A 55,952-nucleotide genomic window follows, 5' to 3' on the forward strand; every position below is an offset into this window, starting at 1 on the left:
GGCAAGCCTCCTGCGGTGACCTATTGGCAGAGAATTGAAACTACAAACCCCAGTCAGCAGGTCCAAAGAGTAACTCAGCCTATCAGGACCCTCGACACCTACTTTATCTTTGCTAAGGACATCATCTGAGGCCACATTTTACTATAGCTTAATTGGCCGTGATGACAGCAAAGAAACAATCTGGCTCAACCGTCACAAGAGTGACGAGGATGGGAGCGATTGCAGAAGAGCATCTAGATCGGCTGTCTCTGACGCTGCAACCTGATTGAAGCGTCAGAAAACATATCTTTTGGCACGCAACGGATAACAAATGGCGCCTACCAAACGTCCAAAGACCTCGTGTTCGTCCGAATCCCAATCTTAACATACTTCATCTGCGTATAGATAAACAAAGCAGTAACGATAAAATTGAAGTTGGGCTTGTTGTCCTCCACCCGGACGGAACGTAAGAGTATAAAAACGAACAAGTTGCAGGAGTTGTGATTTCGGAGGTTCGGCGCGCCCTCCAAGCTACCTGCAGCCAGGTTTCTACGATTTTCCATATTTATCTAATTACTGCTATATGTGAATTCTTCAAACGACGAGGACACGATGAACTCACTAACCAGAATAACACGTGGGATGGGCGTTGCGTTAAAGGACGGTAGAGTGAAAGGCATTCTTGCCTTCACAGTTGGAATGATTTTATGGGCCTCGGTCTTTTATCACTTTGTCGAAGGTTGGAGTTGGCTCGACTCAATCTACTTTTCTGTCGTGACGATTTCGACCGTGGGGTTTGGTGACTTCTCACCTGAAACCGCGGCAGGGAAGATATTCACAATGATTTACATCATCGTGGGCCTCGGTGTTTTCGTGACCGCGGCGACCACAGTGGCAGATACAATCTTGTCCCAAGACGACAAAAAAGCGGACAAGTAGATTATCCCAATTTGGCCAAATCGAATTCTTGCCCAGGCATTGGTTTGACTGGGCACCTCAAGCCGTGGCCCGGATTCATTTGTGTCTTCAAGCTGATAGATGATCACTAAAATTCAAAAAAATATACATATTATGTTTTTTGAGTGTAACATTCCAAAAACATATGGAGGGATGGAATGGAAAAGACTCAGGACGCGAAGATTGTCGATCTGGCAATACGATTGCTCTTTCTCGGACTATTCCTCTACAGCGCCCTGGTCATGGTGGCCCCGCTTGCAAGTGTGGTTATCTGGGCAACGATCCTCTGTGTGGCCCTATACCCGGCATTTGATTGGCTTCAGTCCAAGCTGGGAGGGCGGAAAAAACTTGCCACGACGATCTTGGTTTTGTTGGGCCTTGTTTTGACCCTGGGGCCAGTCGCGACTGCGGTGTCTGGTGCTGCAGAACTAGGGTCCGAGTTTGCGGAACAGGCCGACAAGGGTGAGTTGAAAGTCCCACCTGCGCCCGAGGGTCTCAAGGAGTTGCCCTTGGTGGGAGACAAAATAGCCGATGTCTGGGGAATGTTTGAGCGCAATCTTGACGGCGCGCTTGCGAAGTATGGCACGCAAATCCTTGAGATCACCAAGTCGCTGTTCGGAAAGGTGTTGGGCATCGGCATCGGACTTCTTGGCTTAGCTTTGTCCGTGTTGATTATGGGAGCGTTGTTCAGTCCCGGTCCAAATTTGGTCCAGGGTCTTCAGCGCTTTGCAAACCGTGTCTTCGCACCGCGCGGCGGTGAATTCGTAACACTGGCAGGCGCAACTATTAGGAACGTGACAAAAGGCGTGATTGGTGTAGCAGCCATTCAGGCGGTCTGCGTTTGGATACTGTTGGCTTTGTTTGGGATTTCTTCGGCCGCCACGCTGGCATTTATCTGCCTGATACTTTCGATTATCCAAATCGGGCCCGGATTGGTTCTTATACCGGTAATTATTTACGCATGGAGTTCCATGTCCGGCGGAACTGCTTTGATCTTCACCGTTTTGGCCGTTCCCGTCATGATAATGGACAGTTTCCTAAGACCCGTTTTCATCTCAAAAGGCCTTGAGACCCCCATGTTGGTCATCCTCATCGGTGTTCTCGGAGGTATGATGGCGTACGGTTTGATCGGCGTCTTTATGGGTCCGGTTCTCTTCGCTGTCTTCTATGAGCTGTTCAAGGTCTGGATTGATACTTCGCCCGAAACCGAGGGCGTTGCTGAAGGTGCGACGAAATGAGGAAGACGATATGGACAACCCTGGCTGTCATTCTGATTTTTCTTGTCTGGTACCTGGTCGCTGATCGGAAAACGCCATTTACCGGGAACGCCAGAGTAAAAGCCGTGGCGACCCAGATCGTCCCGCAGGTGACAGGCACCGTGACTGACGTATTGGTCGAAAATGGCCAGATAGTCTCGGCCGGAGATGTCCTCGTCCGGATCGACGCGCGACCCTACGAGATTCAGCGCGACAAAGCGGAAGCTGATCTCGAAGCGGCCACTCAAGAAGTGGGCGCATCTTCGGCAGAGGTAAGAGCGGCACAAGCCAAACTAGCAAGGGCGCAGAGCGATCTGGATACGATGCGCATTCAAACGGAACGCGTATTTGCGCTCGAAAAGAAAGGGTTGATTGCCGTCTCAAAGGCCGATGATGCGCGAGGGCAACTGGCAGAGTCCGAGGCAAACTATGAGAATGCAAAAGCGGATCTGGAAAAAGCAAAACAGAGGCTTGGTGACGACGGGATTGAAAACCCTAAAATCCAGCGCGCGTTGGCTGCCCTGGCGGATGCAGAGCTAAACCTTGAGTGGACTGTACTACGTGCTCCGGCGACGGGTGTCATCTCAAACTTGCTGATAGCCCCCGGAACATATGCGCGATCCGGCCAGGATCTATTGACGTTTCTGGACGCAACTGACGTTTGGATCGAGGCATATTTTTCCGAGAACAACCTAGGAAGAGCTTCGATAGGTTCTCCGGTTGACGTGGTGCTGGACATGCATCCAGGTCAGATTATTCCGGGTGTCATTGAGAGCTTTAGTGCGGCTGTTTCCTTAAGTGGCGGTGATGTGCCCGGGCAATTGGCGAGCCCGCCAAGCACTAAAGGATTTTTGCGCGAGCCTGAAAGGTTTCCGGTCAGGATCGTTTTGCCCGGCTATGAAGCAGGAAGCACCGAAGATGACCTTCGCTTTCAGCTGAATGGGCAAGCCGACGTGATCATGTACCTAAGCGACAACTCGTTGCTGAACCTCGTGGGACGCACCTACATCCGCGTGGTTTCAATTCTGTCCTATGCGTACTGAGGACCAACGCTCTGTCATCCGGCTTGCGCTGGGTGTTACCGGCGTCTTTTCATTGGGCCTATTTCTTGGGTGGCCGCTTGCCGTCGTTGGGGCGGTGTTCGCCGCCCTTTTTCTACAAGCACCTGCCGCATTGCCTTTGGCAGCATTTGCCAAGCTCTTTGTCTTCTCTATTGGATTGATGTTCATTTCGTTCCTGTTGTCGTCAATCTTCTCACCATATCCGCTTGTATTTCTTATGATGGTGGCCATTGGAATAATCCTGTCTTTCATATGGTCAGTTTCAGGCGCCGGAGTTTTACCAGGTGTCATAGCGCTCATGGGCGCATTGATGATTCCGAACTTGGTTCTGCAATCACAGGACCTGGCTTTGGTGCTCGTGTATTGGATACCGTTGAACCTGCTATTTGCAGGCTTCGTATCGACGTTGATGTTCGTGTTGATACCCGGAGAACCTCAAACGGCGGCTCAAAAGAAAGCTGTGTCGCAGGCGAGTTTCGATCCACATCGCCGAATTGTCAGGATGTCTCTTGTCACAGTGCCCTTTGCTATGGCGTTCTTTATTTCCGGAGCGTCTGCATTGCTGGTTCTGTTCTTCGTCGCGCTGCTGAGCCAGCAACTCGCGGCTATGCCTGCCGCAGGTAAAACCGTTGCAAAAGCCATGCTGACGGCAAACCTCCTTGGGGCGGCAGTTTCCATCATATGCTATGAAGTAAACGTAATAGCTCCGGTTATTTTGACGCCCATTCTGCTGTGTTTTTTCTTTTGCCTGACTCTCGGAGCACTTGGAAAATCTCAAGCCCCACTCGCCGCCGCTGCCGGCTCTGCTATTACAACGGCCCTGATCGTATATGGCGGGTCGGTTGCGCCATTTTCAGACGAGGCAGACGTCAAGAGCATCACTCGAGTTTTACAAGTTGCCAGCGCCGCATTTTTTGTAATCGTTGCATATGTCGTGGTGGATGAATTCTGGCCGGAAAAGGAACGCCAGGCGACTGAATGAACTGTGTCGCTATGAGGCTCGGCGCTGAAACCGGCAGAGTTTTCAATTTGACCAGCTTTACTTAGCATCCTCGCGAGCGAATGGCGGCTTAGCCCGGAGACTGTGTGGAAACTGTCGGGGTTTTCATCACAAACGTAATTACACCTGCTCATCTACTGCGTCCCGCAACCCCTTGCGCAACAAGCTGAGACTGAGTTGTAAGCGTTGCATCTGACCGCCAAAATAGCCCCTGATCTGCCTACCTTCGGCAATTTGTGATGCGTCCAAAAGGGTACAGGCATCATGAATTCTCAAGCTTTAGATGAGCTAGCAAGTGATCAGAAAATTGAAAACATCTTCCACGCGTTCGGCCACTCCATCCCTGTCGGGAAGGATTGCCGCCGTCGGCGCCCACACAGCTTACATTGAACCTGGGAGCCCGTGGGAGAACGGATACTGTGAAAGCTTCAATGGCCGGTTCAGGGATGAGCTACTCAACGGTGAAATCTTCTACAGCCTACGCGAAGCCCAAATACTGATCGAACAATGGAGGAGACACTACAACACCAAACGCCCCCACAGTGCTCTGGGCTATCGCCCGCCAGCGCCCGAAACCATCATCTCAATGGATCAAAGGCCAATGATGCAATAACAATCAACTTGGACCCGTCAGATGAGGCTGCTCAAGGGTCCTCGGACGCATTGCAGGAGCTCGCCGCCATTTTCCCGGACACAGCCACGCCGAATGGGCTTGGATTCGGCCGGGCAGCCCGCCTGATCCTGCGAGAATTCGAAGCCCGCGCGCTGGCTTAGACCCCGCGCAAGTGCCCACCCACGTCCTGCGGTGCCAGTGCGACCGTTTTGATAACTGCAAAACAGGGTTTGCCCGGTTCCAATCCCAACGCTTCGACGGAACGGCGGGTGACCCGCGCCAAAACAGAACCCGCGGGCGTTCTTACGGACACGATTGCACCCGGCCCTTCGCCTGCGCGGATCGTGTCGACTGTTCCTTCCAGCACATTCAGGGCCGAAAGACCCTCGGGGCGTTTGCTGGACAGAATAACCTCTTGCGCGGGAATGCGGATTCGCAGTTCTTCCGCAATTTGCAGGGGTACCCGGGGCAGAAACAATGACGACCCGCCTGCGTCCAACTCAGTCAGCCCGTCCGAATGATGTTTGACGACCCGAACCTGCAACACTGCACCGACAGCCCGCACACCAGCTGGTGCGACTGACGGATCGGCCAATACTTCGGAGGCAGGGCCATGCCGTAAAACCTTTCCCTCTTGCAGAGCGACAACCGATGTCGCCAAGCGCGCAACTTCTGCGGCCGAGTGTGTGACGTACAAAATCGGCACCGAAACCTCATCCCGCAGCCGCTCGAAGTACGGCAGGATCTCGGCCTTTCGTGCGTCATCGAGAGCCGCCAGAGGTTCATCTGCCAGGATCAGTCGTGGACTGGCCAAAAGAGCGCGTCCAATGGCAACGCGCTGCTTTTCTCCGCCGGACAACCCCGAGGGGCGCCGGTTCAACAGGTGCCCGATCCCGAGCATTTCAATCACTTTGTCCGGGTTTTCGCGGCGCGCGCCCTTGGGCGCGAACCATTTTCCATAGAACAGGTTCTGGTGCACGGTGAGATGTGGAAACAGACGACCTTCCTGAAAGATGTAACCCAGCCGTCTTTTGTGCGGCGGCAACCAAAGGCCCTGCGCGGTGTCAAACAGCTCCCACTCATCGACGGCAACGCGACCGGCCATGGGTTTCACCAAGCCGGCGACGGCGTTGACGATGGTTGTCTTTCCAGACCCGGATCGCCCAAACAGAACCGTCACACCGGGAGGGGCATCAAAACTCAGGTCCAGCTTGAGGTCGGGCAGATCGTGCTGCAAACGAACGGACAAGCTCATGATCCGGCCACCCGCGCCGCAACGCGCCGCCCAATGAATTCGGACAACAGCAGCGCGCTCATGGCAACCACGATCGAGATGACCACTAAACGGGTGGCCGCAGCTTCGCCGCCCGGAACTTGCAGGAAGGCATAGACCGCTGACGGCAGGGTTTGCGTCTGACCGGGGATGTTCGACACAAAGGTAATCGTTGCCCCGAACTCTCCCATCGCTTTGGCAAAGGCCAGTATTGCCCCGGCGATGACGCCGGGCAGGATCATCGGAAGGGTCACCGTGGCAAACACAAACAGGCGTGATGCACCCAGTGTGGCTCCGGCCTGTTCCAGTTTGGGATCCACAGCTTCGATCGACAGGCGTATGGCCCGCACCATCAGCGGAAATGCCATGATACCCGCGGCAAGGACGGCGCCAGTCCAACGAAACGCCACGACAATTCCGAACTCTGCCAGCAACTTGCCCAGCGGCCCCTGAATTCCAAATGTCAGAAGAAGCAGATAGCCGGTCACCACCGGCGGCAGGATCAACGGCAGATGCACCAGCCCATTCAAGACCTGCCGACCCGGAAACCGCCAACGTGCCAGCGCGTAGGCAACGAATATGCCCAACGGCAATGTCACCAGTGTTGCCCAAAACGACACACGTAGCGACAACTTCAGCGCCTCAAGCTCTGCAGGTCCCAACCACCCCATACCGCTATCCGTTCGGCAGGGTGAAACCCTGCTTTTCAAAAACAGCCCGCGCGGCCTGAGATTGCAGGTGATTCAGAAACACCCGCGCGGATTCAGCACCGGCAGCCGTCAGAGCCGCCGGGTAGATGATGGGCGGATGCAGGTCGGGCGAAAATTCGGCGATGACACGAACCCGTCCCTCGACCTGCGCGTCGGATCGGTAGACGATCCCCATTGGGGCAGCACCTGTGGCAACAAGTGCAAGGGCTGCGCGCACGCTATCCGTCTGGGCGATCTGACCCTGAATGCCCTGCCACAGCCCCAGGCTTTCCAACGCCGCCTTTCCGTAGATCCCAGCCGGCACGGCATCAACCAGCGCCATGGCCAGATATCCACCATCCAGTGCGGAGCCCAAAGCGACCCCGGGCCGCATTTCGCCAATGTCAGCCCCTTCGCTCCCAGCGACCAGAACCAGGCCATTGCCCAGCAAATCTACACGAGTTGTGGGGTCAATTAGGCCCTGATCTTGCAGCACATTCATCCAATCAACGTTGGCGGAGATGAACAGATCTGCCGGGGCACCCAACTGAATCTGGCGCGCCAGAACGGACGAGGCCGCGTAGGATATAGTTATGCCCTGTCCAGTTTCCTGCTCAAATTCAGGTGCAATCTCATCAAGGGCAGTTTTGAGGCTGGCCGCTGCAAACACCAAAATCCCCTCGGCCCCCGCGCGAAGCGGGGCCAGCGTCAAAGCGCCCAGAACCAGGGCCGCTATCAAAACTCGGCGCGCGTGGGACAGGATCGGTTTTCTCCCGCCTGGAAAGTTGCAGTTCCTTTGGGGATATCTGAGGCGGCAGGTGACACGCAAGCGCCTTTGCAATCACCCACGAGGTAGAACGCAAAACGATAAGCCCCTCACAATCGAAAAGACCCCGCAACACGAGGCACGGCGAATTTCCTGCCCGATTGAATTGTCAGTGGCCAACAAATCAGATTCTGGGAAAGAAATTCTGCCAGACCCTCTTGCACCCGGGCGCAGGCTTAGCTAAATGCACCGTCACGGGTGATTAGCTCAGTTGGTAGAGCGCTTCGTTTACACCGAAGATGTCGGGAGTTCGAGTCTCTCATCACCCACCATCCTTTCCCCACAATGTGTCAAGCTCTTAAGCGACTAGCACCTATTGTTGTGCCGCCCGTGGAACTGTGTTTGCTGCGCATCGTCTTTGCATTCTGGTAGGTAGTTTGCTCTGTATTTCTCTATTAGCTCGAGTTTATTGCCCCCCAGCTTTAGACAACATAGCCTTCGCATAATCACGTTTTGCTGTTGCGCTGTCCTCGAAGCGAGCATGCACGACGCAATAGAATAGAGTACTGTCATCTAGACCGTTGCGAGGTGTAAACCAATCAAAGGGTTCGGTCAGCTCTACCGATGCAAACTGGCTAGTTGGAGGCGCAACAGGTGCCAAATTGGCTTCACTATTTGTAATATCATCGAGCAGCGTTGGACGGGCCGTGCCGGTATCCGGTGTGAGAATACCCATGATCTGCTCGCGACCAGCCGGAACGAAACGCCCGCTCTCCTCGACTGGAAACCGGACCGGCTGTCCGGCATAAACATCTCGCTGCACTTCACTGTTCTTAACAACAAGGGTTCCGTTAACGAGCACGTACGGAATGCCTTCTGACGGAAGACCTTGCTGACCAAGAGTATAGTTCGCCTTTTCGGTCACAGTCTCCGGATCAAAAATCGTGATGTCCGCGACCATGCCTTCTTGCATACGCCCACGCACATGCATTGCACGCAGGCCCGTGTCACCTAAACGCTTAGCATGGATGTAGCTTAGCTGAGTAAGTGTGAGCATAAGCGGCACATTCGCTTCACGGGCCAGTCTCAGGACAAGCGCGTGGCTGCCTGCTGACCGAGGATGCCCTGCATAGTCTTCGTAGGGGGCATCCCAACTCATCAAATTGCCCTCGATGTCTAGCCCGGCCATACCGTCGCCCGAGATGCCATAGCCTGCGATAGTGATCCAATCATTCAGCCATTGCTCCCTTGGCGGGCTAAAAACAATTGCCGTCCGTCCCGGCTCATTCTCAGCGAAACTCAAGAATTCGTCTTTTGTCACGAAGCGGTCAAGTTGAGGGTCAAAAATGGTGTCTTCGTATTTGTACCCCATCGAGCCTTCCCAATTTTCAGGGGCGATGATCGAGGCTCCGTAGTTTCCCGATCCGGCGGTCCAAGGATAGTAACTGGACCAGACATTGTAGCCTTGATCGCGGGCCATTTGGAGTTTTTCCTGATTTTCCCACCAGCCATAATCATTGTCATGGTGTATGTGGAGCGGTGCGCCAAGCACCATCGCGTTGACCAAGATTTCATTTACACCCGTCTGTGTTTCTGTCGGCGTCGAAGCACTGGGATGAAATCGGTGATGGACGGAGGTCAATCTACCGTAACGCGCTGCAGCCCGCTGTGCTTGGAACATCTCATAGGTGGTAATACCTTCGCGGGCGTAGCCGATGGTCGATCCCACACCGAGGGCCCCAAGACGTAGTCCCTCATCCAGCTGGGCAGTGATTTTGTTCATCTGCTCACGGTTGCTTGGTACAGAAGACCACCCCTCGACACCGTCTTCCACCGATTGTGCCCTCAGTGCGAAGAAGTTCCGGAAGTCTATATCCCCACCTTCGAGCACGAGGCCGTCGTGAACCCGCATCCGAGCGAATTCTTGTCCAACGACCGTGCCATAGTTTGCCTGTGTTGCGCCTTCGCGCGCACTATACCATTCGTCGATGTTCGCTGCCCCAACCTCAAAATCCATTTGAGTCGTAACGCCATCACGAAGGTTTACCTTGATACCCCAAGGGTCCAGCCCGTGCTGCTCGAGATCGATAAACCCGGGGGCAACAACGTGCCCTGTTGCGTCGATGGACTCGCTACCATTAATTTCTTCGTCAGTAATTGCAGTGATCCAGCCGTTGCTTATTCCCACGTTAGCGATCTGATCGAACCCGGTTTCCGGGTCCATTACCCGACCGTTGAGAATGACAACGTCGTAAGTCTGCGCGAAACACAAAGTCGAACACACAGACAACGTGCATGCCAGAAACAAGGTACGCATGGATAGATCCTCTCTCTTATCGACAAAACTGAGTGTTTTGTTGTTTTTGGCGTCTGCTTTCGACTCACATTAGAAAACGATCCGGGTTCTTAGGCCGAACAGCGTAATGCTGTCCTGAGTGGGGTCCTGCAGCGGGTCAGAAATGAACTGCAGCGACGGCGTGATCTGCAGTCCGGGCGAGATTGAAAAACGGTAGAATGCTTCGAGCGTGAACTGGTCACCGTCTATGCCTCTTGCCTCGGCCCAGTTCAGGCCCAGCCCGGCCAGGTCAGTATTGCGACCGTAATATCCCAGACCTGCAGAGATGGACCGATCGTAAAGCGCCGCTGTTCCTTTTGAGGCGCCTGCCCGAAAGAATGGCATCCATTTATTGCCAACAAACCATGCCGCTGAAAATGCAGCCCCATAGTCTTCAGGGCGGCTGCCATCGTCGGCTGCATCCGCATGCCAAAGGGTCAGGTGGATATTATCGAAGTAAATGCGATCAAAGCCGGAGGTGTAACCAAGCTCGAGTGACTTGAAGAGATTGCCATCGCTAAACACATCAAAGTTTGGATCAGACGGGTCGGCGTTTGCGTCTGAGACGCTCGCAACAGCGTAGAAGTTTTCGCTCAACTTTATCCCACCGGCAATGCCAAGACCTTGGTTGGGCGTGTTAATTGTCGGATTGGTATTAAAAGACAGGTTTTGGAAACCACTGTAAGGGCTGACCAACCCATAGATATCCACAAAGTCCGTTACATCAATCTGCCCGACTTGCAGCGTCCACGCGCCGTTCTCGGCACTTTGGGTCCAGAACAGGTTGGTCAGCAGTAAACCATTATCGTTGAAGGCCGTCCCTGTGATCGAAAGGGCTCCACCATCTAGCCCAAGGAATTGCGGGGCAACATTGGTATAACTGTGCCTGTCTTCGATCTTGAATGTCAGAGACCCCCGTTCAGTCGCCTGCCAACTGCCATAGAACCGCGCAATTCCGCTGGCAGCTTCGCCTTGCCCCAGATCCGCGTTCGTGGTTTGGCCCAACGCCAAATAGTCCACGTTGAACCGAAACCCACCCTCAGCCAGTCGGTCTTTCCACTGAAACCAACCCGGTGCAATATTGCGCGGAAAATCGGAACGATATTGCGGATCAGTTAGCCCATCTCCGGGCTCTAGATCAGCTTCGACGGAAGATGGCCCGGATAACCCCTGGGCCGACGCTGCGCCAGCAAAGACAATACTCAGTGCGACAACGAGAAGTCTTATCATTCAGACGCCTGTGCCCCGCCGGTCTTGCGACTGCCCGCCGCTCGGATACGATCAGCGGCGCGCTGCTTCCATTCCAGCCCGTCTGCTTCGGTTTCCAGAGTTTCGACACGTTCCGTATCCAGCTGGTATGTCGCATTCATGTGCATGAGGCCGTCCACAACCATCATATTCTGAACAGTGGGATCGATAGTCAGCTTGCCCGTCAGCCGAACGGGTTCGTGGAAATAGCTGGGCGTCCAGTCTCCATTCAACCGCACACGGATCATTTGGTTGGGCGGAGGTGGTGGCATGTGGCTACACATACCTCGTTCTGGCACTAGATACGCCACAGATCGCCCGTCTGGATCGCTCGGGCCCGGAATGGCAAAGCCCGCGATTGTTATTGTTTGACCATCGAGTTGAGGATTTCCGCTCGTTCCTGCCTTTCGTCGCCGTTCTTTCACAAGTTCTCGTTGATCGAGCAGCCAGTCGACATCAACGCCAACTCCCGCCAAGGCATCCTCGGTCTCGGTCAGAAGCTCCTGCCATTTCTGTCTTTCTTCCGCGCTGCCAGCGTCTTGCTGCAGCCTGCCACGCATCCGCACAACGAAAAGGACGTCGTCGAACTGTTCGGGGCTGAGGTCCCGATAGGGATCTTCAAAGGCCTGCACAGATGGGTCTGGAAGATCGACCCAGTCCAGCGCCGTTCTTGGCGTTGCCATGGCGGAATGACCGTAACAGACCAAACCCGCGAGCAAGATGGAGCGAAACCAAAAGAACATGAATACTCTCCGGTCGAGTTTTGGGGTTATTTCAGTGTATTTTTGTATATCACACCGTCCTTCATGATCAGCCGGATCGTATCAGGGCTTTCAGGCCTCGGGTCGGCGCCAAACCACTGATCACCAGTTCCTACTACTGAGAAGTCTTCTAGTGGGTTACCGTCGATCAGCAGGATGTCCGCATAGGCCCCTTCCTCGATCACACCCAGTTTGCCTTCGGTATACGGGTTCATAAAATCCCCTGACAGAGCGACGACTTCACCGCCCGTCGATGTCAGCGTGACCATGGACGTATAGGGGCCAAAAAAATCATTGTTTAAGTGTTTTTCGTAGGCAATCTGGATATTGCACGCCTCTACCGAACCAACACAGTCTGTCTGGAAACCCCGTTTCACCGGGCATTCTTTCATATTGTCGATATAGCCAGCAAATGTGGCCGACGCAGACTTTGCCTTGGCCAGGCTCGCCGGAACATCCGCCACAGCCGGAATGTCGAGAAGGCCGGGGTCAAATGCCGTTAGGTTTGTTGTAATGTACGCACCCTTCTCGTTCATGACTTCGGCAATTTCGCAGTCAAAAGAAAAACCATGTTCGATTGACATAACACCTGCGTCGAGCGCACTCAGGATAGCTTCCTTACGATAGGAATGCGCCATGACATAGCTGCCATATTCATTCGCGACCTGGACGGCGGCTCTGATTTCTTCGGGCGAGCCGGCCAGCAATTGCCAAGGGTCGAATGCCGACACGACACCCCCGGATTGCATGAATTTCAATTGCGTCGCGCCCATACGAAAGTTGTTACGTGCGAATTTATAGACGTCATCAACACCACTGACCTCCTGAGCCATGTTCAGCCGACCCATGTTTGTCTCCGAACCAGGTGGTGCCGTGAAGTTCGCGAAGTCAGCGTGACCACCGCGTGTTCCAATAAATGCCCCAGATGGATAGTAACGAGGACCCTCGATTTGGCCCGTGTCTATCGCCCTACGTAGTCCGCCATTAGCGCCACCAGCATCCCGGACAGTGGTGAAACCCTGCATCAAATACATCTCGGCCATCCGCGCACCGTGTATGGCAAAATCCTCCCAGGTCGTGTTGGCCTCCATCGCAGGCAAGGTCGGTCCCATCAGCATGAGATGCGCGTGCAGCTCAATAAACCCGGGGGTAAGTGTCCGTCCCTCTCCGTCAATGACTGTAGCATTAGGGGCATCGATCGCATCGGTTGATACGGACTTAATCAGGTTGCCCTCGACCAATACGCTGGCATTCTCGATGCGCTGTTCATTCACGCCGTCGAAGATATGCACGTTGGTAAACAACGTTTGGGGTTCTTCTTGATCCTGAGCCTGCGCGGACGCTGAAAAAGAAAGACCTGCAGCGACAATTACCGTCGAGCAAAGCGACATTCGTAGACCGGACATAAGTACTCCCTTCATATTCATGTTTTGCCAACTGTAGTCCGGAAATCTTTGCCTCGGTTGCCACTTTTGAATTGGCGTGTTCGAATGTGATCGTAAAAATGGCCACTAAATAAACCGACCAATCATCACAAGGGTGACGAGCTTGCCTTTCAACTCCACCTCTCAAGAGCATAGCGAGGGCTTTATTCGCCTCTCCTTAGCCGCTCCGTTTTTGCAGTATCTCACCGAACGCAAGATCAATCCGCAACCAGCATTGGACCAGGTCGGATTGAAAGCCGAACTGTTGTCTGACCCATCCGTGTTCGTTCACTCAGAGCTGGTCTACGGTTTGGTGAATGCCTTCTCAGAAGTATCAGGGGATCGATACCTAGGACTGAATGTAGGTGAGGTGTTTGACCTAAAAGGATGGCCGCCCTTCGCTCAAGCCTTGCAATCAACAAAAACGCTATACGAGTTTTTTACCCGCTTTGTTGGGCTCGTACCGCAGGAGTCCAATTCTGTGCGGCACAGCCTTGTGATTGAAGCAGGCAAGGCGACTTATCGTATCGAGAGGCAACAGGAACCAACTGTCCCGCCCATTCAGGTGACCGGTTTTGGTGCCGCAATCTATGTACGCCTATTGCAGACCGTCGTCGGAGATTCTTGGGATTCTTCGCGTGTGCGATGGGAAAGCAGATACATCAATGGGCTGCCTATCGACTACAAAGGGATCGAGGTTGGCCTTGGGACTGATCCCGGAATGCAAATTAGTTTTCCTGTGGAATGGTTGTTTTTGCACCATGTCTCTGAGGGCTCTACCAAGCCCATAGCTTCACCTCAACAAGAGGAAGAAGTAACCGTGGTGGCAGCTTTGCGCTCTGTCTTACGGGACAAACTAGATGAAACCAATTTGGGGCCAGAGATGGTGGCTGGAATGCTGGGAATACGCCCGGAACGGTTTCTGAAAGCGCTTCAGCAACAAGGCACAACTCTACCCCGTGAAACCAAACGGCTGCGTGTCGATGTCGCCAAAGAGCACCTCAAAGAAGACCAGATGACAATTGCGGAGATTGGTCTGATGCTCGGCTATTCCGACAAGTCCCATTTCACTCGCTTTTTTCGAGGTCAAACCGGAATGACACCGACCAATTTCCGCCTTGGATCATAACTAAAGCGCGACTGCTCGTATTGGCTGCCCACAGTTTCCCAATGTTTGTCCAAACAGGGCAAACAAAAATTTGGAGTCCATTTTTTAGAGTCCGTATCTGAGGATTGAAAAGGGAATATTGCCCTATCGGCACCATTGGCGTAACATGCAGCGCTATGCCATCGCTGCAGCAACTAATTAATTTTGTGCGGTCGGCCACATACTTGATCGCAGCAAGCTGTCATATTCTAATGAACCGTCACGCAGATTTTGCTACTTTCAAACCACTGACAACACTTTCGGCTTTCGCTCCCCATTGAGTCTATCAATAGGATCATTTGACCATCTAGATCGCTTTGACAGGCGTGTGATGGCTTTCAACGTGTTTAGCGTTATTCACTCTGCATGCCGCTAAACGACCGTAAGTGAGTCATCCTCATCCCTGGTGACGTTGAAAACGACATCTTCGAAATCGTAATCGCCCCCACCCGTCAAGTCCTCGAAACCGATGGTCATTGACTGGCCACCCGACACGACACCCGAAAGCACGTGTTGCTGATCGTCACTGTTCAAGGCCGCCTTTTCAGCGTGAAACGTGGTGACGCCGGCAGAATTCCCATTCACCGTCAAAACGAAATCAAATTCGTCGTCCACATCTGCCATGGCACCATTGCCGGCAACAAAACCCAGGTCGTCGCTGTCTGAAAGGGTCTGGGTCCAATCCGCGCCATCTTGCACAATGAAGAACCCAAGGCGACTTCCGTCGGCCAAGTTACTTAATTCAACTGTGCCATTCGCATCATTGGCGTTTTCAAAAATTAGACGCACATTCGCAATCTCGCCATTGCTCAGGATATCGTAAACGCCAAGAACGTTGTCAAAATCTGCGGTTCCAAGCTTGACCAATTGTATCTGAAAGTCTGTCGTGTCGTCCCCCTCGAGAAAGGCTTTGTTCACGATGCCGTTGATCACGCTGCTGTCAACGCGGACCCCTGGCGCAAGGTCAGGCAGAAATTTAGCATAGCTGACCACGGTGTTTCCATCCTTGGTGATGGCAAAAAAGTCGCCGCCCGACTGCCCGCCGTCCAGCGAAATCGTCAGGTCCGTCGTGCCGTCGCCATCAAGATCGAAACCCACGTTCGAGCCATCGGTGAAACGGACGTTGGACCGGTTTAGCTCAACCCCTTCGATGACCAGGGATTTTCCCACGCCGAACCCGCTGACAATACTCTGGTTCAGCTCTTCCGGCGTCACTCTGAGTGTGTCCGTGTCCCCGAACGACAGATACTCTTGCGAGGATGTCGAAACCGGTTCTGCCGGTTCGCCCGGATCGGGAACGACCGGTACCGGATCTGCTGGCGTATCAGAACCACCGGCATCCGAACCGGCGCCGGTGTCCAACTGGACACTCGCCGTGGTGCGGGCAAAATTCTGAGTCACAATGACGGCAGGAACGCCGCCGAATGATCCAATTTCTATTCCGATGCCGATATATGCCAGGTTCGGATTCAGAATGTTGGCGCGGTGATTGGGGCTGTTCATAAGTGCATTGTGCAAATCGACGACATCGTCCGAAAACCCCGGCTCTCCGCGTTGGCTTTGCCAGGCAATGTTCTCGGCAGTGGACCAGGACCCGGACAATACAAAACCCGCGTCTCGCATGCGCTGGGTGGCCGAGCTGCCACCCTCACCCGTATGCGAGAAATCACCGGATTCCAGCATCCACTGGCTGTGCTCTTCGGCCGAAGCGTTCAAGCGGAGTTCCAGCTGAACGGAGTCAAAGCCACGCGATGCACGTTCTGCATTGATCAAATTAAGCATTTCACGCTCAAGCGTGCTGGCCTGCGACATCGTCCATCCCCTGATTCAGCGCAATCGTCGAAGCAAACTCGTTCAGATTTCCACAAACTGCAGTCGAAAAAGCGCGCGCAAGCTTTAAACGGCAGAGTTTCGCTCGACGGGCTAGTGCGAACGGCGATATTTTGCGAAACACGCATCCGTTGGATGTAATAGGTTCCCACGTTTACATTGATAGCCGCCCACCAAAGGCGGCTTAGATCAGGCGATCCATGCGGCGATGGCGCCGGAAATGGGATAAAAAAGCTGGCGATCCCGGAAGGACTCGAACCCTCAACCTGCTGATTAGAAGTCAGCTGCTCTATCCAGTTGAGCTACGGGACCGCTGGGCCCTTCTTGCTGTTTTTACTTCCGGGGTTCAAGAGCCAAGCGCATAAAGGCGCTGTTCGGGTCGTCTTCATATCCAAAAATCGGACCGCAATAGGAATACCCAAGCCGTTCATATAGCTTACGGGCGGCCGCATATTCCGGCAGATGTTCCGCACCTGTTTCCAGAACCAAAGCCGCCACCCCTTGGATGCCGGCCTCATCAGTCAGGTGGTTCATCATCTGACGCGCCAAACCGCGTCCACGCACCTTCGAGATGATGTGAACGGACTTCACCTCGGCCGTTCCGTCCGGCAACGCCTTTAACGCTCCGCAGCCGACGGGCTGTCCGTCCTCAAACATGGCCCAGAACCTGATGCCCTCGGCAGCCAGAGCCTGGGCATCCATGGTATGGTTGCTTTCCGCAGGTCCGGCAGTTTCGCCATGTGCAAAATGCGCCTCAATCAATGGGCGCAGCGCGTCCGAGGTCGGGTCGGCCTCATGGATTTCGATCATTCAGTGGGTCCAGGGTGCGCGCCGATCGGTGGCGAAATTCTCACCATAGCCGCGCGAACGCAGGTTGGGTTTGCGTTTGTGCGGTTCGCTAACCTGGACTTCGATGCCATTGTCCTTGGCGTAATCTAGGGCCTCTTCTTTGGTGTCGAACTTCAGGCGCACTTGAGTTTGCGTGTCGTCGGAAGACGTCCAGCCCATCAGCGGATCAACCTCACGCGACGACGCGGGCGCGTATTCCAGAACCCACTTGCGGGTCTTGGCCATCCCCGAAGTCATTGCGTTCCTGGCAGGCTTGTAAATCCGTGCGCGCATGTCGCCCCTCCGTCCTCACTTGGCTGAGATTGTTTATGCGTCAGAGTACAGGCTGGGACAAGATGGGAATTGTCGCGGCTGGTCACGCCCTGATGTCAGAAACTGTCATCAGGGCCTTTTATAAATCGTGCAAGGCCATCAAGAGGACACCGACATGATCCACCACAGAAAAAGCCTGGAAATCGACGCCCGGCCCGAATCCCTTTGGGCCATTCTAAGCCGTTTCATGCATATCGACGAATTCGCACCACAAGTCGCCTCGGTGGATGCGCTGACGACTGGGCCAGACGGCGTCGGGTCGAAACGGCGTTGCCACTTTGAAAACGGCACCTCGCTGGTCGAGGAAGTGACCGATTGGCAAGTCAACAAAGGCTATCGCGTACGCTTGTCAGAGATGCCGGCGATGCCTTTGACCCAAGCACATGCGTCCATCACCATCGAACCCCTCGCGAATGGCCATTCGCGAGTCGTCTGGAGCATGGATTACCAGATGAAATATGGCCCGCTGGGCTGGCTGATGGGTCAAACACTGATGAAGGCGATGATGGGCCGGGTTCTGGAGAGCAATCTGAAAGCGCTGGCCGACAAGGCGCAATCGGTTCAAATCCCCGATGCTCAGTATGCCTATTACTGAAACTGAGTTTCTGAACCGGATCAGGCCTTGCAGTTGGACAAAATAAGAACAAATGTAAGGGCCTGACCCGGAGCCTGCCTATGCCCTATGCCCATTCCGACAAGACACAGCTGACCGCTGATGACGTTCGCGCGCGCCTGAAGCTCGAGGGCGGCAAGCAGTTCGTCATGCATACCGAGTTCGCGCCTGCTGGTGATCAGCCAACTGCGATCAAGGAACTGACCAACGGTATCTTTGATGGCGAAAGAGAACAGGTTCTGCTGGGCGCGACGGGAACCGGCAAGACGTTCACTATGGCCAAGGTGATCGAAGAAACCCAGCGCCCCGCGATCATCCTTGCGCCCAACAAGACGCTGGCGGCCCAGCTTTATGGCGAATTCAAAGGCTTCTTCCCCGAAAACTCGGTCGAATACTTCGTCTCTTACTACGACTACTACCAACCCGAAGCCTATGTCGCGCGGTCAGACACCTATATCGAGAAAGAATCCCAGATCAACGAACAGATCGACCGGATGCGCCACTCGGCCACCCGGGCGCTGCTGGAACGCGATGACGTGATCATCGTGGCCTCGGTCTCGTGCATCTACGGTATCGGCTCGGTCGAAACTTACGGAGCGATGACGCAGGATCTTAAGGTCGGCAACGAATACGACCAGCGTCAGATCATGGCCGATTTGGTGGCCCAACAATACCGTCGTAACGATCAGGCGTTTCAACGCGGCTCGTTCCGCGTGCGCGGTGATTCACTGGAAATCTGGCCTGCCCACCTTGAGGATCGCGCCTGGAAGTTTTCGTTCTTTGGTGAGGAGTTGGAGACTATCACCGAATTCGACCCGCTGACCGGCGAACGCGCCGCGTCGATGGAGCAGGTGCGCGTCTATGCGAATTCCCACTACGTGACGCCGAAGCCAACGATGAACCAAGCGATCATCGGCATTAAAAAGGAACTGCGCATCCGGCTGGACCAACTGGTTGGCGAGGGCAAGCTGCTGGAAGCCCAACGGCTGGAACAGCGCACCAACTTCGATCTGGAAATGCTCGAGGCGACTGGCGTGTGCAACGGGATCGAGAACTACTCGCGCTATCTCACCGGCCGCGCACCGGGCGAACCACCCCCGACCCTGTTCGAATTCATCCCCGACAACGCCATCGTCTTCGCTGACGAATCCCATGTCAGCGTGCCGCAGATCGGCGGCATGTACCGGGGCGACTATCGACGCAAATTCACGCTGGCCGAACACGGGTTCCGCCTGCCGTCCTGCATGGACAACCGACCCCTCAAGTTCGAGGAATGGGACGCCATGCGCCCGCAATCCGTCTTCGTTTCCGCCACGCCCGCGAAATGGGAGATCGAACAGACCGGCGGTGTTTTCACCGAACAGGTGATCCGCCCCACAGGCCTGCTGGACCCCGAGGTCGAAATCCGCCCTGTCGGCATGCAGGTCGACGATCTGCTGGACGAGGTGCGCAAGGTCGCCGCCGATGGCTATCGCACGCTGGTCACCACCCTGACCAAACGCATGGCCGAGGACCTGACTGAATACATGCACGAACAGGGCATCAGGGTCCGCTACATGCACTCCGACATCGACACGCTGGAACGCATCGAAATCCTGCGCGACCTGCGGTTGGGCGCTTTTGACGTGCTGATCGGGATCAACCTGCTGCGCGAAGGGCTCGACATCCCCGAATGCGGGCTGGTCGCTATTCTGGATGCGGATAAGGAAGGCTTCCTGCGATCCGAGACCTCACTGGTCCAGACCATCGGCCGCGCCGCGCGGAACGCCGATGGCCGGGTGATCATGTATGCCGACAAAATCACCGGCAGTATGGAGCGCGCGCTGGATGAAACCAATCGTCGCCGCGCCAAACAGATCGCCTATAACGACGAACACGGCATCACCCCCGCGACGGTGAAGAAGAATGTCGAGGACGTTCTGGCCGGTCTCTATCAGGGCGACGTCGATATGAACCGCGTCACCGCCACCATCGACAAACCAATGCACGGCGCGAATCTTGAGACCCATCTGGACGGTCTGCGCGACAAGATGCGCAAGGCCGCCGAGAACCTGGAATTCGAAGAGGCCGCCAATATCCGGGATGAGATCAAGCGCCTGGAAGCGGTCGATCTGGCCATCGCCGATGACCCCATGGCGCGTCAATGGGCGGTCGAGAAAGCCTCGGAAGACGCGGTGAAATCGCGCGGACGGTCAACGGCTGGCAGGCCAGGGCAGCGGGGTGGGAATGTGAAGAGAAGGAAGCGGTAGGATAAAATTGACTGTAGTGGTCAAGTTAGCAGTTTAGTTGGCACAAGCCCTGGACTGAACCTATGTACTTCGCCGCGTGACCTTGATCCGGATCAATGTCGAAACATGAATATGTTGGCAGGGTGCGACGCATGAAGGCTCACAATCCAACCGGCGTAGACGCTTACAAACCTGCACAGATTGCAGAACTGGTTGAAACATCTGGTATCGCAAAGGCACATCTTTCCATCGTTCAAACGCTGACACTTGCAATACTCGCAGGTGTCTTCATTGGCTTCGGTGGGGCCGCCTACACTATGGTTATGACCGGCGTAGATCCCGGATTTGGGCCAGCCCGGTTTCTTGGTGGGGTGGTGTTTTCTCTGGGCCTGATCCTTGTGGTCGTCGGTGGGGCGGAACTGTTCACTGGAAACGCGCTGATGACCATCGCGGCAGTGGATCGAAAAATCTCGATGCGTGACCTATTGAGGAACTGGGGATTCGTGTATCTCGGGAATTTAGTCGGAGCCGTCGCACTAGTCCTGGCTTGCGCTGCAAGCGGTTTGCTGGAAGGACCAATGGGGGCTACTGCTGCAGCGATCGCAAATGGCAAGATTGATCTCTCTCCAACGCAAGCCTTTTTGCGTGGCATTCTGTGCAACGCCTTAGTCTGTCTTGCTGTCTGGATGAGCTTCGCCGCCAGATCGGTCGTGGGAAAGGTCATGGCAATACTCTGGCCAATTGCGGCGTTTGTTCTGTTGGGTCTCGAACACTCGATCGCTAATATGTACCTACTGCCTCAGGGTGCACTAGCAGGTGCCAAACTCGGTTGGGGCGCCGCCATTAGCAACCTTTTCTGGGTCACGGTCGGTAATGTAGTCGGAGGCGCGGGCGGTGTCGCGCTCGCCTATCGGCTTGCCTATTTGGGCAAGGCAAGCGGCTGACACTAGCTCAAGTCCTGTCTCGATTGACGATAGCCATACACTTCAAACTTGCAGCCCAGCGCTCCCTGCTTCACGTTTGAAATCACAAATTGTGATTCCAAACGGTTGCCATGACGAACCCCAAAAACCTGCCCAGCACGCATGAGGTCCAAAGCGCCATTCACCGCGTGCGCGGCACCCGTGTAGTGCTGGCCGAGGATCTGGCACAGTTCTACGGAAAATCCGTCAGCGCGTTCAATCAGGCCGTATCGCGCAACAAGGACCTGTTCGAAGGTTACCGCTTTCAGCTGACCGATGCCGAGGTCGCCGATTTGCAATCACAGAATGTGATCTCAAAACCCAAAGGACGTGGTGGGCGGCGGGTCAATCCATGGGTCTATTCGGATTACGGCGTGGCCATCGCCTCGGCCCTGTTCAAGGACCCGCGCGCGATCAAGATCACGCGAATGATCACCGAGGCCTTTGTCGACGGTGCAAATGCGCTGGCCGAGACCCCGCGCAGCGTACCGGAAATCCTACCGCCCGAGAGCGCCCCTGCCCCGCTGCTGCCCAATGGCGATCAACTGCGTGATCTGGCCGAAAACATCCTCGATTCCGGGCAACAGAGCCTCGTCGACTATATCGCCAACCCCACTACCAAGCGGCAACAGGCGGTGGCGATGATCATGAAAACTCTGGCTGAGACCGCCGGCGAAGAGGTGCGCACCCAGCAGGAACGCCTGCGCCTGCGCATTGCCGAGCGTCTGGCCACCGGTGACTACACGGATGACGGCGACCGAAAACAACTGCTGGAATTGCTGCAGGCGATGAAGGGCTAAACACCCAATTCCGCCCGCAATTTCTTGGTCAGCTTGGCCACGACCAACTCGTAGGACGTCACGATATGCTCGCGCAGCGACGCATCGCTCATCCCGCGTTCGTCATAGACCTGTAGCCATTTCATGCCCCGCGACGCCAGATAAGGCGCTGGGCGGATGCCGGGTTCGCTGCCCAGCACCTCAAAAGCCAGATCGGTCGCTTTGAAAGTGAAAGCATCCTTGCCGTCGTTCCAGCCACAGAGCGCAAAAACCTTGCCGCCTACTTTCCACACATCTGCATTGCCCCATTGCACCACATGGCTGGTGGCTTTGAGGTTGGCACAAAAGCTGTTGAATTCATCGCGGGTCATCAGCCCAATTTTGGCGATTGGGTGTGGTTTGGCAAGCGCTGGGCGAGGTTTTATCCCTTGTCCCAGTGAACCACCACATCAAACCCCGCAGGGGATGGAGGGCCTTCCAGAAATTCGGCGAAATGGCCCCAAAGCTTGGCCACTTTGGATGCGTTTGCGTTTGATGTTTCCTCGCTTTGGACAACTGCGACGACAAATCCGGTGCCGTCCTCGTTCATGACATTGGTAAAGCTGTGCATGCCTTCCATGCCCATAATCTGGTCTTTCAGTTCATTCATTTTGGCCTCGGCAGCATCCCGCATGCCAGGCTTCATTTTGAACTGCGTAATACGTGCAAACATGACTTTTCTCCCTTTCAGGGCGAAATCCCCCACTGACGGCCGAATTGGCGCGTCACGTGTACTATAGCATAGATTTGAATGTTCGGGTCGAGGTGATCAGGGCCGGACGAACTTGGCCGTACCCACCTGCCGCTGAGGCGCCGCCGCAGCTGGTTGAGGGTCCGCAGCCGGTTGGGGAGTTGCGAACTGAGGGGTCGTCGCCCTGCAGGCAACACCATCTCCATCCGTATCGTTGCGCGCGTGATATCCCGGCTCACCGTCCCAGTACGGCCCTGGCACCAAGGCTTCGGCGGCCTGGCAGCCAGCCAAGGCCACCAGATGCAACAGGGCATCGGGACCTTCGAATTCGGATGTCCGCAAAAAGACACCCACCGCAATCGCCGCGGTGGTGGCGGGCAACATGAGGATCATGACGATGATACGAAAAGGCGACAGCGCCCGTCTGCGCAGCGCATCCGCGCGCCGATGTCGCGCTGCGGCTCTTGAGTTTTTCTTATTCGAGCCCTGCTCGGAATCATTGAGCGCCATACCGGACACTTAAACCGGCTTTGCGGCAAAATCGAGACCTGTACGCCCCCTCGCGCACGGGTCGCAATGCGGATAATGTTGCGTCCGGATGAATCCCCAAGGCTAAAACACCGATGACCAAAACCGACCCGTATCGCCCGGTTGATGACACAGCCTGCCAAATGGCCCGCGACCTGATCGAAAACGCGACGTTCGGCGCGCTGGCCGTGCTGCGCCCCGATAGTGCGTTGCCTTCTGTGTCGCGCGTGGCCCTAGCAACGGATGGTCAGGGCCGGCCGGTCACGTTGATCTCAACCCTGGCCGACCACACCCGGGCACTGACCACCAATCCGGCCTGTGCCCTGTTGATTGGTGAACCCGGTGATAAAGGCGATCCGTTGGCGCACCCAAGGTTGACTCTACATGCCATCGCGCAATTCGTCGCCAGAGAGACAGAGAAACACGCTGCGCTGCGCGCGCGGTATCTGAGCCTCAGGCCCAAGGCCAAGCTCTATGCGGACTTCACCGATTTCGGGTTTGTCACGTTCACCATTTCCGAAGCGATATTGAACGGCGGCTTTGGCAAGGCATGGCGCCTTGCCCCAACCGACATCTGGCCCGATCAGCGCACCACATGAACAGCGCAGGCCGCATGGCGCACCACATGATTAGTCGTTGAGCCCAGCAACAGATCCTGCATCCCCGGACGGTGAGATGCCATGATGATCAGGTCAGGCTTATGTTCGACTGCCCAGTCAAGAATTGTCCGGCCCGAATGACCCTCGACCAGAACACCTTTGGCGTTGGGCAGTTTTTCCGCAAGCGCGTCCAGTTCCATCTGCAGCGCCTTGCGAGCTTCGGCCAGATACTCGGGCGGCATGTAGGAGATGGCGTAGCTCGGAATATGCTCGACCACGTGCAGCAACGTGACCTGCGCATCCGATGTCGCCAGTATTTCGGCCAACTTCAACGGCCCCGAGATATCCCTTTCGGCATCAAAGGAAATGGGGACAAGAATATTGTGATACATGACGCACACCTCCGTTTTCACACCTGAAGCCTGCACCATTTCAGGCCGTTAGGCATTGATTCAGATCAGGCTCCACCAAAGGTCCCGGCCACCTCATACATCACGGGCTCAAAACTTTTGCACAGCTCGTTAATCTGCCGATTGCGGTTGCGCATTTCCGTGGTGCGCAGCATGGCCAGAAAGTCCTCGCGGCGTTCCCATTGCGAATAGTTGGCGATCCGCGTCTGCGCGTCATTCACGTGAAGTCCCGCGGCGACAAATCCGGGCTGTTTCGAGATGAATTCCGCATAAGCATCCGTCAGAGCTTCCAGCAGGTCCTGGCAGGTGCCGGGCGTCATTTCAAAGGTCGTGATAACTGTCTGGACGCTGGTATTTTTGGCAATCTTCGGCATCTGGATTCTCCTCTATCTGTTTCAAACCTAACATAGGTTTTGAAAAGGTCTTGTGTTTCCTTTGCCATTCAGCGGCATAGAATTCCTGCAGATTTGGGCCAAATCCTAACGATCTGTTAACCATACTGACAGATGCTGCGCGCATGCGCCGGGTTTCGATCCTTCTGATTTTGCTCTTGGCAGCCTCGCCAGCCTGGTCTGGTGCTTGGTTGCGGGATAAGGGCGCATCTTTTGTATCGACTGCCGTAACGGCGTTTAAGGAACCGGATTACGGATACGACTACAAAGGGTCATTTTATGCTGAGTACGGGTTGCGAGAGAAGCTAACCCTTGGCCTGGACGTTGAAGAGCACCGCGACATTTATGGGCATGCTCTGGTGTTTGCCCGCTTGCCTGTCGCCGAATTCGAAAAGGCAGGGCGTTTTGCTGCCGAGATTGCAATCGGTACTCATCATCGCCAGATGCGAGCCTGGGCCTTGTACAAAGCCACGCTCTCGTACGGCAAGGGGTTTCAGACCGGCTGGGGTAATGGTTGGATCGCCATTGACGCTGCGCTGGAATTTCGAACGCATGATGCGGTATATCGAAAGTTGGACCTTACTGCAGGCCTGTCATCCCCGCGCCTTGTAAACCCCTTGCTGCAGATCGAAACCGCGTACCAAAGCGACCACCCCCTGCACTGGAGGATCAAGCCTTCTATCATGATCCGCACCAAGGACAGCCCCACCACATGGGTTCTGGGCTTGGAACGCAATGATGCCCGCAAGAATACGGGCATCAGGCTGGCAATCTGGAATACGTTCTAGAACGCCTGTGGCACGCGCCGCTTAGTATTCCATACGCATGTTGGTCGACACCGATCCGCTGACAGGCAAAGGCCAACGTAGTTGGATAGTGTCTTGATTTGCGCCCTGCTCTAGCTCGACATAGGGCGTGGCGTGAACGATCTGCCCGCCCGCATTTCTGAGCGGCCCCAACACCGTAACCGCATCGCACCCGCGTGCCTTACCGCCAAAGGGCAACCGGCCGTCAGAAGGAATGGTCCAAACCGAGGATGCCGATTGTTGCGAGCGTCGGATCCGCAACGGGTTCTCCACCTTTGCGTTGATGCCATTGAACGTGTTGTCTTCGAAAATCACGTTCAGATGCGCTGAATGGTTCAGATCGGCAAAACTGGTATCGACCCGGTCGGCCCGGTCGATGCGACCACTGCTTGAACGGAATTTGTTCCCAGTCACGACAACGCCGTTCAGGTAATGCCCGGCCCCATGAGGGCGAATGACGATCTGACTGAACCACGGCGCGACTTCGCTGGCATAAAAAATGTTGTCCGAGATGGTCATCGAACTGAAGGAATACCCGCTTGTATAGACCGGGTTTGCATCCCGCTCGTTAGTCCACTCGACAAAGCAGTTGTCGACATAATTCTCGGAAATGGTCGAGCTGTTATAGGTCCCGGTCATGATCAACCCGGCGCTGCGGATACCCTGCGGAATGCTGTCACCCTGGAAAAAGTGGTTGCCTAAGATCAAGTTGTTGGATCCGGCCAACACAGCAAAATGCAGGAACCGCACGGCGCGATTGTGCCGTAGTTTAATATCGTTTGCATTGGCATTCAACGCAATGGATTTGCGGTCGGACACGTTGAAGGATTCTTCGGTCGACAGAAACTGGCAATTGTCGATCAACATCCCCTGACATCCGGTCCCGTGCGAGGTGATGCCCCGATCTTTGGGCCGGCTGATAAAACAATTCGTCACCGCGAAGGTACTGCCGGACGGCGCAAGCCGGATCGCGCTACTGCGACCGTTGCACTGAAATTCGATCTCTTCCATGCCAAATTTGCGCAACGTACTGAAACCGCTGAAATCCAACAGGTATTTGAACGACTGGAACGTGAAGGTTTGCGTCCCCGCCGCATCAAAAAGCGGGTCATTCAGCCTGATCTCTCCGGCACCGACATCCTTGGAGCGCACATAGATTTCACGCCCAACACCATTGCCCTGCACCAGCGCGCCAACCGGAATGTTGGCGATGTTCTCCACATTAGTCAGCTTGGTCGAGTCCGCCGGGTTGTAGGTTGCGACCGAGGTGAAGGTTTCGGTATCCCAGGCCGCGCTGCTTTTGACATCGAACTGCCCGTTACGAACGATGCGCCGGGTCGAAAAACCGCCCTGCCGGTTCGGAACGGCATCGGCCATGTCAATTGGCGCTGTGACGGAGATTTTGCGCCCGCCCATGTCGAGCGATTCATGATCCGAATTGTTCAACAACGCCTGAAACGCTTTTTTGAACGCCAGCTCCTCGTCCCCGAACGCTGCGATGTAAGCCGGAAGGTCGAAATTCTTTGTCAGCAACAGCATCTTGTCGTCGGGCATGATGATAGTGCCCTCGAAATCCAACTCGGACGACATCGACGTGTTCTGCGCAAGCAAATAAGTGCCTTTCGGGACATAAATCCTGCGACCGCCAGCGGCCTGGTCCGCTGCTTCGAACGCTACGGAATCGTCGACGACGCCATCGCCGATTGCACCATAGTCACGCACGTCGACAGTGCTGATCATCTCGCGCAGAAAAATGCTGGTGACATCGGTGATCTCGATATCATCGACTCGAACGAGCGAACCATTGGAACCGTCGATGTTCAGACCGAAATGCCCATAAAGCGCTGCAACGCCCCAAGGCATGTCCACGCCCGAGCGTTGACCATTGCCAACGATGGCTGTGATTTCATGTACGGTGCCATAGCCCGAAAGCTGCGTGACCGGTCCCTGATCAACAACTCCAACCACTTGCTGGTCGCCGGCCCCGCCGGCCCAGGCCGCAATGCGAACCTGCGGCAAGGGACCGCTGATAGCTTTGACCCGCGCCTTGATTTGCAAATAGCATCCCGGGATCAGGGGTGTCTGTCCCATATATCGCAGCTGTTGGGTTGCCTGCACCTTCAGGATTTCAAGACAACCGCCAAAATCCGGATCCGCCGGAACAAATGCCCCGTTCGGTGCCCCGTTATAGGTTGGCGAACCTGGTGTCCCGTCGCCTCTGGACCAGACGCTCAGACCATTGGCAAAAGCAGGTGGCATGAAGACGATACCGTCGGTGATTGCCTTGTTCATAGAAATCCCTTTCCCAATCGCGCGCAGCAGGTCGCCGCGCGCACAAACCCAGTGTCCGGGGCTGCCCGAACGCAAAAGTCTGAGTACCGAATAGGGATTAACCGCCGCTCATATCACCGTGACGGTGGTGTTGCATCATGCAGCCGGATCTGAATTTCCCAAAAGTTGCACGCCATTGATCTTCCAGCCGTTTTCTTGCTGGACCATCTGATAGTCCAGAACGTGCACCTGCCCGTTGCCATCCGTGATCATGACCTTCTGCCACAATGCACCAGCAACCTCTCGCAGCTCTAGAAAGCGAACATCAGCAGGTCTCCAAACCATGGGATAACCATTGCGAACCATCGTTCCGAAGTTCTCAGGCGTTCCGAAAAAGCTCTGGATGTTGGGGCTTGCGAAGGTAAAGGCAGTGGCAAAATCATCTGCCTTGAATGCCTGTATCTGCGCCGCAATATTTGCCTCGATCTCGGCACTTTGGGCGAACGCGCCCGTGGCTAGTCCGGCACTGAGTGATACAGCAAGTAGTAAACGACGCATGGGGCACCTCCTGTTGAAAGAGTAGCCCCATGCGGTTTCAGGTCAAATCAGGCCAGATCCCCGGCCAAAGCCTTGTCGATCAATGCGATGGTTTCGGGCACGCCGTAAAGGGCGATAAACCCGCCAAAGCGTGGACCCTGCGAGGCACCCAGCAGCACCTCATAAAGCGCAGTGAACCAACCGCGCATCGGGTCGAACCGTTCCCGCCCGACGGAATAAACCACCGACTGCAGCGCCTCGTCCTCGACCGGGCCATCATAGGCCTCAAGCGCGGCTTTCAAAGCCTCCAGCGCTTCGCGTTCCTGATCGTTCGGCGCGCGGTGCTGGCGGGTGGGTTTGACAAAATCGTTGAAGTAACGCACGGCAAAGCCCGCAGCCTGATCCAGGTCAGGATGGGTGTCGGGCGTGGCTTCGGGCGCATAGCGACGGATAAAGCCCCACAGCGCCTCTTTGTCCTCGGCCCCGGACACAGACGCAAGGTTCAGCAACATCGCGAATGGCACGATCAGGGTGGATTCCGGAACGTTCCCACCGTGAATATGCCAGACGGGATTGTTCAGCTTTGCCTTCAGATCCTGCCCCGGATAGGCGCGCAATTGCTGGTGGTATTCGTCATAGGCTTTCGGAATAACGTCGAAATGCATCCGCTTAGCCGTCTTGGGCTTTTGATACATGAAGTAAGTCAGGCTTTCGGTCGGCGCATAGGTCAGCCATTCGTCGATCGACACGCCATTGCCCGAAGATTTGGATATCTTCTGACCGTTTTCGTCCAGGAACAGCTCATACGAGAAATGCTCGGGTGCGCGGCCACCCAGCGCTCGACAGATCGCGTCATATATCTTTTCGTTCGTGGCGTGTTCCTTGCCGTACATCTCGAAATCAACGCCCAGCGCAGCCCAACGCGCGCCGAAATCCGGCTTCCACTGCAGCTTGACGTTGCCGCCCGTGACAGGAACGGTCCATTCCTTGCCGGTCTCATCGTCAAAGGTCACGGTGTAGGTCTCAGCACAGACCTTTTTCATCGGCACATACATGACCCGCCCGCTTTCGGGGTGCAGCGGCAGGAAGATCGAATAGGTCTGCTTACGTTCGTCACGCAGGCTTTTGAGCATGATCGCCATGATCTCGTCATAACGCTCAACCGCACGCTTCAGGATCTCGTCAAACCGTCCGGACTCGTAGAATTCCTTGGCCGAGTAGAATTCATACTCGAAACCAAACGTATCCAGAAAACGGCGCAGCATTGCGTTGTTGTGTTCGCCAAAGCTTTCATGCGTGCCGAACGGATCAGGCACCGAGGTCAGCGGGCGCTGCAAATGCTGTTCCAAAATCTCGGGGTTGGGCACGTTGCTGGGCACCTTGCGCATGCCGTCAAGATCGTCCGAAAAACAGATAAGTTTGGTCGGAATATCCGACAGCGCCTCAAACGCGCGTTTGACCATCGTCGTTCGCGCAACTTCGCCAAACGTGCCGATATGCGGCAGACCCGAGGGGCCATAACCTGTTTCAAACAGCACGTATCCCTTTTCCGGAGCCCCTTTCTGATAGCGTTTGAGCAACCGGCGCGCCTCTTCAAAAGGCCAGGCCTTGGACGACATTGCGGTTTCACGCAGTTCAGACATCAGATTTGCTCCATCGGGAAAAACAGTGCCGGTCGCCCCATGCGACCGACCGACCCCTCCTATTGTGACGGTGCAGCATGAGTCAATAAAGCGCGCTGTTTTTCCTGATGGATTGGCCGATTTAAGCGGTCAACTGATCCAGTTTAGCAGCCCAGATAAAGTCATTCTCACTCAGGCCACCGATTTCATGGGTCGTCAGTTTGACATCCACATATCCCCACCCGAAACAAACATCCGGGTGGTGTCCCTGCTGATCGGCCAACCACGCGCAGAGATTTGCTAGATAGGTTGCCTTGGCAAAGCCCTTGAACTTGAAATGCCGGCTCAGCATCTTTGCATCTGCATCCAACCGCCAATCAGCTGAAAGCTCGGCCATGTGGGTGTTGGCCTCTTCGCGTGTCAAAGCCGGGACGCCGCCGGAACAGGGCAGACAAGTACGGTCCGAAAGACTGCAAGTTTCTCCTGATGTGGTCATGATCCGTTTACTCCGCTGCGGTTGCTTTTTCCGGAAACTTGTTCGGCAGCAGTCCAAGGGATTGAGCTTTGCGCACGTCCTGCAACAGGTCGCGGTCGGCAGCTGCAAACAAATCCTCGGGTGAGTTTAACACGAAATAGCCCATCTGGTGCATGTCGATCCGATAGGGGGTGCGCAGGATCGTCATGACATCAAAAGGATCCCGGTCGGGAATATCGCTCTCGACGGCATAGACAAGCTCGGTCGGCGAAGATGCAAGCCCTGAGCCCAGCGCCTTGATTTGACCATCCTGACGGCGCAGTCCAAATTCGATTGAGAACCAGTACAGTCGGATCAGCCAAGAGTAATCCTTGTCGCTGGCCTGTACCCCGGCCTTCCCAATGGCATGGCTGAAAGCCGCAAAGCGGGGATCGCTCAGCAAGGGCGTATGACCGAATATCTCGTGAAAGATATCGGGCTCTTCGATATAGTCGAAATCCTCGCGCGAGCGGATAAAGGATGCGGCGGGAAAGACCCTGTCTGCTAGCATGCCGAAAAAAGTCTTGAACCCGATCAGCGCAGGCACCGGTTGCACCCGCCAGCCGGTCATATCCAGAAGCCGTTCAGAGATATCGGCACAGGACGGCACGGTGGTTTTTGGCAGGTCCAGCCGCTGCAGCCCGTCCAGGTAGTCCCGCGCCATATAGCGCTGAACGTTTTCTTGTTGGGCCGCGTAGAGGTCGGCCCAAACAGCATCCTCTTCCGGCGTATACGCGATATGGCCGCGTGCATCGGCAACCTTTGCGGCGTATTTGGTCGACTTGGGCATCACTTTTCCTCCCTTATGAAAAGAATACGCCATCTGATTGAAGAATTTGCTTTGGATTAACGGATGAATTCCAGTATTTTGGCAAATATATGTCATTGAGTCATGATTTATGAGACAAACGCTTCAATCTGCCGATATCGCCATTTTGCAAGAACTTCAGATAGATGGCCGCCAATCCATGCAGGACCTTGCGGATCGCACGGGGTTATCCGCTTCGCAGTGCTGGCGGCGTGTGCGCGACCTCGAGGCCGCTGGTATCATTTCCGGCTATACCGCGCAGGTACGCGCCAAGTCTGTTGGGCTGAACGCCATAGCCTACGTTCACGTAGCTTTGCGCGAGCATCAGGAGGACAGCATCAACGCGTTCCTGCGCCTGATTGAAACCGAACCTCAGATCGTCGAGTGCGCCTCAATCACCGGGGATCACGATTTCATCCTGAAAGTCTATGCCAAGACGCCAGAAGAGCTTGAGCACTTCATTATGCAGCGGCTTTTGAAGTCCGGGCTTGTGCGCGACACGCGCAGCAATTTTGTATTGCGACAAACTAAAACGCGCGGTCCTTTGCCCATTCTCTAGCCTCGCCGAAGCGAAACCCGTTGAACCTGCCCGCTTGCCCACCTATCGTGCTGACGCAGAAAGTCTAATCAGGACGACACCATGACCGAACAAGTACCCCACCCGATGTCCCCTCAGGATTGCCTTGTAGCGATCATGGTTGCAATCTCTGCGTCTGATGAGACCATTCGCACCGCTGAGTTGGTCAAGATCGAAGGCGCGGTCAATATGCTGCCGGTTTTTGCCGAGTATGACATCGACCGTACCCGCCGCGTTTCGCAAACCGTGTTTGACCTGTTTGAACAAGAAGACGGGCTGGACGCCCTGTTCGGCCTGATCCGCGACAACCTGCCCGAACGGCTGAACGAAACCGCCTATGCATTGGCCTGTGATGTGGCCGCCGCCGACGGCTCGCTGGCGGAATCCGAGCTGCGCCTGCTTGAAGAAATTCGTTACGAGCTGAGCATTGATCGCCTGCATGCCGCCGCGATCGAACGCGGCGCGCGGGCACGTCACACCACCTGATCTTAGCTTCCGGCCATAGACCCCCAGCGCTCGATCAGAGCGCGTTGGAGTTTGCGCGAGCGATTGTTCCAGCTTCGCGCGCCTTGCGGTCGTTCGCGCTGCGCGCGCGGGATCGTGGCCCGATGGTCGACATCGGCGGTGAAAATGGCAAAGGCCAGTTCCGAGCCGTCCGGCGTTGTGATGAAGCCGCCAAGACCAGAAACAAAATTCAGCGTACCGGTCTTGGCATCGACCTTGATCGGGTGATCTTTGACAGGCCGCCCCTGACTGTCCGCAAGGGTGAATTTTTTCAGCAATGGTTTCAATGCGTCCGCTTGTTTCGCCGCGACCAGTGCTGTCACCAAAGCGCCCGGTGCCATTCGGGAAGCATCGCTTAGACCCGAGTGGTCCACCATCGCGATCCCCGTCACGCCATATGTCTCGGTCGCCCAACGGTTCATCTCGGCCGCAGAATCCGCCAAGGTTTGCAGATTTGCACCGCGCGCTTGCGAGGCCGCCATACCAACCATCTCAGCCGTCAGGTTGGTCGAATACTTCAGCATGCCGCGCAAGATACTGTCCAGCGGATCACTGTGATGCACCACAAGCAAGGTTCCCTTCGGCGCTTCGCGCATGACCTGTACGCGACCCAACTGGATCCCATTCGCGCGCGCCAGCGTCCTGAACACATCCCCCGCATAAAGCGCAGGCTTGCGCACCGGCAACCACCGCGCCCCACCAGTCCCAAGCGCCCCTTGCGCCACGGTCCAGCGGTCCTGCCGCGCGCTGGATTCATAGGTGTAGATAGGCGCTTTTCGTTTCTCAATCTGCATAGAGGCCACATCGACCGACGGTTTGTACCGCGCGCTGCGCGCATCCATGGACACGTCATAACGGGTACCATCACGTTTCCACTCAAAGTGCACCCGGTTGAAATTCAACGATATGCCACTGATGGAAGGGCTATAGCCCAGATGATCCGGCTGCCCCGGATCGATACTGAACACATAAGGCAGCGCCCCCTCATAAACCTTGAACGCACCCTGAACCTCGGAAATCCCAGCCTCACGCAAATTCGCCGCCATATTGGCCAACGCATCGGTGTCCAGCAGCGGGTCGCCACCTCCCACAAGGATCAAGTCACCTTTCAGGATACCATTTTCGATCAGTCCATCCGCCATCAGGGCGGTCTCGAACCGGTAGTCCGATCCCAAGACGTCCAACGCATAAAGAGCTGTCAGCGCCTTGGCCACGCTTGCTGGCGGCAGCCCCTGATCGCCGCTGAACTCTTCCAGCTGTGTGCCCGTTGTTGCATCCGCCACCGCGAACACCACCTCACCACGCAGCCCGGCCGCTTGGACAAGTCGCTCGACCCCGGTCGGTACGTCGCCGCGCAATTGAGGGCGCAACGAAACCAAAGGCGCCTCGGCCAGCACAGCAGAAGGGATCAAAGCTGCCCCCAGCCCCGCTAAAAATCCACGTCGAGAAAATCGGTCAGTCATAAGTCGAATAAAATCTCACAGATTAAATACGCACAACCACAGATATGGATTATGCGCGCATGTGGCTATTCCGGCAACACCTCAGCGCCCCAACCACCGCGCTCCCGGATTTGGCTGGAACTTACATCGACCATCGGTACGTTCACGAAACACCACGCGGGCGCATCGGCGCGCCCCAGCAGACGCCGCGCCTGCCCATCTATGCGGTACTTGGCGTAAAGCCGCGCAGCAGGGGACATTCGCGCAGAAATCCGGTCGCCGGGGCGCGCAATCACACCGACAGGCACGCTGTCCATGATCAACCGCCAATTCTTCCACTTATGGAACTGCGCCAGATTATCCGCGCCCATGATCCAGACAAACCGCACTTTGGGATAAAGACGCCGCAGTTCGGCCAACGTATCCGCTGTTGCGCGCGTCCTGGTGAGCGTCTCGATATCCGTCACCTCGACCCCAGGGTGTTGCATCAGCCCGCGCGCCGCCGCCAGTCGCTGCGCAAGCGGCGCAGGCCCCCGCGCCTTCAAAGGGTTGCCCGGAGACACCAGCCACCACACCCGATCCAGTCCAAACGCCTTCATCGCCTCAAGCGTGACATGCACATGCCCCTGGTGCGGCGGGTCAAACGACCCTCCGAACAGCCCAATGACCTGCCCGGGCCGCGCGTATGGAATACTAAAACGATCCATGCCTTGCTGATGTTCAGAACTGGTCAACGTTGTCAATCAATCGGTCGAACCTCATCGCCCAACGTGACCCGCCCCGGCCGCACCACCTCAGCGCACCACCCACCATGCCCCCGCACGGCGGAATAGCCGCCTTTGCCCAGCGCCTCCTCCATCCGGCTGCACGGCGCGCAGATAACGGTAAAACGCAGAACGGCCTCGCCTACCTGCACCTCACGCCCCTTGAGCGTCGCCAGATTGATCCCTGACACCACCAGATTGCGACGCAGGATGTCCGGAGTAACCGGCCCCTGCCCAAGATATGACCCAATCGCCGCCAGATGCTCCTGCTGGATCAGCGTCACCGCCCGCTTGCCTGCGCGGCCCCGGTCGCCATCAAGCCCATTGGTGGAGATCATGCCCTCCTCAACTGCGACCATCTCCGCACGACGCTCAGGTCGCAGACCGATCCAGCCAATACGGCCAGGTTTGCACCAGTTGGATATCAATACACTCAGGGACAAATAACCTCCGGTTTATCCGTTCATACATGTTTTGAATTCGGCGGATTCAGCAATCTCTTTCAGCGGCAAAAACGGAACGTCGCTTTCGACAATACACTTAATATGAAGCTTGGAATCCGCTGACTGCTGCTTCCGTTCAATCTGAGGATAATTAACGCTCTTTGGCAATTCCACCTTCGGTTCGATGAAAAATTCCAAGTATGCCAAATAGACTTGAGCTCTGATCTCATCACCAGTCAAAGCTACATATTTAAGCATCTGGTGCAAAAGTGACTTTTTGAGCTGTCGGTAGTCTTCGGTCAGTGCGAACTTTTCCTCGATATTTGCAAGTGATTGAATGAACTTAAAGGTAACATAGTACCTGATATCGTGATCTGACGCATTCGAAACACTAAGCATAGTCAAAATACCTGCAGAAGCAAAATCGCCCCCTTCGATTTGAGACGTCGACATCTGCGCCACATTGTATGTTGAGCAATAAGTTGCGTCTTTGTACGCCTTACAGTCCGGCAAATTTTCAGCACGAGCCGCCATTGAACTGATCGCGCCGAAAGCAAAAAAAGCCATCGAAATTATCACATAACTGCTCATCTTCTTTTACCAATCTCCCGTTTGGGTTGTGTGTATACAGCAATCCTTACAGAGGAAATCCCCAGCACCCGGAACCCGCTGGTTTTAACCACTGGGCACTACGTCCCTGCAAACTGTGCAGACGGCTTCATCCGGCCTGATTGTTCATGATTGCCCCCATCCCAACCATCCGCTATCACACCGCCCAACTTGATTTCCCCGACCCAGAGGACGCGACATGGCCGCCTATCAATATGTCTACCACATGCAGGGTGTCTCCAAGACCTATCCCGGTGGCAAAAAGTGCTTTGAAAACATCCACCTGAGCTTTCTGCCCGGTGTGAAAATCGGTGTTGTCGGCGTCAACGGCGCCGGTAAATCGACGCTGATGAAGATCATGGCGGGCCTCGACAAGGACTTCACCGGCGAGGCCTGGGCCGCCGAGGGTGCCAAGGTCGGCTATCTGCCGCAGGAACCGAAACTGGATGAAACCCTCAGCGTTCGTGAAAACGTCATGCTGGGCGTGGCCGAAAAGAAGGCGATCCTTGATCGCTATAACGAACTGGCGATGAACTACAGCGACGAAACCGCTGATGAGATGGCCAAACTGCAGGACGAGATCGACAGCCAGAACCTGTGGGACCTCGACAGCCAGATCGACGTCTCGATGGAGGCGCTGCGCTGCCCGGCCGACGACGCCAACATCGCCAACCTTTCGGGCGGTGAGAAACGCCGCGTCGCGCTCTGCAAACTGCTGCTGCAGGCCCCCGACATGCTGCTGCTCGATGAACCGACCAACCACCTGGACGCCGAAACCATCGCCTGGCTGCAGCAACACCTGATCGACTACAAGGGCACCATCCTGATCGTCACCCACGACCGCTATTTCCTGGACAGCATCACCGGCTGGATCCTTGAACTCGACCGGGGCCGGGGTCTGCCTTACGAGGGCAACTATTCCGCATGGCTTGAACAAAAGGCCAAACGGCTGGAACAGGAGGCGCGCGAGGACAAGTCCAAGCAGAAGACCCTGCAGCGCGAACTGGAATGGATGCGTCAGGGCCAGAAGGCCCGTCAGGCCAAATCCAAGGCCCGGATCAACGCCTATAACGATTTGGCAGACCAGTCCGAACGCGAAAAGCTGACCCGCGCCCAAATCGTCATTCCCAACGGCCAGCGCCTTGGCGGCAAGGTGATCGAGGTCGAGGGCCTGTCGAAACACATGGGCGACAAGCAACTGATCGAAGGGCTGGATTTCGCCCTGCCCCCCGGCGGAATTGTCGGCGTTATCGGCCCCAACGGTGCCGGTAAATCTACGCTGTTCAAGATGCTCACCGGGCAGGAACAACCCGACAACGGCACCATCAAGCTGGGCGACACGGTCGAGCTGTCTTATGTCGATCAGTCCCGCGACGACCTCAAGGACAACGACACTGTTTGGGAGGCGATCACCGGCGGTGCCGAGATCATTCAGCTGGGTGACGCGCAGGTCAATTCCCGCGCTTATTGCTCGTCCTTCAACTTCAAGGGCGGCGATCAGCAGAAAAAGGTTTCGCTGCTGTCGGGTGGTGAGCGCAACCGCGTCCACATGGCCCGTCTGCTGAAAGAGGGCGGCAACGTCCTGCTGCTCGACGAACCCACCAACGATCTGGACGTCGAAACCCTGCGCGCGCTGGAAGACGCGTTGGTCGATTTCGCCGGCTGCGCCGTAGTCATCTCACACGACCGCTTTTTCCTGGACCGTATCTGTACGCATATTCTGGCGTTCGAGGGCGATGCCCATGTGGAATGGTTCGAGGGCAACTTCGAGGACTACGAAGAGGACAAAAAGCGCCGCCTGGGACCGGACGCGCTGGAGCCCAAGCGGTTGAAGCATAAGAAGTTTGCGCGGTAAAAAAACTTTGTTTGAAGCTCGGAACCAACGGATATGATTCCGGGCCTCAAATAGCCTGTTTGGAGTGAGTACCAGCGTAGAAATCGGGAATACGGTTTGACTGGTGTGTGCGGTTATTTTTCTCAGCTTCTCCAGACCATTTGTGAGCCCTAAGCAGCCGGTCGGAGTTCAGCCTCTCACAACTTAAGTCACGTTGTCCGCCCATTCTCGATCTGTGCCTTACAACTGCCTGCGGAAATCAGTTACTTTTGCGACTGGCCGACTGGCTGTTGGCTCTCACCACTCCGAACCTGTTTCTCGTTTAGAACATCTCCAAAAAGAACAGTCAGTTCTTTTTTGTTGACCGCTCCAGAGTTTGCAATTTGCGTTTTCCCGGCAAGCTCTTTTGGCACCGAATTTGCCTGCTCCGCTGATTTAAAAATATGGTCTAGGATCGACTTGAAAAACATATCTTTCACCGTGCGTGTTGGGTTTCTCGAATTTGTTTGAAACTGAATATTCGTTGCAATGTTCCGCTGCGGGCCGATCCGAGCGTGCGGTGGACGTCGGCTCAAGGACCGTGTTTCCGTGAGTGGCCACCCGCAGCGGTGCAGCGTACATATGAAGGAAAGATCGCGCACCAACGGGGAAGAAAACCGCGTTTCGCGTCATTTTTGAAAAGCCCGTCAAAAAGTCATTTTGTGATGCGGCTTTGCGAGCTAAAGCTCATGCCACTGCCCCTATCGTGACGTTACGACACTATTTATTGCTGATAGTTTTGGGTGCTTCTTTTGCGGGTTGTCTGGATTCTAAACTGAGGTTTTTCGGCAGCGCAAGATGGGTGCTCGCAGCCTTCATTCCTCAGTTTTAAAGAATCCATCTTTCAAAAGGATGGGTGAATTCACCGATCCTACGGTCCCTCAAGCTTTCTTTTGTTGACGCGACCTATTCATTCCAGATCAACCCGACCCGCACGAACATCGCGGTGCATCGACGAACATGGCGCATGGGTTGGATGGTTTACGAAACCGTGTTTGACTGGACTAACCCGGCAATATGCCATGTGATTGCGATAATCTCGTACATCACGGATCCAGTGCTCCCAAAACCTGCGTTGCCAAATCCCACGTTCCTGTTTGACAACTTTCGACCCACTCCGCGGACCGAACGCGCCGACGCCCCACACAAACCGACTTTTTATCAACCGCCACCGTGTGGAATAATCGGCATCTCCCGGTGGCAAGGTCCAAACCGCTGCAGATGATCCGGCGACACAACAAACGCGTCACACCAGAACGGCCGCTATCTCTGCGTCACCACAACGGCCGCGCGCAAAATGTGCCACCTCGCGCACCAACAAATCCGATGATCGATCGGCCAGAGACACGGTGAAAAAGTACCTGGCTCCGGGAATTCGAATGCGGTGATTATTGGTCCTGCCGCAACCTGATCACAGGCTTGGTCAAAGGTTTCCAGATGCCCATACAGCGAGCTGATCTAGAGATTCAACTTATCGATTGTCGCCGAACCAATAACCAAACCCATCGGCGGATTCTTGTACAAATCGGAAAACTGGCCCTCAAACCCTTGTACGAAACGCACAAAATCCCTTGTCACACGCCCACCCCGATGCCATATCAATGGGGCTTACGTTTTTCTATTTCGACCCACTGTCACCGTTTCCGGCGCTCAGTCTATCGATACAGACAACGACGCCGGGCTGCCGCAACTCCGTGGGCAGCACTAAACAGGAGACAACGGATATGCCCACAGGCACCGTAAAATGGTTCAACACCACCAAAGGTTTTGGCTTTATCGCACCTGAGGATGGCGGCAAAGACATCTTCGTTCACATTTCGGCTGTCGAGCGTTCGGGCCTGACCGGTCTGGCCGACAACCAGAAAGTCACGTACGAGCTGCGCGCTGGACGTGACGGCCGCGAAAGCGCCGACGATATCGCACTGGCCTAAGGCCATGAAAGGGCAGAGGTTACCTCTGCCCTTTTCACATCACGCGGGACAAAACTGCAACAGAAGTGTGTCTCTGCGATTACATCACAATACGGTTACTCTTGGCAGATGATTGACCAGATCGGTTATCATTCCGACACTGGTTTACGATTTCCTTGTTGTCTTAAAGAGAACCGATATGTTCACACGTCGTACTTTCCTTGCAGCATCTGCAGCCGCTGGCCTGGCACCCGGTATTGCTTCGGCCAAGAAGAAGGCCGTTGAATACGACCCCACGCCCCAATTCGTTCGAGTCAAGAAACAATTTCTGCCGGGGCAGCTTCTGGTCGCGCCACGGTCCTTCTATCTGTATCTCATCACCGAACCGCGCAAGGCAATCCGTTATGGGTGCGGCGTTGGCAAGGCAGGTCTGGAATTCACCGGCACAGCCACGATCGACGTCAAGAAAGAGTGGCCGACATGGCGCCCCACGAACGAGATGATCGAACGTGAACCGCTGACTTACGCTAAGTTCAAGGACAATGATTATGTTCAACCGGGCGGTGATGGTAACCCGCTGGGGGCACGCGCGCTCTACCTGTTTCAGAATGGGGTCGACACCTATTTCCGTATCCACGGGACGACGCAGCCGCAAACCATCGGGCGCGCGGCCTCAAACGGATGCATTCGGATGCTGAACGCCCATGTCATCGACTTGTATGAACGTGTACCGGTCGGAACTGTGGTCACGGTGGTCTGAGGCGGTCACGGCCCGGACCAGTCGACGTCCGTCGCTTCTTCAATCTGCAACAACCCGTCAGGCCAAGGCTGCGCCAGCGCCTTGGCGTCGTCCTCGGTTCCTGTAAGCCATGTCTGAATGTCGGCAGGATCCAGCAGGACACCCATTCGATGGTGTATCGGCTCCAGATCGGCATTTGGTGGGCAGGTCACAGCCGCAAATTGGTCAACGCGCAGACCGCCCGGAGCCTGCCAACTGTCGGTGATCGCAGCGAAGAACAGAGGTGAGCCATTCGCCGAGGCGATCCGCCATGCGGTTTTTCGACGTTTTTCACCCGTCCACTCGTACCACCCGTCCACCGGAACCACGGCCCGGCCAACGCCGTCGAAGGCGGTTTTGTCAAAGACGGTTTCGGACCGGGCGTTGATTATAGTTTCCATCACAGGCCGACCACGCGCATTGACGCGCCCAACCGGGATCATGCCCCATCGCATGGGTGTCAGGCCGTGGGCAGTCAGGACGATCAATTCCTGACCCGGTTGAATGTTTTTTCGCAGCGGCTGCAGGTCCACATCACATCGGACGTTCAGTGCCTGGGCGACCTCAGACATTGGCCGTGTCAGAAAAAATCGCCCGGGCATCTTCTCAATCCTGCTTGGCCGAGGTTTCGACCAACTCCAACACGTAAGGCCCAAGCTCTGCTACGATCCGCGCCACGCCTTCTTTGTTGGGGTGAATTCCATCCGGTTGCATGAACTGCCGGACTGCGTTCGGGTCGCCGTTTGGCTGCAACCCTTCAAAAAAACTTTCTGCAAACACAAGTTGATATGCCTTGGCCAGATCCGGGTACATCGCATCAAATGCCTGCTTGTAATCGACCCCGTAATTCCCCGGTGCCTGCATTCCGATCAGCAAAACCTCTACCTCCGCCGCCTGGGCGGAGGTTACGATTGTCTCAAGGTTCGCGCGCGACACAGCCGGATCGATACCGCGCAACAAATCATTGCCGCCCAGCGCCACAATCATCGCGTCCACGTCAGGTGTCAGTGTCCAATCGACACGCGCCGCGCCGCCGGCCGTCGTATCCCCGGAAACTCCGGCATTGATCAATTGCACATCAGCGCCCTGATCCTTCAGCCACTGATCCAACTGTGGTACGAACCCGTCCTGTTCCGGCAGCCCGTATCCTTGTGTCAGCGAGTCCCCGAGGGCCGCGATGACCAACGGTTCCGCTGTGGCGGCAAAGCCGCAACACGCAAACAGTAAAGCCATCAGAGCCTTGCGCATTTTTTGAACCACTCCATATCCCAAAATGACCGCCTCCTTTTGGAAGTACCTATGACGACACCTGTTCTTTCGCTTCAAAATGCCGCTTTGTCGCTGGATGGCAATGCCGGCCGGGTCAATATCCTGCATGAGATTAACCTGACCGTCGCAAAAGGCGAAACGCTTGGGCTTGTCGGACCGTCCGGGTCCGGTAAATCCTCGCTGCTGATGCTGATGGGCGGGTTGGAACAGGCAAGCGCAGGCAAGATCACAGCCCTTGGCCAGGATCTGACTGGCATGGATGAGGATTCTCTGGCCCGTTTCCGGCGCAATGCTATGGGGGTCGTCTTTCAGAACTTTCATCTGATCCCAACCATGACTGCCCTGGAAAATGTGGCCACGCCGCTGGAATTGGCAGGACACAAGGATGCGTTTCAACGCGCCGCGGCAGAACTTGACGCGGTTGGCCTGTCGCATCGCCGCGATCATTATCCGGCGCAATTGTCAGGCGGCGAACAACAACGCGTTGCACTGGCCCGCGCCGCAGCACCGCGTCCGCAGATTTTGCTGGCGGATGAGCCAACAGGAAATCTGGACGAAACGAACGGCGCGGCGATCGTCGATCTATTGTTCGGCCTGCGCGACAAACACGGTGCCACTCTGGTGCTTGTAACCCATAGTCATAGTCTGGCGCGCAGGTGCGATCGGGTTGTGCGCTTGCGCGACGGGCGGATTTCGGAAGACAGCCAGCAAAAGGCCGCGGAATGAGCCTTCGGCTGGCCGGGCGGCTGGCACGCCGTGAACTTCGGGGGGGGCTGCGTGGGTTTCGCGTTTTCCTCGCGTGTCTTGCGCTGGGTGTCGCAGCAATCGCAGCAGTTGGGTCGGTGCGCCACGCGATCCAGGCTGGATTGGCCGAAGAAGGGGCGGCCCTGTTGGGTGGGGATGCGCAACTGGAATTCACCTACCGGTTTGCTACAAATGACGAACGCGCCTGGATGGACCAGACCGGAACAGCTGTCTCTGAAGTGGTCGATTTTCGCTCAATGGCCGTTGCCGATCAGGACGCTGAAACGCAACGCGCGCTGACACAGGTTAAATCAGTCGACGACACCTACCCGTTGTTGGGATCTCCGGTATTGAAGCCTGCAATGCCCCTGTCGGTGGCTTTAGGGACACATCAAGGTCTTCCCGGCGCGGTAGTGGATCCGTCGCTGATTGACCGGTTGGGTCTTTCCGTCGGAGATCACTTTGCACTAGGGACGCAGGAATTCATCCTGACCGCCGCATTGATCCATGAACCGGACGGGGCGGCAGATGGCTTTGGTCTGGGCCCTCGCACGCTGGTGCGGACCGAAGACTTGCAAGCATCTGGCCTGTTGGCCCCGGGAACTCTGTTTTCCACCAAATACCGCCTGGCCCTGCCATCAGGGACCGATCTACAAGATCTAGCGGTAGAAGCGCGTCAGAATTTTGAGGGCACCGGTATGCGATGGACTGATGCTCGCAACGGAGCGCCGGGGATTGCGGAATTCGTCGGGCGGCTCAGCGCATTTCTGGTTCTGGTCGGGTTATCAGGCCTTGCAGTCGGCGGCATCGGAGTTTCCGCGGCCGTGCGCGCCTATCTGTCCCAAAAGACAGAGACCATCGCGACATTGCGCACACTGGGCGCTGACAAGGCGACAATATTCCAAACTTATATGATCCAAATCGGTGTCCTGTCCGGAATCGGCATCTTGCTGGGCCTTACCTTGGGCGGGTTGCTGCCGCTGCTGCTGGCACCCTTGATTGAAGCCCGGCTGCCTGTACCCGCGGTTTTCTCGTTTTATCCGGCGCCGCTTGCCGAAGCAGCTTTGTACGGCTTACTGACGGCCTTTCTGTTCACGCTCTGGCCCCTTGCCCGCACCGAAGACGTCCGCGCAGCGACCCTGTTTCGGGATGCTCTGACCTCAGCGCGTGCGGTTCCACGAGGGGTATACCTCATCGCAACTGGTTTCGGCCTCGCGCTGCTGATCGCGTCAGCTGCCTGGTTCAGCGGCTCGGCGCGCCTGACGTTCTGGACCGCCGGAGGGTTGGTGAGCGCGTTGCTGCTGCTGTCCGCTGCGGCCTATGCGGTGCGCCGGCTGGCTCGGCTTAGCGCCCCATCAGCGCGCGGGCGTCCGGCCCTTCGGTGGGCCTTGTCGGCCATTTCCGACCCGCGAGAGGGCGCTGCATCCGTTGTACTGTCTCTGGGTCTTGGGCTTTCGGTTCTAGCGGCCGTTGGACAGATCGACGGCACCTTGCGCAATGCAATTTCCGGCAACTTGCCGGACGTTGCCCCGTCTTACTTCTTCGTCGACATCCAGAAGGACCAGATGCCGGGATTTAATGACAGGTTGACCACCGACCCCGGCGTCAGCCGGATCGAAAGCGCACCGATGCTGCGCGGGATCATCACACAGATCAACGGCAAACCCGCCCGCGAAATGGCAGGCGATCATTGGGTTCTGGATGGCGACCGGGGCGTCACCTATTCCGTCCGTCCGCCCGAAAACGCACGCATCACCTCGGGCGAATGGTGGGCCGATGACTATACCGGTACGCCACAGGTGAGTTTCGCAGCCGAGGAGGCGGAAGAAATGGGCCTGAAGCTCGGCGACCAACTGACCGTGAACATTTTAGGCCGGGACATTACCGCAGAACTCACATCAACGCGCGAGGTTGATTTCTCGAACGCCGGTATGGGCTTTATCATGTCGATGAATCCATCGGCCCTTGCAGGTGCCCCGCACAGTTTCATCGCGACGGTCTATGCCGAAGAACAGGCCGAAACGGAAATTCTGCGCGATTTGGCCGGGAAATTCCCCAACATAACGGCGATCCGGGTGCGCGACGCGATTGACCGCGTTTCGGGCCTGCTGGCGGGCATCGCAGCGGCCACGTCTTATGGCGCGGGTATTTCTCTGCTGACCGGCTTCTTGGTCCTCATCGGTGCTGCCGCGGCCGGGGAACCCGCGCGCCGATATGAGGCCGCGATCCTCAAAACACTAGGCGCGGACCGGCAGCGCATCCTGTTCAGCTTTGCCCTGCGCGCCGCGCTGTTGGGTACGGCCGCAGGTGGCGTTGCGCTGCTGACCGGCATCCTGGGTGGGTGGGCCGTTGCCACCTATATTTTCGACACGAAATTCTCGGTGATCTGGCCGTCCGCAATCGGAATTGTTCTGGCGGGCATCATCGTGACGCTTGGCGCGGGGCTGATCTTTGCTCTGCGACCCCTGGCCGTCCGCCCAGCCCGCATCCTGCGTGCCAGCGATTAACCGGCGCGCGCGCAGGTAACCGGTTGCAGTATCTGCAGTAAAGGATCGTTGTCGCAGATCAGGGCGTCGAGCGTGATCTCGTCCAGTGAGGCATAGAAGACCTCAGCCGCGTCCTGAAGCGCCATCCGCAATCGACATGCATCCGTCAATGGGCAGGTGTTGTCGGCATCCGCAAAACACTCGGCCAGCGGCAGGTTGCCTTCGACATCACGAAACACCGATCCGATCCGGATCTGTTCGGCCGAACGCGCCAGAACCATACCACCGTTACGACCGCGTTGGGTGCTAAGATAGTCCAACTGGCTAAGCTGATTGATGACCTGCGCCAGATGGTTCTCGGAAATATTGCAGACTTCGGCAATCTCGGACTTGGTAACCAGCCTATCCTGATGAGCTGCACAATACATCAGCAGCCGTACCGCAATGTTCGTCCGTTTGGTTATCCGCATCGTGACCTCCCAAATTTCTAGATGCAGACTTATTGCATGTCTGGCCAAAAAGCGGTTTGACATACATCAATCGTCAGGAAAGGACGCACCGGCCCATGGCAGATCCCTATTTCTTTGGCTACGGCAGCCTTGTGAACCTTTCGACTCATGACTTTCCCGATCCGCATCCTGCCCGGCTAAAAGGCTGGCGACGCGCGTGGCGACACACTGACCTGCGACCGGTCGCCTTTCTGACGGCAGTTTCGGACCCTGCGTCCGAGATCGAAGGCATGATTGCACATGTGCCGAAAAATGATTGGATCGCGCTAGACGAACGAGAGTGGGCCTATAGCCGAATTCCCGCCACACAATCCGTCACGCACCCGATAAAGCACGAGGTCGAGATTGCCGTCTACGCTGTGCCTCTTGACCGGCACAACGCTCCAAGCAATCATCACCCATTGCTACTGAGTTACATTGATGTGGTCGTACAGGGATACCTGCGCGCATTTGGTGAAGACGGCGCAGGTCGTTTCTTTGCCACCACAGATGGATGGGATGCACCAATCTTGAACGACCGGGCCGAGCCCCGATACCCGCGCCATCAGCAGTTGAATCCGGTTGAGACCGAATTCGTGGATGATCATCTCAGCCGTCTCTCAGCCCGGATTGTGCAGAACGCATAGAAAAAAGGCAGGATCGAACGACCCCGACTTTCCTCATTCTCTGCAATACGTTCAAGCTTTTGCGCGGATCACCTGCAGCAGTGGCAACAGAGTGGCCATCTCAGGCCCCCGCTCCATGCCGGTCAGCGCCTTGCGCAGCGGCATGAACAGCCCTTTGCCCTTACGGCCGGTCGCTTCTTTAACCGTGCTGGTCCATTTGCCCCAGGTTTCGCCATCGAACGATCCTTCAGGCAGCAGCGCCATAGCCTCGGCGATAAACTCACGGTCCTCATCCGCGATCAGCGGCTCAGCCCCATCGCGACACAGTTCCCACCAGCCCTTGAGATCAGCCAAAGTGGTGATGTTCTCGCGTGCCATCGCCCAGAAGGGTTCGGCCAGATCGGCAGGAACACCAGCATCAGCCACGGCCTCGGCCACGTCGGCCAAAGGCAGGGACTGCAAATGCTTTGCCGTCAGCGGGAACAGGTCCTGCACATCGAACTTGGTCGGCGCGGCCCCAAAACGGTTCACATCGAAGCCTTCAATCAGTTCCGTCATTTCCGAGCGCAGCTCAACCGGGTCGGATGAGCCCAGACGCGCCATGAGGCTCAGCAACGCCATCGGCTGCACGCCCTGTTCACGCAGATCACGCAGGGCAAGCGTGCCCAACCGTTTTGACAGGGCCTCTCCTTGAGGACCGGTCAACAACGAGTGATGCGCAAAGCGCGGGCAGGTACCGCCCAGCGCCTCGATGATCTGAATCTGGGTCGCGGTGTTGGTCACATGGTCCGAGCCGCGTACCACATTGGTGACGCCCATTTCGGTGTCATCCACCACCGACGCAATCGTATAGAGAACCTGACCATCGCCCCGGATCAGAACCGGATCGGACACGGATGCCGCATCGATCGAGATGTCGCCCAGAATGCCGTCATTCCACTCGATCCGCTCGTGATCCAGCTTGAAGCGCCAGACGCCGCTGCCGCGCTCGGCCCGCAGCGCCTCTTTCTCAGCATCCGAGAGGTTCAGCGCGGCGCGGTCATAAACCGGCGGCTTGCCCATGTTCAGTTGCTTCTTGCGCTTGAGGTCCAGCTCGGTGGGCGTCTCAAACGCCTCATAGAACCTGCCCATCTTGCGCAGCTTGTCTGCGGCTTCGGCATAACGGTCCAGACGATCCGACTGACGCTCAACCCGGTCCCAATGCAGACCCAGCCACTCCATGTCCTGTTTGATGGCGTCGACATATTCTTCTTTCGACCGCTCAGGATCGGTGTCGTCGATCCGCAAGATGAACGTGCCGCCGGCCTTGCGGGCGATCAGATAGTTCATCAGGGCGGTGCGCAGGTTGCCCACGTGGATGTAACCGGTGGGCGACGGGGCAAAACGGGTGGTTGTCATAGGTGTCTCCTGTTGGCGCGGCTCTTGTCACAGGATTGGCCAATTGTCCAGCAAAGGCGTTCAGGTCGGCTGGACCGGCCAGTGCCGATCCAAGTCCTTTAACCCGGCGCAAATCAGTTCAGACAGAACATTCCTGTCAATATCCGCCAGCTTGTTCACATAGAGACAGGACTTGCCCAGCTTGTGTTTACCCAATCTGGACAGAATATCCCCGAAATCTGCGTAGCCGGGCATGATGTAGATCGACAAAGCCGTTTTGCGCGGGGAAAACCCGGTTGCCAGAAACTCTCCTTCGCGCCCGGACTTGTAGCGATAATGGTAACGACCATAGCCCACAATCGACGCCCCCCATATAACAGGTTCAAACCTGGTCGCGTGCCGAAAGAGGGCATCCAACACCCGCGCATCATCTGCCTTCTTCGCCGGTTGAATTGCCGCCAAAAAGCCCTCGACGCTTTGCCCTGTGGGGGCGGTTTTATTCCCAGATCGCGCCATTAACAAAAATTAACACGTAATGTTCATCCACGCAGCCCATTTGATTTGTGTATAAACTGGCAAGAGACTTGCGCAGACCTAAACTCACTGAATGCCGTTCTGACAGGGAGAACCAATATGACCATCAAATTGACACGCCGCGCGGCACTGGGTACCGCGGCAGCTTTGCCCTTCGCTGCCGCCGCAGCGCCGGTTCTGGCAGCCGGAGCCGAAGCCAAGGCAAACTCAACCATCGCCAAATCCTTTGCGTTGGGCGATTTCACCGTAACGACACTGCTGGATGGCAGCCTGCCACGCGATGGCGCCCAGGAAATCTTTGGCGGCGGAGCGTCAGATGAAGACTTCGCGAAAGTCTCAGCAGACAATTTCATCTCACCGGATGTCGCGCAGTTCTTCTTTACCCCGACTCTGGTCAACACCGGGTCTGAGCTGGTCCTGTTCGACACGGGGTTGGGGCAAGGTGGAATTCAGGCGGCATTGGCCGATGCAGGTGTGACACCGGATCAAATCAATGTCGTCGTCATCACCCATATGCACCCCGACCATATCGGCGGCATGACCACCAATGACGCGCCGACCTTCCCAAACGCGCGCTATGTCACCTCCTCTCCGGAATATGACTTCTGGGCGGCGCAGGACGCAGGCAATCGTGTCGGAGATCTGGTCGCGGCCAAGGTCACACCTTTGGCCGAGAAGATGACCTTTGTTGAAAATGGCGGCGAAGTCTCGTCGGGTATCACCGCTGTTGCAGCTTATGGCCATACGCCTGGCCACACGGTGTATCATCTAGAAAGCAACGGTCAGCGTCTGGTTTTGACCGCCGATCTAGCCAACCACTATGTCTGGTCCTTTGCCCATCCCGAATGGGAGGTTCGCTTTGACATGGATAAGGCCGCAGCCACGGCGTCGCGCCGCGACGTGCTGGGCATGCTGGCCGCCGACAAGGTTCCGATGATCGGCTATCACATGCCATTCCCGGCGGCTGGCTTCGTTGAACCCCGTGGCGATGGGTTCCGCTTTGTGCCAGTCAGCTATCAGATGATGGGATAGTACCCTAGTATCCCGGGTCCGGCCGCACCTTTGAACCATCCGTAAATCGGGACAGGCGAAAGGCGGCCGGATCAACGCATGGCGTCGTTTCACAAACCAGATCGGCCATTAAACGCCCCGCTCCGGGGCCGATCCCAAATCCATGACCTGAAAACCCCGTGGCGATGAACATCCCTGGCATGGTATCGACTGAAGATATTACCGGAATGGCGTCCGGGGTGACGTCGATCAAGCCTGCCCAGCTTTGAACGATCTCTGCCTGCTCCAGCACCGGGAACCCTTTGCGCGCGCGCGCCCATGTCCGCCTCAGGACCTTGGCCGAGGGCTCAGGATCCAGCACACGGCAATGTTCGAATGGCGTGACGTCGGTGTGTAACCATGTTCGGTCCTCACCGGCCTCTGCCGCCCAGCGTTTGGACAGCCTGAAACGCAAGGATCTCCATTCCTGTCGGAACGCCGGAACAAACTGAAGCGCAAGCCGAAAACTATCCGGGACAATATCAACCGTATTCTCGTGCCCGGATGCAATTGTATAACCGCCATCGGCCCTTTTTCGCATCGCGAAGTCATCTGACCATATTGCTGTTTCCGGCCCATTCACCGGTGAAGTGCGTAAGACCGTGTTGAGAACCTTAAGCTGTGGCAGGTCAATCCCCGCATTGCCCGCAAACAGCCGCGACCACGCGCCTCCGGCAAGAACCACCCGTGCACAGGCCACCCGGCCACGTTCGGTAAACACACCTGAGACATAACCGTTCTCGACATCAACGCTGCGCACAGCGCAGTTGGTCATCAGGCACGCCCCTTTGTCTCGTGCGGCTTCAGCGATCGCAGGGGCGGCCCATTGCGGTTCAGCCCGTCCATCCTGTGGCATGTGCAGGGCAACTTTCAACCCCGATTGATTGTCGGGCAGCAAGCCACCCAGTTCAGCACCCGAAACCATCTGAGCGCCAGTGTGCAGACCTTCAACATGGCGCATCCAGCGTTCAAGTTTTGCATGATCCCGCTTCCCCGAGGCGCCAAAAAGGATGCCGGAACGCGCAAATCCGGTTTGGCGCCCTGTGCGTTGATCCAGATCCTGCCAGATCTGCTGCGCTTCTAGCATGAGCGGGATTTCCCGAGGGTCCCGCAGCCCCAAACGCACCCATCCCCAGTTTCGCGAACTTTGTTCGCCCGCAATATGGCCTTTTTCGCACAGCAAGACTGACGCGCCCCGCTCTGACAGCTCTAAAGCTGTTGATGCGCCGATGATTCCGCCGCCTATGACCACAACGTCAACAGACTTGGGCAGATGCAGATCAGGTTCTACAGGAGTTGGTTTTGGACCGGGCATCCGCCGCTCTTACTTCATTGCTCGGACTGCAATGAATGCGCGGTATCAGGCAATAGGCAACATACCGCCTGATGCATGGATCACAATTTTCACAAGCTGTGGTTATAGTGCCAGAATGATCTCTGGCACTGTTGGATTCAACAGGTCCAGGCCGTTAAGCCGCGCCGCAGAGTTCAGCCCACTTCTGACGCAATGTGGCTGTCAATCCGGCATCGTTGCCGGCCAAATCTTCGCCCATGCTTTCTTGTGAAGGCAGCTCAGGCAGAACCGAAGAGGCCACAGATTCCGCTGGTTCCGATTTTTGCTCTGACGACATCTCAGCCCCCAAAAGGTCGGCAATGGCAGAATCAACCTGATCTTCGTCTAGTTCATGACCCTTGGTTTCCATCGAACGCCACGGAAGTGGCGAGTGGAGTGGTCTATCGTATTGCTCACGCATTTTCACACCAAATCGTTAACACAGACACGCAATTCACGATGCGTAACAAACAAAACTCGATCATAAACATCGAGCCACTTAAGAATGCGCCGCATCTGCCCCACATGAGGCGGCAATTAAGCTAAAATGTGTCAGAAAAATGTCCTGATTTCAAGCGTGTTAAACGGCCTAAGCCGAATCTAGATGTGCACTGTCCCCGCCACAGGGACAATGAATAAAAGCGCGCTCTCAAGCACCCTTTTTGGAAACGATCGGAGACTTAAAAAAATACGCGTGGTTTCAGCTCAAGACCGATCACGCCAACGATTCACAATCGGGTATCTGCGGTCCAGCCAGAAGGCTCGCTTGGTCAAGCGCGTACCTGGTGCGGACTGAAACCGCTTATATTCGCTGATATAGATCAGATGCTCTACGCGACGGGCGACATCTGCTTCGAATCCTGCTGCTTCGCAATCAGCGATCGAGCCATCGCGGTCGACCAGGATTTCCAGGATCGCGTCCAGTTCCGGGTAGTCCGGCAGGCTGTCACTGTCTTTCTGGTCTTCGCGCAGCTCAGCACTGGGGGGTTTATCAATGACCGACGGTCGGATCACCTCACCTTCGGGGCCCATCATCCAGTCACGGTGATTGGCATTGCGCCAGCGGCATGTTTCGAACACGCGCGTTTTATACAGATCCTTGATCGGGTTATAACCGCCATTCATGTCGCCATAGATGGTCGCGTAACCAACAGCCACCTCGGACTTGTTGCCCGTGGTCAGCAGCATTTCGCCAAACTTGTTCGAGATCGCCATCAGCAGCAAACCGCGCAGGCGGGATTGGACGTTTTCCTCGGTCAAATCCGCCTCGCGGCCCGCAAACAACGAGGCCAGAGTGTCTGTCACCGCCGCCCGACTGTCCGAGATCGGAACATAGTCGTAATGCACGCCCAGCGCCTTGGCGACAGCTTCAGCGTCATCCAGCGAGGCCTGGCTGGTGTATTCCGACGGCAGCATCACGCAACGGACGTTTTCCGCACCGATTGCATCAACAGCAATTGCCGCGACCAACGCCGAGTCCACTCCACCCGATAGCCCCAACAACGCCTTTTTGAACCCGGTCTTGCCCATGTAATCGCGCAGGGACAGGACCATGGCACGATAGTCCTGCTCCCATTCATCCGGCTGCGGCACAACTTCAGCAGGCATAATACGCCAACCCTCATCACCGCGCTCCAAATCGACATGTGTTACGGCCTCATCAAAGACCGGCATTCGAAAAGCCAGTTCTCCGCCCGGATTCAGGCCGAAAGTCGCGCCATCAAAAACCTGATCGTCCTGACCGCCCACCATGTTCAGATAGATCAGCGGCAGGCCGGTCTCGACCACACGGGCGACCATATGGTTCAGGCGCACATCATATTTGTTGCGGAAGTAAGGTGAACCATTGGGGATCAGCAGAAACTCGGCCCCGGTCTCTTCCAGTGTTTCCGAAACATCCGGGTGCCAGCTGTCTTCGCAAATCGGGCTACCGATCCGCGAGTTGCCAACCGAGTACGGCCCCCCCAAAGGGCCCGCGTCGTACAGGCGCACCTCGTCGAACACGGTTTCATTCGGCAAGTGATGTTTCAGCACCTTGCTGCCGATGCGACCGCCCTTGAGGATCAGGTAGGCATTAAAAAGCTTACCGTCTTCCGTCCACGGACCGCCAATTGCTATGGCGGGTCCATCGGCACATTGCGCAGCCAGCGACTGAACCGCCGCCATGGCCGCTTGATGGAACACCGGCTTCATCACCAGGTCCTGGGTGTTGTAACCGGTAATGAACATTTCGGGGAAAGCCACAAGGTCGGCACCAGCTTCGCGTCCCTGCTCCCACGCCGCAAGCGCCTTGTCCAAATTGCCTTGGATGTCCCCAACAACGGGATTGAGTTGTGCCAGAGTAATGCGGAAACGGTTGGCCATGCTGCCCTCTTGCCCTCGTCAGTCCTAATGCCATTTAGCAGATCGCACCGCGAGTGAAAGTCAAATGCGGCAAAACACGTTGCTCTGTCCGCACGGGTATCTTAGTTTTGCTTTAAAACGTGACAACCGGGCAAGGCAGGAAAAACCATGAACGCTATCCGCATTTCTTTGGCCGCCACGGCGATGGCTTTACTGGCCACATCCGCCTTTGCGCAGGACGGACAGGTTATCGTTGCGGATGATGATGTTGGCGGCGTGTACGAGGGCACTTTCCTGAACGGCCTGCGACACGGCGAGGGCACTTACCGCCTGCCGAACGGGTTCGAATATGTCGGCGAATGGGTCGAAGGCGAAATTCAGGGCAATGGCATAGCGCGCTATGTCAACGGCTCGGTCTATGAGGGGATGTTCGCGAAGGGGCAACCCGAGGGGCAGGGCAAGATCATCTACCCCGACGGCGGCAGCTATGAGGGGGACTGGGCCGAAGGGTCAATCAACGGAACCGGAATTGCAAAATACACCAACGGCGTCCGTTACGAGGGCAGCTTCAAAGACGCCCGCTATCACGGCAAAGGTGTCCTGACCGACCCCAGCGGATACGTCTACGATGGCGACTGGAAGGATGGCGTCAAGCACGGCGAGGGCAAAATCACCTCGACGCAAGGCAGCATCTATGAAGGGCAAATCAACAACGGCTTGCGCGATGGCCAGGGAACTCTGACCGTTCCGGATGGCATGACATATACTGGCACGTGGTCTCAGGACCGCATGACCGGCAAGGGCCGCTTGTTGCAGGCCAATGGCGACCTTTACGAGGGCGATCTGGTTGATGGCCGCCGTCAGGGCAATGGCAAGGCCACCTATGCCAACGGCGCGACCTATGAGGGCGAATATGCCGATGACCGCCGCCATGGAAAGGGACGCTTTCTTGGGACCGACGGGTTTGATTACACCGGCGAATGGGTGGACGGCCAGATCGAAGGACTGGGTGAGGTCACCTATCCTGATGGCGCGACCTATACCGGTGATTTCAGCGCAGATTTGCCGCATGGCAAAGGCGTTCAGACCTATCCGGATGGCACCGTCTATGACGGCGAATGGACGGCTGGCATCTTTGAGGGCAACGGTAAGGCCACGTATCCCAACGGTGTTGTTTACCAAGGACAGTTCAAGAACGGTCTGAGCCATGGCACGGGCGTTCTGACATTCGCTAACGGGTATCGGTACGAAGGCGACTGGGTAGATGGCGCGCGTCAGGGTAAAGGCAAGGCAACTTTTCCTGACGGAACATCCTATGAAGGTGATTTCCAAGACGGTCAGCGTCACGGCGAGGGAACTATAAAAACCCCACGCGGATTCAGCTATACCGGCGGCTGGGCCGAAGGCAAAATCAGTGGTCAGGGTGTGGCAACCTATGCCACCGGCGACGTGTACGAAGGCACCTTTCTGGATAACAAACGCCACGGCAATGGCACGATGCGTTATGCCAATGGCCTGGAAGAAACCGGCGTTTGGGAAAACGGGGTCCTGCCCAGTGAGAACGTAAGTGCGCCCGACGCGACGGATACCGAAACCGAGCCTGATACATCCGCCTCTGACGGGTAATCAAGCTACCAGGGCACTGGCTTTCCCGCCCAGTCAAAAAACCCACCCGTATCAGCCGCATTTAACGCGGCTGATACGGATAGCAGGTTCCGGGCGGCCTCATCAGGTGCAACCGCAGGGTGCCGCCCAACATATTTCCGGGTGAATGCTGTCGTAACCGTACCGGGGTGCAAGGCGACGCAGATCGCCTGTTTATGGCTCCGGGCAAGCTCGATCGCGGATGTGCGGACAATCTGGTTCAGCGCGGCCTTGGACGCCCGATAACTGATCCATCCACCAAGCCGGTTGTCACCAATCGACCCCACACGTGCAGACAAAACCGCAAAGACGGCGCGCCGGTCGCGCGGCAGCAAGCGCGCGGCATGCGCAAGAACTAACGCAGGTCCGACCGCATTCAGCGCGAACTGATCCATCATCGCCGGCGCGGATAGCAGTCTGATGGTTTTCTCGGGGGTGGCACCATTAACCTCAAGAGCGCCAGCCGCGACCAGGATCAGGTCGAACGGACCGGAAACGCCCGCCAATGTCCGATCTACGATCTCGGGGTCGGTCAAATCAAATCCGTCCTGTGACCGGGACAACGTGGTGACGTCGACCGACTGTTGCCGAAGCCTGTCGGCGATTGCACCTCCGATCCCACCCGAGGCGCCGATGATAAGTGCTGTTTCCATGCGGGTTGAACTAGCCGTCGGCAATGCGTGATCAACACATGTGGGAAAAAAGAAATCTCTTCATATGCCGGAGGTAAATTCGTTCTTTTCATTCCCGCCGCGCGATGTATAACCTCAACCCCATGATCAACCGCGCAGATATCCTGATTGCCGACACCGCCCTTCGCGGTGCGTCTCTGCGTGGCCTACTGATCCTAATCCGCCTCTGAGCGTGCCATCCGGCGCGCCCGCTCAGAGGAGGACGCCCGCGCGCCATAGGCTTTAGGACAGAAGAAGAAAGAGAATCCCATGACCAACGTGACCGACCAAGACCGCGTCTTGATCTTTGACACAACCCTGCGCGATGGCGAGCAAAGCCCCGGCGCAACCATGACCCATTCGGAAAAGCTGGAGATTGCCGAGCTGTTGGACGATATGGGCGTTGATATTATCGAGGCGGGGTTCCCAATTGCCTCCGAAGGTGACTTCAAGGCCGTATCCGAAATTGCCGAACGGTCAAAGAACAGCCGAATCTGCGGCTTGGCCCGCGCCAATTTCGCCGATATCGACCGCTGTTGGGAAGCTGTGAAACATGCTGGCAAAAGCCGCATCCACACGTTCATCGGCACCTCGCCGCTGCACCGTGCCATTCCGAACCTGACGCAGGACGAAATGGCCGACAAAATTCACGAAACGGTCAGTCACGCGCGCAATCTGTGCGAAAACGTGCAGTGGTCGCCGATGGATGCTACGCGGACCGAATGGGAATACCTCTGCCGCGTGATCGAAATTGCGATCAAGGCCGGTGCGACAACAATCAACATTCCTGACACGGTCGGCTACACGGCACCGATGGAGTCTGCTGACCTGATCAAACGTCTGATCGAAACGGTTCCGGGCGCGGATGAGGTGGTCTTCGCGACCCACTGCCACAACGACCTTGGCCTGGCGACCGCAAACTCGCTGGCTGCTGTTGCAGGTGGTGCACGTCAGATTGAATGTACCATCAACGGCCTTGGCGAACGTGCCGGTAACACCGCGCTGGAAGAGGTGGTGATGGCACTGCGCACACGCAATGACATCATGCCCTGGAACACCGGCATCGACACCACCAAGATTATGCATATCTCGCGCAGGGTCGCGACGGTGTCCGGTTTCAACGTGCAGTTCAACAAGGCCATCGTCGGCAAGAACGCATTCGCGCATGAAAGCGGCATCCATCAGGAC

At 56.3% G+C, this 55,952-nt stretch carries 58 protein-coding genes, 2 tRNA genes and 1 pseudogene (1 of these 61 running past the window's edge); 25 read left to right on the top strand and 36 right to left on the bottom strand.

Annotated features, from left to right (window positions below):
* The first annotated feature begins 648 nt into the window (after nt 1-648).
* The 6 genes and pseudogenes from QMP16_RS10755 (at nt 649) to QMP16_RS10780 (ending at nt 5,027) form a co-directional block, all read left to right on the top strand.
* A complete protein-coding gene (locus tag QMP16_RS10755) occupies nt 649-918 on the top strand; it encodes a potassium channel family protein (protein WP_233493465.1) in 270 nt (89 codons plus the stop codon).
* A gap of 176 nt (nt 919-1,094) precedes the next feature.
* Nucleotides 1,095-2,174: an AI-2E family transporter gene (locus QMP16_RS10760; protein WP_282152382.1), complete on the top strand. Its 1,080-nt coding sequence runs from the start codon at nt 1,095-1,097 to the stop codon at nt 2,172-2,174.
* Complete coding sequence (locus QMP16_RS10765; protein ID WP_282152383.1) at nt 2,171-3,235, top strand: HlyD family secretion protein; 1,065 nt, start codon at nt 2,171-2,173, stop codon at nt 3,233-3,235. Before QMP16_RS10760 ends, QMP16_RS10765 begins: the two co-directional genes overlap by 4 nt.
* Complete coding sequence (locus QMP16_RS10770; RefSeq protein ID WP_282152384.1) at nt 3,225-4,235, top strand: DUF2955 domain-containing protein; 1,011 nt, start codon at nt 3,225-3,227, stop codon at nt 4,233-4,235. The genes QMP16_RS10765 and QMP16_RS10770 overlap by 11 nt, the downstream gene beginning before the upstream one ends.
* Before the next feature lie 373 nt (nt 4,236-4,608).
* Nucleotides 4,609-4,866 (top strand): annotated as a pseudogene (locus QMP16_RS10775) (integrase core domain-containing protein); the annotation flags it as partial.
* A gap of 8 nt (nt 4,867-4,874) precedes the next feature.
* Nucleotides 4,875-5,027, top strand: coding sequence for a hypothetical protein (locus QMP16_RS10780; RefSeq protein WP_282152385.1), 153 nt, complete (start codon nt 4,875-4,877; stop codon nt 5,025-5,027).
* Here the strand turns inward: QMP16_RS10780 and modC are convergent.
* From modC to modA, 3 genes are read right to left on the bottom strand one after another with little or no spacing between them, the layout of a single operon-like run.
* The gene (modC, locus tag QMP16_RS10785; RefSeq protein ID WP_282152386.1) at nt 5,024-6,121 is read right to left on the bottom strand and encodes a molybdenum ABC transporter ATP-binding protein; all 1,098 of its coding nucleotides are present in this window, start codon (nt 6,119-6,121) and stop codon (nt 5,024-5,026) included. The genes QMP16_RS10780 and modC overlap by 4 nt on opposite strands.
* Nucleotides 6,118-6,810 (bottom strand): molybdate ABC transporter permease subunit, encoded by a 693-nt coding sequence (modB, locus tag QMP16_RS10790; RefSeq protein WP_282152387.1) that lies wholly within the window; start codon nt 6,808-6,810, stop codon nt 6,118-6,120. The genes modC and modB overlap by 4 nt, the downstream gene beginning before the upstream one ends.
* A 4-nt stretch (nt 6,811-6,814) precedes the next feature.
* Nucleotides 6,815-7,567: a molybdate ABC transporter substrate-binding protein gene (gene modA, locus QMP16_RS10795; RefSeq protein ID WP_348774592.1), complete on the bottom strand. Its 753-nt coding sequence runs from the start codon at nt 7,565-7,567 to the stop codon at nt 6,815-6,817.
* 283 nt (nt 7,568-7,850) lie between these two features.
* Between modA and QMP16_RS10800 the strand changes: the two genes are divergently transcribed.
* Nucleotides 7,851-7,926: transfer RNA gene (locus QMP16_RS10800), tRNA-Val, on the top strand.
* A gap of 134 nt (nt 7,927-8,060) precedes the next feature.
* Here the strand turns inward: QMP16_RS10800 and QMP16_RS10805 are convergent.
* From QMP16_RS10805 to QMP16_RS10820, 4 genes are all read right to left on the bottom strand, one after another.
* The gene (locus QMP16_RS10805; RefSeq protein ID WP_282152388.1) at nt 8,061-9,911 is read right to left on the bottom strand and encodes an amidohydrolase family protein; all 1,851 of its coding nucleotides are present in this window, start codon (nt 9,909-9,911) and stop codon (nt 8,061-8,063) included.
* 69 nt (nt 9,912-9,980) lie between these two features.
* Nucleotides 9,981-11,159 (bottom strand): carbohydrate porin, encoded by a 1,179-nt coding sequence (locus tag QMP16_RS10810; RefSeq protein ID WP_282152389.1) that lies wholly within the window; start codon nt 11,157-11,159, stop codon nt 9,981-9,983.
* Nucleotides 11,156-11,860 carry a DUF3299 domain-containing protein gene (locus tag QMP16_RS10815; protein ID WP_282152390.1) on the bottom strand — a complete coding sequence of 235 codons (705 nt, stop codon included), beginning with the start codon at nt 11,858-11,860 and terminating at the stop codon, nt 11,156-11,158. The genes QMP16_RS10810 and QMP16_RS10815 overlap by 4 nt, the downstream gene beginning before the upstream one ends.
* Nucleotides 11,861-11,946: 86 nt before the next feature.
* The gene (locus QMP16_RS10820; protein WP_282152391.1) at nt 11,947-13,344 is read right to left on the bottom strand and encodes a metal-dependent hydrolase family protein; all 1,398 of its coding nucleotides are present in this window, start codon (nt 13,342-13,344) and stop codon (nt 11,947-11,949) included.
* Nucleotides 13,345-13,486: 142 nt separating this feature from the next.
* On the opposite strand from QMP16_RS10820, the gene QMP16_RS10825 reads away from it, so the two are divergent.
* Nucleotides 13,487-14,491, top strand: a complete 1,005-nt coding sequence (locus QMP16_RS10825) for an AraC family transcriptional regulator (protein WP_282152392.1) — start codon at nt 13,487-13,489, stop codon at nt 14,489-14,491.
* 390 nt (nt 14,492-14,881) lie between these two features.
* Here QMP16_RS10825 and QMP16_RS10830 read toward each other — a convergent pair whose 3' ends face one another.
* The 4 genes from QMP16_RS10830 to QMP16_RS10845 all read right to left on the bottom strand — a co-directional run bounded on the left by QMP16_RS10830 (nt 14,882) and on the right by QMP16_RS10845 (nt 17,461).
* Nucleotides 14,882-16,321: a CAP domain-containing protein gene (locus QMP16_RS10830; protein ID WP_282152393.1), complete on the bottom strand. Its 1,440-nt coding sequence runs from the start codon at nt 16,319-16,321 to the stop codon at nt 14,882-14,884.
* A 253-nt stretch (nt 16,322-16,574) separates the two neighbouring features.
* Nucleotides 16,575-16,651: transfer RNA gene (locus QMP16_RS10835), tRNA-Arg, on the bottom strand.
* A gap of 21 nt (nt 16,652-16,672) precedes the next feature.
* Entirely contained in the window at nt 16,673-17,149 is a 477-nt protein-coding gene (locus QMP16_RS10840) for a GNAT family N-acetyltransferase (RefSeq protein WP_282152394.1), read from the bottom strand.
* On the bottom strand, nt 17,150-17,461 hold the full coding sequence (locus QMP16_RS10845; RefSeq protein WP_109312827.1) for an ETC complex I subunit: 312 nt from the start codon (nt 17,459-17,461) through the stop codon (nt 17,150-17,152). It lies immediately after the preceding gene.
* 154 nt (nt 17,462-17,615) lie between these two features.
* Between QMP16_RS10845 and QMP16_RS10850 the strand changes: the two genes are divergently transcribed.
* From QMP16_RS10850 to QMP16_RS10865, 4 genes are all read left to right on the top strand, one after another.
* Nucleotides 17,616-18,095, top strand: coding sequence for an SRPBCC family protein (locus tag QMP16_RS10850; RefSeq protein ID WP_282152395.1), 480 nt, complete (start codon nt 17,616-17,618; stop codon nt 18,093-18,095).
* Nucleotides 18,096-18,175: 80 nt separating this feature from the next.
* Nucleotides 18,176-20,362, top strand: a complete 2,187-nt coding sequence (gene uvrB, locus QMP16_RS10855) for an excinuclease ABC subunit UvrB (RefSeq protein WP_282152396.1) — start codon at nt 18,176-18,178, stop codon at nt 20,360-20,362.
* A 131-nt stretch (nt 20,363-20,493) separates the two neighbouring features.
* Nucleotides 20,494-21,285 (top strand): formate/nitrite transporter family protein, encoded by a 792-nt coding sequence (locus QMP16_RS10860; RefSeq protein WP_282152397.1) that lies wholly within the window; start codon nt 20,494-20,496, stop codon nt 21,283-21,285.
* 110 nt (nt 21,286-21,395) lie between these two features.
* On the top strand, nt 21,396-22,103 hold the full coding sequence (locus QMP16_RS10865; protein WP_282152398.1) for an ORF6N domain-containing protein: 708 nt from the start codon (nt 21,396-21,398) through the stop codon (nt 22,101-22,103).
* Here the strand turns inward: QMP16_RS10865 and QMP16_RS10870 are convergent.
* The 3 genes from QMP16_RS10870 to QMP16_RS10880 all read right to left on the bottom strand — a co-directional run bounded on the left by QMP16_RS10870 (nt 22,100) and on the right by QMP16_RS10880 (nt 23,322).
* Nucleotides 22,100-22,453 carry an MmcQ/YjbR family DNA-binding protein gene (locus QMP16_RS10870; protein ID WP_058278708.1) on the bottom strand — a complete coding sequence of 118 codons (354 nt, stop codon included), beginning with the start codon at nt 22,451-22,453 and terminating at the stop codon, nt 22,100-22,102. The genes QMP16_RS10865 and QMP16_RS10870 overlap by 4 nt on opposite strands.
* Before the next feature lie 50 nt (nt 22,454-22,503).
* Entirely contained in the window at nt 22,504-22,794 is a 291-nt protein-coding gene (locus QMP16_RS10875; protein ID WP_058273445.1) for a hypothetical protein, read from the bottom strand.
* A 96-nt stretch (nt 22,795-22,890) separates the two neighbouring features.
* Nucleotides 22,891-23,322, bottom strand: coding sequence for an excalibur calcium-binding domain-containing protein (locus QMP16_RS10880; protein ID WP_282152399.1), 432 nt, complete (start codon nt 23,320-23,322; stop codon nt 22,891-22,893).
* Between the two features lie 113 nt (nt 23,323-23,435).
* Here QMP16_RS10880 and QMP16_RS10885 point away from each other — a divergent pair, with 113 nt between their 5' ends.
* On the top strand, nt 23,436-23,939 hold the full coding sequence (locus tag QMP16_RS10885) for a HugZ family protein (RefSeq protein WP_282152400.1): 504 nt from the start codon (nt 23,436-23,438) through the stop codon (nt 23,937-23,939).
* Here QMP16_RS10885 and QMP16_RS10890 read toward each other — a convergent pair.
* Nucleotides 23,924-24,331, bottom strand: a complete 408-nt coding sequence (locus QMP16_RS10890) for a universal stress protein (protein WP_108860159.1) — start codon at nt 24,329-24,331, stop codon at nt 23,924-23,926. The two genes, QMP16_RS10885 and QMP16_RS10890, sit on opposite strands and share 16 nt — an antisense overlap.
* 65 nt (nt 24,332-24,396) lie before the next feature.
* Nucleotides 24,397-24,723 carry an antibiotic biosynthesis monooxygenase family protein gene (locus QMP16_RS10895; RefSeq protein WP_282152401.1) on the bottom strand — a complete coding sequence of 109 codons (327 nt, stop codon included), beginning with the start codon at nt 24,721-24,723 and terminating at the stop codon, nt 24,397-24,399.
* A 176-nt stretch (nt 24,724-24,899) separates the two neighbouring features.
* Between QMP16_RS10895 and QMP16_RS10900 the strand changes: the two genes are divergently transcribed.
* Complete coding sequence (locus tag QMP16_RS10900) at nt 24,900-25,529, top strand: hypothetical protein (protein WP_282152402.1); 630 nt, start codon at nt 24,900-24,902, stop codon at nt 25,527-25,529.
* A gap of 21 nt (nt 25,530-25,550) precedes the next feature.
* Here the strand turns inward: QMP16_RS10900 and QMP16_RS10905 are convergent, their stop codons facing one another.
* The 5 genes from QMP16_RS10905 to phhA form a co-directional block, all read right to left on the bottom strand.
* Nucleotides 25,551-27,839, bottom strand: a complete 2,289-nt coding sequence (locus QMP16_RS10905; RefSeq protein ID WP_282152403.1) for a glycosyl hydrolase family 28-related protein — start codon at nt 27,837-27,839, stop codon at nt 25,551-25,553.
* A gap of 135 nt (nt 27,840-27,974) precedes the next feature.
* A complete protein-coding gene (locus tag QMP16_RS10910; RefSeq protein ID WP_282152404.1) occupies nt 27,975-28,376 on the bottom strand; it encodes a DUF4864 domain-containing protein in 402 nt (133 codons plus the stop codon).
* 47 nt (nt 28,377-28,423) lie between these two features.
* A complete protein-coding gene (locus QMP16_RS10915; protein WP_282152405.1) occupies nt 28,424-29,998 on the bottom strand; it encodes a lysine--tRNA ligase in 1,575 nt (524 codons plus the stop codon).
* Between the two features lie 121 nt (nt 29,999-30,119).
* Nucleotides 30,120-30,473, bottom strand: coding sequence for a 4a-hydroxytetrahydrobiopterin dehydratase (locus QMP16_RS10920; RefSeq protein WP_282152406.1), 354 nt, complete (start codon nt 30,471-30,473; stop codon nt 30,120-30,122).
* A gap of 7 nt (nt 30,474-30,480) precedes the next feature.
* Nucleotides 30,481-31,281, bottom strand: coding sequence for a phenylalanine 4-monooxygenase (phhA, locus tag QMP16_RS10925; RefSeq protein ID WP_282152407.1), 801 nt, complete (start codon nt 31,279-31,281; stop codon nt 30,481-30,483).
* A gap of 109 nt (nt 31,282-31,390) precedes the next feature.
* Between phhA and QMP16_RS10930 the strand changes: the two genes are divergently transcribed.
* Both QMP16_RS10930 and QMP16_RS10935 read left to right on the top strand, forming a co-directional pair.
* Nucleotides 31,391-31,858 carry an Lrp/AsnC family transcriptional regulator gene (locus QMP16_RS10930; RefSeq protein ID WP_282152408.1) on the top strand — a complete coding sequence of 156 codons (468 nt, stop codon included), beginning with the start codon at nt 31,391-31,393 and terminating at the stop codon, nt 31,856-31,858.
* A gap of 81 nt (nt 31,859-31,939) precedes the next feature.
* The gene (locus QMP16_RS10935) at nt 31,940-32,362 is read left to right on the top strand and encodes a tellurite resistance TerB family protein (RefSeq protein WP_058273455.1); all 423 of its coding nucleotides are present in this window, start codon (nt 31,940-31,942) and stop codon (nt 32,360-32,362) included.
* A 2-nt stretch (nt 32,363-32,364) separates the two neighbouring features.
* Here the strand turns inward: QMP16_RS10935 and dacB are convergent, their stop codons facing one another.
* The 4 genes from dacB to QMP16_RS10955 all read right to left on the bottom strand — a co-directional run bounded on the left by dacB (nt 32,365) and on the right by QMP16_RS10955 (nt 35,620).
* Nucleotides 32,365-33,843 (bottom strand): D-alanyl-D-alanine carboxypeptidase/D-alanyl-D-alanine endopeptidase, encoded by a 1,479-nt coding sequence (dacB, locus tag QMP16_RS10940; RefSeq protein WP_282152409.1) that lies wholly within the window; start codon nt 33,841-33,843, stop codon nt 32,365-32,367.
* Nucleotides 33,844-33,908: 65 nt separating this feature from the next.
* Nucleotides 33,909-34,529: a nicotinate-nucleotide adenylyltransferase gene (locus QMP16_RS10945; protein WP_282152410.1), complete on the bottom strand. Its 621-nt coding sequence runs from the start codon at nt 34,527-34,529 to the stop codon at nt 33,909-33,911.
* A gap of 32 nt (nt 34,530-34,561) precedes the next feature.
* Nucleotides 34,562-35,029, bottom strand: coding sequence for an MOSC domain-containing protein (locus QMP16_RS10950; RefSeq protein WP_282152411.1), 468 nt, complete (start codon nt 35,027-35,029; stop codon nt 34,562-34,564).
* 12 nt (nt 35,030-35,041) lie between these two features.
* Nucleotides 35,042-35,620, bottom strand: coding sequence for a hypothetical protein (locus QMP16_RS10955; protein WP_282152412.1), 579 nt, complete (start codon nt 35,618-35,620; stop codon nt 35,042-35,044).
* Nucleotides 35,621-35,837: 217 nt separating this feature from the next.
* Here QMP16_RS10955 and ettA point away from each other — a divergent pair, with 217 nt between their 5' ends.
* The gene (gene ettA / locus QMP16_RS10960) at nt 35,838-37,493 is read left to right on the top strand and encodes an energy-dependent translational throttle protein EttA (protein WP_282152413.1); all 1,656 of its coding nucleotides are present in this window, start codon (nt 35,838-35,840) and stop codon (nt 37,491-37,493) included.
* A 242-nt stretch (nt 37,494-37,735) separates the two neighbouring features.
* Here ettA and QMP16_RS10965 read toward each other — a convergent pair whose 3' ends face one another.
* Together QMP16_RS10965 and QMP16_RS23645 are read right to left on the bottom strand one after the other, a co-directional pair.
* The gene (locus QMP16_RS10965; RefSeq protein WP_282152414.1) at nt 37,736-37,951 is read right to left on the bottom strand and encodes a hypothetical protein; all 216 of its coding nucleotides are present in this window, start codon (nt 37,949-37,951) and stop codon (nt 37,736-37,738) included.
* A 470-nt stretch (nt 37,952-38,421) separates the two neighbouring features.
* A complete protein-coding gene (locus QMP16_RS23645; RefSeq protein WP_432653401.1) occupies nt 38,422-38,715 on the bottom strand; it encodes a transposase in 294 nt (97 codons plus the stop codon).
* 520 nt (nt 38,716-39,235) lie between these two features.
* On the opposite strand from QMP16_RS23645, the gene QMP16_RS10970 reads away from it, so the two are divergent.
* Both QMP16_RS10970 and QMP16_RS10975 read left to right on the top strand, forming a co-directional pair.
* Entirely contained in the window at nt 39,236-39,442 is a 207-nt protein-coding gene (locus tag QMP16_RS10970) for a cold-shock protein (protein ID WP_058273677.1), read from the top strand.
* A gap of 178 nt (nt 39,443-39,620) precedes the next feature.
* Entirely contained in the window at nt 39,621-40,181 is a 561-nt protein-coding gene (locus QMP16_RS10975; protein ID WP_108860147.1) for a L,D-transpeptidase, read from the top strand.
* A gap of 5 nt (nt 40,182-40,186) precedes the next feature.
* Here the strand turns inward: QMP16_RS10975 and QMP16_RS10980 are convergent, their stop codons facing one another.
* Together QMP16_RS10980 and QMP16_RS10985 are read right to left on the bottom strand one after the other, a co-directional pair.
* Nucleotides 40,187-40,801 carry an SOS response-associated peptidase gene (locus QMP16_RS10980; protein WP_282152415.1) on the bottom strand — a complete coding sequence of 205 codons (615 nt, stop codon included), beginning with the start codon at nt 40,799-40,801 and terminating at the stop codon, nt 40,187-40,189.
* Nucleotides 40,802-40,805: 4 nt separating this feature from the next.
* Entirely contained in the window at nt 40,806-41,447 is a 642-nt protein-coding gene (locus QMP16_RS10985) for an arylesterase (RefSeq protein WP_282152416.1), read from the bottom strand.
* 51 nt (nt 41,448-41,498) lie between these two features.
* On the opposite strand from QMP16_RS10985, the gene QMP16_RS10990 reads away from it, so the two are divergent.
* Together QMP16_RS10990 and QMP16_RS10995 are read left to right on the top strand one after the other, a co-directional pair.
* Complete coding sequence (locus QMP16_RS10990; protein WP_113792130.1) at nt 41,499-42,194, top strand: ABC transporter ATP-binding protein; 696 nt, start codon at nt 41,499-41,501, stop codon at nt 42,192-42,194.
* Nucleotides 42,191-44,719 (top strand): ABC transporter permease, encoded by a 2,529-nt coding sequence (locus tag QMP16_RS10995; RefSeq protein ID WP_282152417.1) that lies wholly within the window; start codon nt 42,191-42,193, stop codon nt 44,717-44,719. Before QMP16_RS10990 ends, QMP16_RS10995 begins: the two co-directional genes overlap by 4 nt.
* On the opposite strand, the gene QMP16_RS11000 is transcribed toward QMP16_RS10995, so the two are convergent.
* A complete protein-coding gene (locus tag QMP16_RS11000) occupies nt 44,716-45,168 on the bottom strand; it encodes an RrF2 family transcriptional regulator (protein ID WP_109312998.1) in 453 nt (150 codons plus the stop codon). The genes QMP16_RS10995 and QMP16_RS11000 overlap by 4 nt on opposite strands.
* A gap of 95 nt (nt 45,169-45,263) precedes the next feature.
* Between QMP16_RS11000 and QMP16_RS11005 the strand changes: the two genes are divergently transcribed.
* Nucleotides 45,264-45,833, top strand: a complete 570-nt coding sequence (locus QMP16_RS11005) for a gamma-glutamylcyclotransferase family protein (protein WP_282152418.1) — start codon at nt 45,264-45,266, stop codon at nt 45,831-45,833.
* 51 nt (nt 45,834-45,884) lie between these two features.
* Here the strand turns inward: QMP16_RS11005 and gltX are convergent, their stop codons facing one another.
* Together gltX and QMP16_RS11015 are read right to left on the bottom strand one after the other, a co-directional pair.
* On the bottom strand, nt 45,885-47,210 hold the full coding sequence (gene gltX / locus QMP16_RS11010) for a glutamate--tRNA ligase (RefSeq protein WP_282152419.1): 1,326 nt from the start codon (nt 47,208-47,210) through the stop codon (nt 45,885-45,887).
* Nucleotides 47,211-47,270: 60 nt separating this feature from the next.
* The gene (locus tag QMP16_RS11015; protein WP_282152420.1) at nt 47,271-47,705 is read right to left on the bottom strand and encodes a DUF1801 domain-containing protein; all 435 of its coding nucleotides are present in this window, start codon (nt 47,703-47,705) and stop codon (nt 47,271-47,273) included.
* A gap of 117 nt (nt 47,706-47,822) precedes the next feature.
* Between QMP16_RS11015 and QMP16_RS11020 the strand changes: the two genes are divergently transcribed.
* Nucleotides 47,823-48,755, top strand: a complete 933-nt coding sequence (locus tag QMP16_RS11020) for an MBL fold metallo-hydrolase (RefSeq protein ID WP_282152421.1) — start codon at nt 47,823-47,825, stop codon at nt 48,753-48,755.
* A 4-nt stretch (nt 48,756-48,759) separates the two neighbouring features.
* Here the strand turns inward: QMP16_RS11020 and QMP16_RS11025 are convergent, their stop codons facing one another.
* The 3 genes from QMP16_RS11025 to QMP16_RS11035 form a co-directional block, all read right to left on the bottom strand.
* On the bottom strand, nt 48,760-50,088 hold the full coding sequence (locus QMP16_RS11025) for an NAD(P)/FAD-dependent oxidoreductase (RefSeq protein ID WP_282152422.1): 1,329 nt from the start codon (nt 50,086-50,088) through the stop codon (nt 48,760-48,762).
* 154 nt (nt 50,089-50,242) lie between these two features.
* Nucleotides 50,243-50,527: a hypothetical protein gene (locus tag QMP16_RS11030; protein WP_282152423.1), complete on the bottom strand. Its 285-nt coding sequence runs from the start codon at nt 50,525-50,527 to the stop codon at nt 50,243-50,245.
* A gap of 284 nt (nt 50,528-50,811) precedes the next feature.
* Complete coding sequence (locus QMP16_RS11035; RefSeq protein ID WP_282152424.1) at nt 50,812-52,470, bottom strand: NAD+ synthase; 1,659 nt, start codon at nt 52,468-52,470, stop codon at nt 50,812-50,814.
* A 147-nt stretch (nt 52,471-52,617) separates the two neighbouring features.
* On the opposite strand from QMP16_RS11035, the gene QMP16_RS11040 reads away from it, so the two are divergent.
* A complete protein-coding gene (locus tag QMP16_RS11040; RefSeq protein ID WP_282152425.1) occupies nt 52,618-54,075 on the top strand; it encodes an MORN repeat-containing protein in 1,458 nt (485 codons plus the stop codon).
* 5 nt (nt 54,076-54,080) lie between these two features.
* Here QMP16_RS11040 and QMP16_RS11045 read toward each other — a convergent pair whose 3' ends face one another.
* Nucleotides 54,081-54,746, bottom strand: a complete 666-nt coding sequence (locus QMP16_RS11045) for an SDR family NAD(P)-dependent oxidoreductase (RefSeq protein ID WP_282120155.1) — start codon at nt 54,744-54,746, stop codon at nt 54,081-54,083.
* A gap of 288 nt (nt 54,747-55,034) precedes the next feature.
* Between QMP16_RS11045 and QMP16_RS11050 the strand changes: the two genes are divergently transcribed.
* A protein-coding gene (locus tag QMP16_RS11050) for a 2-isopropylmalate synthase (protein WP_282152426.1) crosses the window boundary here: on the top strand, nt 55,035-55,952 show its 5' portion. It continues 657 nt past the right edge of the window; only the first 918 of its 1,575 coding nucleotides appear in the window; its start codon is at nt 55,035-55,037; its stop codon lies off the right edge, out of view.

Origin of the sequence: Ruegeria atlantica, from assembly GCF_947495585.1 — a bacterium.
GTDB classification, from domain to species: domain Bacteria; phylum Pseudomonadota; class Alphaproteobacteria; order Rhodobacterales; family Rhodobacteraceae; genus Ruegeria; species Ruegeria atlantica_G.

Bases quoted from the DNA above. Each gene is read 5' to 3' on its own strand.
- QMP16_RS10920 (WP_282152406.1), bottom strand. From the start codon at position 30,473: ATGACCACATCAGGAGAAACTTGCAGTCTTTCGGACCGTACTTGTCTG.
- QMP16_RS11015 (WP_282152420.1), bottom strand. From the start codon at position 47,705: ATGGCGCGATCTGGGAATAAAACCGCCCCCACAGGGCAAAGCGTCGAG.
- QMP16_RS10930 (WP_282152408.1), top strand. From the start codon at position 31,391: ATGAGACAAACGCTTCAATCTGCCGATATCGCCATTTTGCAAGAACTT.
- gltX (WP_282152419.1), bottom strand. From the start codon at position 47,210: ATGACAACCACCCGTTTTGCCCCGTCGCCCACCGGTTACATCCACGTG.
- QMP16_RS11005 (WP_282152418.1), top strand. From the start codon at position 45,264: ATGGCAGATCCCTATTTCTTTGGCTACGGCAGCCTTGTGAACCTTTCG.
- QMP16_RS10845 (WP_109312827.1), bottom strand. From the start codon at position 17,461: ATGCGCGCACGGATTTACAAGCCTGCCAGGAACGCAATGACTTCGGGG.
- QMP16_RS10955 (WP_282152412.1), bottom strand. From the start codon at position 35,620: ATGAGCAGTTATGTGATAATTTCGATGGCTTTTTTTGCTTTCGGCGCG.
- QMP16_RS10985 (WP_282152416.1), bottom strand. From the start codon at position 41,447: ATGCGCAAGGCTCTGATGGCTTTACTGTTTGCGTGTTGCGGCTTTGCC.
- QMP16_RS11045 (WP_282120155.1), bottom strand. From the start codon at position 54,746: ATGGAAACAGCACTTATCATCGGCGCCTCGGGTGGGATCGGAGGTGCA.
- QMP16_RS10770 (WP_282152384.1), top strand. From the start codon at position 3,225: ATGCGTACTGAGGACCAACGCTCTGTCATCCGGCTTGCGCTGGGTGTT.
- QMP16_RS10860 (WP_282152397.1), top strand. From the start codon at position 20,494: ATGAAGGCTCACAATCCAACCGGCGTAGACGCTTACAAACCTGCACAG.
- QMP16_RS10905 (WP_282152403.1), bottom strand. From the start codon at position 27,839: ATGAACAAGGCAATCACCGACGGTATCGTCTTCATGCCACCTGCTTTT.
- QMP16_RS10865 (WP_282152398.1), top strand. From the start codon at position 21,396: ATGACGAACCCCAAAAACCTGCCCAGCACGCATGAGGTCCAAAGCGCC.
- QMP16_RS10815 (WP_282152390.1), bottom strand. From the start codon at position 11,860: ATGGCAACGCCAAGAACGGCGCTGGACTGGGTCGATCTTCCAGACCCA.
- QMP16_RS11030 (WP_282152423.1), bottom strand. From the start codon at position 50,527: ATGCGTGAGCAATACGATAGACCACTCCACTCGCCACTTCCGTGGCGT.
- QMP16_RS10810 (WP_282152389.1), bottom strand. From the start codon at position 11,159: ATGATAAGACTTCTCGTTGTCGCACTGAGTATTGTCTTTGCTGGCGCA.
- QMP16_RS10945 (WP_282152410.1), bottom strand. From the start codon at position 34,529: ATGGATCGTTTTAGTATTCCATACGCGCGGCCCGGGCAGGTCATTGGG.
- QMP16_RS10885 (WP_282152400.1), top strand. From the start codon at position 23,436: ATGACCAAAACCGACCCGTATCGCCCGGTTGATGACACAGCCTGCCAA.
- dacB (WP_282152409.1), bottom strand. From the start codon at position 33,843: ATGACTGACCGATTTTCTCGACGTGGATTTTTAGCGGGGCTGGGGGCA.
- QMP16_RS11040 (WP_282152425.1), top strand. From the start codon at position 52,618: ATGAACGCTATCCGCATTTCTTTGGCCGCCACGGCGATGGCTTTACTG.
- QMP16_RS10870 (WP_058278708.1), bottom strand. From the start codon at position 22,453: ATGACCCGCGATGAATTCAACAGCTTTTGTGCCAACCTCAAAGCCACC.
- QMP16_RS10850 (WP_282152395.1), top strand. From the start codon at position 17,616: ATGATCCACCACAGAAAAAGCCTGGAAATCGACGCCCGGCCCGAATCC.
- QMP16_RS11000 (WP_109312998.1), bottom strand. From the start codon at position 45,168: ATGCGGATAACCAAACGGACGAACATTGCGGTACGGCTGCTGATGTAT.
- QMP16_RS10990 (WP_113792130.1), top strand. From the start codon at position 41,499: ATGACGACACCTGTTCTTTCGCTTCAAAATGCCGCTTTGTCGCTGGAT.
- QMP16_RS10995 (WP_282152417.1), top strand. From the start codon at position 42,191: ATGAGCCTTCGGCTGGCCGGGCGGCTGGCACGCCGTGAACTTCGGGGG.
- modB (WP_282152387.1), bottom strand. From the start codon at position 6,810: ATGGGGTGGTTGGGACCTGCAGAGCTTGAGGCGCTGAAGTTGTCGCTA.
- QMP16_RS10830 (WP_282152393.1), bottom strand. From the start codon at position 16,321: ATGTCGCAGGCCAGCACGCTTGAGCGTGAAATGCTTAATTTGATCAAT.
- QMP16_RS10910 (WP_282152404.1), bottom strand. From the start codon at position 28,376: ATGCGTCGTTTACTACTTGCTGTATCACTCAGTGCCGGACTAGCCACG.
- ettA (WP_282152413.1), top strand. From the start codon at position 35,838: ATGGCCGCCTATCAATATGTCTACCACATGCAGGGTGTCTCCAAGACC.
- QMP16_RS10970 (WP_058273677.1), top strand. From the start codon at position 39,236: ATGCCCACAGGCACCGTAAAATGGTTCAACACCACCAAAGGTTTTGGC.
- QMP16_RS10765 (WP_282152383.1), top strand. From the start codon at position 2,171: ATGAGGAAGACGATATGGACAACCCTGGCTGTCATTCTGATTTTTCTT.
- QMP16_RS11025 (WP_282152422.1), bottom strand. From the start codon at position 50,088: ATGCCCGGTCCAAAACCAACTCCTGTAGAACCTGATCTGCATCTGCCC.
- QMP16_RS11035 (WP_282152424.1), bottom strand. From the start codon at position 52,470: ATGGCCAACCGTTTCCGCATTACTCTGGCACAACTCAATCCCGTTGTT.
- modC (WP_282152386.1), bottom strand. From the start codon at position 6,121: ATGAGCTTGTCCGTTCGTTTGCAGCACGATCTGCCCGACCTCAAGCTG.
- uvrB (WP_282152396.1), top strand. From the start codon at position 18,176: ATGCCCTATGCCCATTCCGACAAGACACAGCTGACCGCTGATGACGTT.
- phhA (WP_282152407.1), bottom strand. From the start codon at position 31,281: ATGCCCAAGTCGACCAAATACGCCGCAAAGGTTGCCGATGCACGCGGC.
- QMP16_RS10935 (WP_058273455.1), top strand. From the start codon at position 31,940: ATGACCGAACAAGTACCCCACCCGATGTCCCCTCAGGATTGCCTTGTA.
- QMP16_RS11020 (WP_282152421.1), top strand. From the start codon at position 47,823: ATGACCATCAAATTGACACGCCGCGCGGCACTGGGTACCGCGGCAGCT.
- QMP16_RS10890 (WP_108860159.1), bottom strand. From the start codon at position 24,331: ATGTATCACAATATTCTTGTCCCCATTTCCTTTGATGCCGAAAGGGAT.
- QMP16_RS10895 (WP_282152401.1), bottom strand. From the start codon at position 24,723: ATGCCGAAGATTGCCAAAAATACCAGCGTCCAGACAGTTATCACGACC.
- QMP16_RS10875 (WP_058273445.1), bottom strand. From the start codon at position 22,794: ATGTTTGCACGTATTACGCAGTTCAAAATGAAGCCTGGCATGCGGGAT.
- QMP16_RS10805 (WP_282152388.1), bottom strand. From the start codon at position 9,911: ATGCGTACCTTGTTTCTGGCATGCACGTTGTCTGTGTGTTCGACTTTG.
- QMP16_RS10820 (WP_282152391.1), bottom strand. From the start codon at position 13,344: ATGTCCGGTCTACGAATGTCGCTTTGCTCGACGGTAATTGTCGCTGCA.
- QMP16_RS10980 (WP_282152415.1), bottom strand. From the start codon at position 40,801: ATGCCCGGGCGATTTTTTCTGACACGGCCAATGTCTGAGGTCGCCCAG.
- QMP16_RS10760 (WP_282152382.1), top strand. From the start codon at position 1,095: ATGGAAAAGACTCAGGACGCGAAGATTGTCGATCTGGCAATACGATTG.
- QMP16_RS10840 (WP_282152394.1), bottom strand. From the start codon at position 17,149: ATGATCGAAATCCATGAGGCCGACCCGACCTCGGACGCGCTGCGCCCA.
- QMP16_RS10880 (WP_282152399.1), bottom strand. From the start codon at position 23,322: ATGGCGCTCAATGATTCCGAGCAGGGCTCGAATAAGAAAAACTCAAGA.
- QMP16_RS10975 (WP_108860147.1), top strand. From the start codon at position 39,621: ATGTTCACACGTCGTACTTTCCTTGCAGCATCTGCAGCCGCTGGCCTG.
- QMP16_RS10915 (WP_282152405.1), bottom strand. From the start codon at position 29,998: ATGTCTGAACTGCGTGAAACCGCAATGTCGTCCAAGGCCTGGCCTTTT.